Annotated in this window: 55 protein-coding genes and 1 tRNA gene (2 of these 56 cut by a window edge); 44 read left to right on the top strand and 12 right to left on the bottom strand. The window is 64.8% G+C overall.

All coding sequences use genetic code 11. The annotated features are described in order from the left end of the window. The 3 genes in view from WDC82_RS13020 to WDC82_RS13010 are tightly spaced (at most 5 nt apart) and all read right to left on the bottom strand, a layout consistent with a single transcriptional unit that may run on beyond the window. Positions 1–660, bottom strand: partial view of a DNA glycosylase AlkZ-like family protein gene (locus tag WDC82_RS13020; protein WP_340117752.1) — the 5' portion only. It extends 573 nt beyond the left edge of the window; the window shows 660 of its 1,233 coding nt (coding positions 1–660); its start codon is at positions 658–660; its stop codon lies beyond the left edge, outside the window. Continuing rightward, complete coding sequence (locus WDC82_RS13015) at positions 657–1,001, bottom strand: hypothetical protein (RefSeq protein WP_340117751.1); 345 nt, start codon at positions 999–1,001, stop codon at positions 657–659. Before WDC82_RS13015 ends, WDC82_RS13020 begins: the two co-directional genes overlap by 4 nt. 5 nt (positions 1,002–1,006) lie before the next feature. Further along, entirely contained in the window at positions 1,007–1,705 is a 699-nt protein-coding gene (locus WDC82_RS13010; RefSeq protein ID WP_340117750.1) for a class I SAM-dependent methyltransferase, read from the bottom strand. 153 nt (positions 1,706–1,858) lie between these two features. On the opposite strand from WDC82_RS13010, the gene WDC82_RS13005 reads away from it, so the two are divergent. Beyond that, positions 1,859–2,587 carry an MBL fold metallo-hydrolase gene (locus tag WDC82_RS13005; protein WP_340117749.1) on the top strand — a complete coding sequence of 243 codons (729 nt, stop codon included), beginning with the start codon at positions 1,859–1,861 and terminating at the stop codon, positions 2,585–2,587. 158 nt (positions 2,588–2,745) lie between these two features. On the opposite strand, the gene WDC82_RS13000 is transcribed toward WDC82_RS13005, so the two are convergent. The 4 genes from WDC82_RS13000 to WDC82_RS12985 are packed head-to-tail and all read right to left on the bottom strand — an operon-like array spanning position 2,746 to position 6,612. Beyond that, complete coding sequence (locus WDC82_RS13000; RefSeq protein ID WP_340117748.1) at positions 2,746–3,807, bottom strand: ABC transporter ATP-binding protein; 1,062 nt, start codon at positions 3,805–3,807, stop codon at positions 2,746–2,748. Beyond that, positions 3,804–4,601 carry an ABC transporter permease gene (locus WDC82_RS12995; RefSeq protein WP_340117747.1) on the bottom strand — a complete coding sequence of 266 codons (798 nt, stop codon included), beginning with the start codon at positions 4,599–4,601 and terminating at the stop codon, positions 3,804–3,806. Before WDC82_RS12995 ends, WDC82_RS13000 begins: the two co-directional genes overlap by 4 nt. Before the next feature lie 3 nt (positions 4,602–4,604). Further along, positions 4,605–5,483, bottom strand: coding sequence for an ABC transporter permease (locus WDC82_RS12990; protein ID WP_340117746.1), 879 nt, complete (start codon positions 5,481–5,483; stop codon positions 4,605–4,607). Positions 5,484–5,517: 34 nt separating this feature from the next. Continuing rightward, positions 5,518–6,612, bottom strand: a complete 1,095-nt coding sequence (locus WDC82_RS12985) for a spermidine/putrescine ABC transporter substrate-binding protein (RefSeq protein WP_340117745.1) — start codon at positions 6,610–6,612, stop codon at positions 5,518–5,520. A 143-nt stretch (positions 6,613–6,755) separates the two neighbouring features. Between WDC82_RS12985 and WDC82_RS12980 the strand changes: the two genes are divergently transcribed. From WDC82_RS12980 to WDC82_RS12940, 10 genes are all read left to right on the top strand, one after another. Continuing rightward, the gene (locus WDC82_RS12980; RefSeq protein WP_340117744.1) at positions 6,756–7,370 is read left to right on the top strand and encodes a TetR/AcrR family transcriptional regulator; all 615 of its coding nucleotides are present in this window, start codon (positions 6,756–6,758) and stop codon (positions 7,368–7,370) included. 31 nt (positions 7,371–7,401) lie between these two features. Further along, on the top strand, positions 7,402–8,367 hold the full coding sequence (gene speB, locus WDC82_RS12975) for an agmatinase (protein WP_340117743.1): 966 nt from the start codon (positions 7,402–7,404) through the stop codon (positions 8,365–8,367). A gap of 101 nt (positions 8,368–8,468) precedes the next feature. After that, positions 8,469–9,449 carry an AraC family transcriptional regulator gene (locus WDC82_RS12970; protein ID WP_340117742.1) on the top strand — a complete coding sequence of 327 codons (981 nt, stop codon included), beginning with the start codon at positions 8,469–8,471 and terminating at the stop codon, positions 9,447–9,449. A 185-nt stretch (positions 9,450–9,634) separates the two neighbouring features. Further along, entirely contained in the window at positions 9,635–11,293 is a 1,659-nt protein-coding gene (locus WDC82_RS12965) for an inverse autotransporter beta domain-containing protein (RefSeq protein WP_340117741.1), read from the top strand. Next, entirely contained in the window at positions 11,211–12,113 is a 903-nt protein-coding gene (locus WDC82_RS25200; protein ID WP_367576129.1) for an HIT family protein, read from the top strand. Before WDC82_RS12965 ends, WDC82_RS25200 begins: the two co-directional genes overlap by 83 nt. A gap of 34 nt (positions 12,114–12,147) precedes the next feature. Next, positions 12,148–13,323 carry an acyl-CoA dehydrogenase family protein gene (locus tag WDC82_RS12960; RefSeq protein ID WP_340117740.1) on the top strand — a complete coding sequence of 392 codons (1,176 nt, stop codon included), beginning with the start codon at positions 12,148–12,150 and terminating at the stop codon, positions 13,321–13,323. 8 nt (positions 13,324–13,331) lie between these two features. Beyond that, on the top strand, positions 13,332–13,973 hold the full coding sequence (locus WDC82_RS12955; RefSeq protein WP_340117739.1) for a glutathione S-transferase family protein: 642 nt from the start codon (positions 13,332–13,334) through the stop codon (positions 13,971–13,973). Then, a complete protein-coding gene (locus WDC82_RS12950) occupies positions 13,970–15,094 on the top strand; it encodes a CaiB/BaiF CoA-transferase family protein (protein ID WP_340117738.1) in 1,125 nt (374 codons plus the stop codon). Before WDC82_RS12955 ends, WDC82_RS12950 begins: the two co-directional genes overlap by 4 nt. Then, positions 15,091–15,942: a MaoC family dehydratase N-terminal domain-containing protein gene (locus WDC82_RS12945; RefSeq protein ID WP_340117737.1), complete on the top strand. Its 852-nt coding sequence runs from the start codon at positions 15,091–15,093 to the stop codon at positions 15,940–15,942. Before WDC82_RS12950 ends, WDC82_RS12945 begins: the two co-directional genes overlap by 4 nt. Before the next feature lie 34 nt (positions 15,943–15,976). Continuing rightward, on the top strand, positions 15,977–16,303 hold the full coding sequence (locus tag WDC82_RS12940; protein WP_340117736.1) for an NIPSNAP family protein: 327 nt from the start codon (positions 15,977–15,979) through the stop codon (positions 16,301–16,303). Here WDC82_RS12940 and WDC82_RS12935 read toward each other — a convergent pair whose 3' ends face one another. The 4 genes from WDC82_RS12935 to WDC82_RS12920 all read right to left on the bottom strand — a co-directional run bounded on the left by WDC82_RS12935 (position 16,304) and on the right by WDC82_RS12920 (position 19,498). Then, positions 16,304–16,846, bottom strand: coding sequence for a PAS domain-containing protein (locus WDC82_RS12935; RefSeq protein WP_340117735.1), 543 nt, complete (start codon positions 16,844–16,846; stop codon positions 16,304–16,306). A 77-nt stretch (positions 16,847–16,923) separates the two neighbouring features. Beyond that, a complete protein-coding gene (locus tag WDC82_RS12930; RefSeq protein WP_340117734.1) occupies positions 16,924–17,526 on the bottom strand; it encodes a transglycosylase SLT domain-containing protein in 603 nt (200 codons plus the stop codon). 392 nt (positions 17,527–17,918) lie between these two features. Beyond that, positions 17,919–18,500 carry an N-acetyltransferase family protein gene (locus WDC82_RS12925; protein ID WP_340117733.1) on the bottom strand — a complete coding sequence of 194 codons (582 nt, stop codon included), beginning with the start codon at positions 18,498–18,500 and terminating at the stop codon, positions 17,919–17,921. After that, positions 18,497–19,498 carry an N-formylglutamate amidohydrolase gene (locus WDC82_RS12920; RefSeq protein ID WP_340117732.1) on the bottom strand — a complete coding sequence of 334 codons (1,002 nt, stop codon included), beginning with the start codon at positions 19,496–19,498 and terminating at the stop codon, positions 18,497–18,499. The genes WDC82_RS12925 and WDC82_RS12920 overlap by 4 nt, the downstream gene beginning before the upstream one ends. Before the next feature lie 283 nt (positions 19,499–19,781). Here WDC82_RS12920 and WDC82_RS12915 point away from each other — a divergent pair, with 283 nt between their 5' ends. The 4 genes from WDC82_RS12915 to WDC82_RS12900 all read left to right on the top strand — a co-directional run bounded on the left by WDC82_RS12915 (position 19,782) and on the right by WDC82_RS12900 (position 23,026). Next, positions 19,782–20,141 (top strand): response regulator, encoded by a 360-nt coding sequence (locus WDC82_RS12915; protein ID WP_340117731.1) that lies wholly within the window; start codon positions 19,782–19,784, stop codon positions 20,139–20,141. A 204-nt stretch (positions 20,142–20,345) separates the two neighbouring features. Next, positions 20,346–20,420: transfer RNA gene (locus tag WDC82_RS12910), tRNA-Val, on the top strand. Positions 20,421–20,876: 456 nt separating this feature from the next. Continuing rightward, entirely contained in the window at positions 20,877–21,884 is a 1,008-nt protein-coding gene (locus tag WDC82_RS12905; protein WP_340117730.1) for a glycosyltransferase, read from the top strand. Continuing rightward, positions 21,812–23,026, top strand: coding sequence for an O-antigen ligase family protein (locus WDC82_RS12900; protein WP_340117729.1), 1,215 nt, complete (start codon positions 21,812–21,814; stop codon positions 23,024–23,026). Before WDC82_RS12905 ends, WDC82_RS12900 begins: the two co-directional genes overlap by 73 nt. Before the next feature lie 64 nt (positions 23,027–23,090). Here WDC82_RS12900 and WDC82_RS12895 read toward each other — a convergent pair whose 3' ends face one another. Continuing rightward, on the bottom strand, positions 23,091–24,038 hold the full coding sequence (locus WDC82_RS12895; RefSeq protein WP_340117728.1) for an NAD-dependent epimerase/dehydratase family protein: 948 nt from the start codon (positions 24,036–24,038) through the stop codon (positions 23,091–23,093). A gap of 622 nt (positions 24,039–24,660) precedes the next feature. On the opposite strand from WDC82_RS12895, the gene WDC82_RS12890 reads away from it, so the two are divergent. The 29 genes from WDC82_RS12890 to WDC82_RS12750 all read left to right on the top strand — a co-directional run. Continuing rightward, positions 24,661–25,695 carry an N-acetylneuraminate synthase family protein gene (locus WDC82_RS12890; RefSeq protein WP_340117727.1) on the top strand — a complete coding sequence of 345 codons (1,035 nt, stop codon included), beginning with the start codon at positions 24,661–24,663 and terminating at the stop codon, positions 25,693–25,695. 14 nt (positions 25,696–25,709) lie between these two features. After that, the gene (locus tag WDC82_RS12885; RefSeq protein WP_340117726.1) at positions 25,710–26,507 is read left to right on the top strand and encodes a hypothetical protein; all 798 of its coding nucleotides are present in this window, start codon (positions 25,710–25,712) and stop codon (positions 26,505–26,507) included. Beyond that, positions 26,504–27,337, top strand: a complete 834-nt coding sequence (locus WDC82_RS12880) for an NAD(P)-dependent oxidoreductase (protein ID WP_340117725.1) — start codon at positions 26,504–26,506, stop codon at positions 27,335–27,337. Before WDC82_RS12885 ends, WDC82_RS12880 begins: the two co-directional genes overlap by 4 nt. Further along, positions 27,334–28,551, top strand: coding sequence for a UDP-N-acetylglucosamine 2-epimerase (gene neuC, locus WDC82_RS12875; RefSeq protein ID WP_340117724.1), 1,218 nt, complete (start codon positions 27,334–27,336; stop codon positions 28,549–28,551). Before WDC82_RS12880 ends, neuC (WDC82_RS12875) begins: the two co-directional genes overlap by 4 nt. Further along, the gene (locus WDC82_RS12870) at positions 28,548–29,606 is read left to right on the top strand and encodes a nucleotidyltransferase family protein (protein WP_340117723.1); all 1,059 of its coding nucleotides are present in this window, start codon (positions 28,548–28,550) and stop codon (positions 29,604–29,606) included. Before neuC (WDC82_RS12875) ends, WDC82_RS12870 begins: the two co-directional genes overlap by 4 nt. Beyond that, positions 29,603–30,604 (top strand): GDP-mannose 4,6-dehydratase, encoded by a 1,002-nt coding sequence (locus WDC82_RS12865; protein WP_340117722.1) that lies wholly within the window; start codon positions 29,603–29,605, stop codon positions 30,602–30,604. The genes WDC82_RS12870 and WDC82_RS12865 overlap by 4 nt, the downstream gene beginning before the upstream one ends. A 23-nt stretch (positions 30,605–30,627) precedes the next feature. Next, complete coding sequence (locus WDC82_RS12860; protein WP_340117721.1) at positions 30,628–31,659, top strand: fumarylacetoacetate hydrolase family protein; 1,032 nt, start codon at positions 30,628–30,630, stop codon at positions 31,657–31,659. After that, on the top strand, positions 31,656–32,309 hold the full coding sequence (locus WDC82_RS12855) for a fumarylacetoacetate hydrolase family protein (RefSeq protein WP_340117720.1): 654 nt from the start codon (positions 31,656–31,658) through the stop codon (positions 32,307–32,309). The genes WDC82_RS12860 and WDC82_RS12855 overlap by 4 nt, the downstream gene beginning before the upstream one ends. 16 nt (positions 32,310–32,325) lie before the next feature. After that, positions 32,326–33,030 (top strand): acylneuraminate cytidylyltransferase family protein, encoded by a 705-nt coding sequence (locus tag WDC82_RS12850; protein ID WP_340117719.1) that lies wholly within the window; start codon positions 32,326–32,328, stop codon positions 33,028–33,030. Beyond that, positions 33,027–34,610: a hypothetical protein gene (locus WDC82_RS12845; RefSeq protein WP_340117718.1), complete on the top strand. Its 1,584-nt coding sequence runs from the start codon at positions 33,027–33,029 to the stop codon at positions 34,608–34,610. Before WDC82_RS12850 ends, WDC82_RS12845 begins: the two co-directional genes overlap by 4 nt. 329 nt (positions 34,611–34,939) lie before the next feature. After that, complete coding sequence (locus WDC82_RS12840; protein ID WP_340117717.1) at positions 34,940–35,983, top strand: polysaccharide biosynthesis protein; 1,044 nt, start codon at positions 34,940–34,942, stop codon at positions 35,981–35,983. Positions 35,984–35,992: 9 nt separating this feature from the next. Continuing rightward, entirely contained in the window at positions 35,993–37,144 is a 1,152-nt protein-coding gene (locus WDC82_RS12835) for an NAD-dependent epimerase/dehydratase family protein (protein WP_340117716.1), read from the top strand. A gap of 13 nt (positions 37,145–37,157) precedes the next feature. Further along, a complete protein-coding gene (locus WDC82_RS12830) occupies positions 37,158–38,180 on the top strand; it encodes an N-acetylneuraminate synthase family protein (RefSeq protein WP_340117715.1) in 1,023 nt (340 codons plus the stop codon). Then, on the top strand, positions 38,177–39,337 hold the full coding sequence (neuC, locus tag WDC82_RS12825) for a UDP-N-acetylglucosamine 2-epimerase (RefSeq protein WP_340117714.1): 1,161 nt from the start codon (positions 38,177–38,179) through the stop codon (positions 39,335–39,337). The genes WDC82_RS12830 and neuC (WDC82_RS12825) overlap by 4 nt, the downstream gene beginning before the upstream one ends. A 34-nt stretch (positions 39,338–39,371) precedes the next feature. Then, positions 39,372–40,094, top strand: a complete 723-nt coding sequence (locus tag WDC82_RS12820) for a hypothetical protein (RefSeq protein WP_340117713.1) — start codon at positions 39,372–39,374, stop codon at positions 40,092–40,094. After that, entirely contained in the window at positions 40,091–41,074 is a 984-nt protein-coding gene (locus WDC82_RS12815; protein WP_340117712.1) for an NAD(P)-dependent oxidoreductase, read from the top strand. The genes WDC82_RS12820 and WDC82_RS12815 overlap by 4 nt, the downstream gene beginning before the upstream one ends. After that, entirely contained in the window at positions 41,071–42,861 is a 1,791-nt protein-coding gene (locus WDC82_RS12810; RefSeq protein ID WP_340117711.1) for an ABC transporter ATP-binding protein, read from the top strand. Before WDC82_RS12815 ends, WDC82_RS12810 begins: the two co-directional genes overlap by 4 nt. Continuing rightward, positions 42,858–43,601: an acylneuraminate cytidylyltransferase family protein gene (locus WDC82_RS12805; protein WP_340117710.1), complete on the top strand. Its 744-nt coding sequence runs from the start codon at positions 42,858–42,860 to the stop codon at positions 43,599–43,601. Before WDC82_RS12810 ends, WDC82_RS12805 begins: the two co-directional genes overlap by 4 nt. Positions 43,602–43,605: 4 nt before the next feature. After that, on the top strand, positions 43,606–44,769 hold the full coding sequence (locus WDC82_RS12800) for a hypothetical protein (protein ID WP_340117709.1): 1,164 nt from the start codon (positions 43,606–43,608) through the stop codon (positions 44,767–44,769). 30 nt (positions 44,770–44,799) lie between these two features. Continuing rightward, positions 44,800–45,606, top strand: coding sequence for a formyl transferase (locus WDC82_RS12795; protein ID WP_340117708.1), 807 nt, complete (start codon positions 44,800–44,802; stop codon positions 45,604–45,606). Between the two features lie 42 nt (positions 45,607–45,648). After that, positions 45,649–46,320, top strand: a complete 672-nt coding sequence (locus WDC82_RS12790) for a cytidylyltransferase domain-containing protein (protein WP_340117707.1) — start codon at positions 45,649–45,651, stop codon at positions 46,318–46,320. A gap of 36 nt (positions 46,321–46,356) precedes the next feature. After that, positions 46,357–48,510, top strand: coding sequence for a cobalamin-dependent protein (locus tag WDC82_RS12785; protein WP_340117706.1), 2,154 nt, complete (start codon positions 46,357–46,359; stop codon positions 48,508–48,510). Beyond that, a complete protein-coding gene (locus tag WDC82_RS12780) occupies positions 48,507–49,457 on the top strand; it encodes a polysaccharide deacetylase family protein (RefSeq protein WP_340117705.1) in 951 nt (316 codons plus the stop codon). Before WDC82_RS12785 ends, WDC82_RS12780 begins: the two co-directional genes overlap by 4 nt. A gap of 26 nt (positions 49,458–49,483) precedes the next feature. Then, positions 49,484–50,674 (top strand): hypothetical protein, encoded by a 1,191-nt coding sequence (locus WDC82_RS12775; RefSeq protein WP_340117704.1) that lies wholly within the window; start codon positions 49,484–49,486, stop codon positions 50,672–50,674. Then, positions 50,674–51,873, top strand: a complete 1,200-nt coding sequence (locus WDC82_RS12770) for a hypothetical protein (RefSeq protein WP_340117703.1) — start codon at positions 50,674–50,676, stop codon at positions 51,871–51,873. The genes WDC82_RS12775 and WDC82_RS12770 overlap by 1 nt, the downstream gene beginning before the upstream one ends. Beyond that, positions 51,866–52,687, top strand: coding sequence for a hypothetical protein (locus WDC82_RS12765; RefSeq protein WP_340117702.1), 822 nt, complete (start codon positions 51,866–51,868; stop codon positions 52,685–52,687). The genes WDC82_RS12770 and WDC82_RS12765 overlap by 8 nt, the downstream gene beginning before the upstream one ends. Further along, positions 52,684–53,910: a hypothetical protein gene (locus WDC82_RS12760; protein WP_340117701.1), complete on the top strand. Its 1,227-nt coding sequence runs from the start codon at positions 52,684–52,686 to the stop codon at positions 53,908–53,910. Before WDC82_RS12765 ends, WDC82_RS12760 begins: the two co-directional genes overlap by 4 nt. Further along, on the top strand, positions 53,907–54,815 hold the full coding sequence (locus tag WDC82_RS12755) for a class I SAM-dependent methyltransferase (RefSeq protein ID WP_340117700.1): 909 nt from the start codon (positions 53,907–53,909) through the stop codon (positions 54,813–54,815). The genes WDC82_RS12760 and WDC82_RS12755 overlap by 4 nt, the downstream gene beginning before the upstream one ends. Continuing rightward, a protein-coding gene (locus tag WDC82_RS12750) for a glycosyltransferase family 4 protein (protein WP_340117699.1) crosses the window boundary here: on the top strand, positions 54,812–55,880 show its 5' portion. It continues 92 nt past the right edge of the window; only the first 1,069 of its 1,161 coding nucleotides appear in the window; the start codon lies at positions 54,812–54,814; the stop codon falls past the right edge of the window. Before WDC82_RS12755 ends, WDC82_RS12750 begins: the two co-directional genes overlap by 4 nt.

Genomic DNA, 55,880 nt, shown 5'->3' with positions numbered 1-55,880 from the left:
GTCGATCGTTTCCGGTTCGTCGAAGACGGGATCGTGGTGGTGCGGCGGCAGGGTGCGCGGGGTCAGGTCGTAGACCTTCTGGAAGCCGTCGCGCGCGGCAATGGCCAAATGGCCGCAGCGCCAGAGGTATTCCAGGGCGGTCTTCGAAGGGTGCCAGTCCCACCAGCCGCCGTTGGTTTTCGGATTGGCCGCGTCGTCGTTGCCCAGTTCGCGCGCCATGACGCGGCCGTTATCGGCGATGTGCCGCAGCACGCCTTCCAGCTCCTCCTCGAACTTGCCGCCGTGCCAATCGCGCCAGCGCTGGCGCAGGCGCGCCTCCTCGCGCGCGAAGCGCAGCTTCCAGTGTGGAAAGAACCGGCTGGGGATGATCGAGGCGTCGTGGGTCCAGTTCTCGAACAGCACGCCGTCGCGCTCATGGAGGCGCTTCAGCTGCTTGTGGCGGTAGGTCTGGTTGCGCGCGAAGAGAATCATGTGGTGGGCGCGCTCCACCGTCTGGATCGAGTCGACCTGCACGAAGCCCAGGTGTTCGATGAGGGCCAGCAGACCGGCGTCGTCGAGCTTTCTGTGCGGCGGGAAGGCAAGGCCCTGGCGCTGCAGGAACATCCGCCGCGCGGTCCTGTTGTCGATGATGCGGCGCGCCCGCACGGAGGGCGCCGTCACGGTTTGTCGGTCTGCGGCCGGTTGCGGCGCCAGCCGCCGCGCCGGCGTGGTTGGCAGAGGTGGCGGGTCATGCGCTGGGCGGGATAGGCCGCGGTTTCCTTCACCATGGCGATGAGGCGGCCGCAGGCGCCGCCCGGCAGCATGTCGTCATTGAGGTGATAGTCGTCGACTAGGCGCTGGGCCGCCTCGGCCGGGTCGCGGTCCTGGCCCAGGCGCAGGATCCAGGCCAGGATCACGTCCTCGGCGGGACCGGGGAATTCGTCGCCCATCTGCAGCACCTCGCGGATGAGGCCGCCGGGATCGTCGGGGGAGTCGTGTTCGGAGAGGTAGCGGATCGCCATATTCTTCAGTGCCGCCGCAGGAGATTGAGCCGGGAGGGAATCTCGAACCAGAAGCCGTCGTCGCGCTGTTCCGCCGCCGCCAGAAAGGCCTCCCGCAACGACTCTTGCCGCCCGGCCACGGCATCCCGGCGGGCCGGATCGACGGCGACGAGGCCCTTCAGGAAGGCCTCGACGCTCTTCACCCGGAAGGGTGCGCGGTAGACGAACTCCGCTTCTTCGCCGAGGTCCTTACCGGCGGCCTTCACGGCGTCGTAGGCGCGGGCGCGTACCTCGGTCTCGTCCTCGACCGGCCGCATGATCTCGAAGTAGCTGCCCTCGGCCAGCGGCTCCTGCACATAGACCAGGCCACCGGGGCTGAGCACCCGGGCGGCTTCCCTGAGAGCGGCGCCCTGTACAGGGACCGGCACATGGTGCAGGGCGTTGAAGAAGACCACGGCGTCGAGGCAGCCGTCGCTTAGCGGCAGCGCCTCGCCCAGGGCGCAGACGTAGACCTCGTCTCCGGCGGCTTCGGCCGCCGCCGCGCGGGCGAGCTGTTGCGGGCCGGGATCGATGCCGACCACCTGGGCGCCGGCGCGCGCCATGACGCGGGCAAGGCTGCCGTCGCCGCAGCCGACGTCGGCCACCCGGGCGCCCTGCAGTTCCAGGCGCTGGCGCAGCACGTCGGTGTGTTTGAGCAGGGGGGCTTCGGTCGCGGCAAGGGTCATGGCGGGCGCATTCTAGGCCCTGGCGGCGGGCTTTTGCCAGGGGGCAGGGTGCGAATGCCGCCATGCCCCTGACAAGAGGCTGCCGCATTGACCCTGGGCGATTGCCAGGAGGTCCCGCCGCTTGCTATCTGAAGGGGGCAGCAGGAGCAGGGCATGGATATCATTACCGCGGAGAACTGGTACCGGACGGCGGGCGTCGGCGACGGCATCACCCACATCTGGGAGCCGTACATCAAGGAGTTCTACCGCTGCAACATGTGGCATGTGCGCGGGCGCGACCGCGACATGCTGGTCGACTCCGGCATGGGCGTGGTGAGCCTGCGCGAGCAGGTGACAGCGCTGGCCGAACGCCCGCTGACGGCGGTCGCCAGCCACACCCACTTCGACCACATCGGCTGCCACCACGAGTTCGCTGAGCGCGCCGTGCACCGGGAAGAGGCGGACCTCATGGCGCATCCGGACCGCAAGGCGGTGCTGGCCGACCCCTATGTCACCGACGACATCTTCACCGCGCTGCCGCCGGGCGACTATGACTCGGCGCGCTACGAGGTGGCGCCGGCGCCGGCCACGCGCCTTTTGGAAGAGGGCGACGTCATCGACCTCGGCGACCGGCACTTCGAGATCATCCACACCCCGGGCCACTCGCCGGGCGGCATCATGCTGTTCGAGGAAGCTAGCGGCGTGCTGATCTCCGGCGACACCGTCTACGACGGCCCGCTGATCGACGACGCCTACCACTCCGACGTCGCCGTCTACATCGCGACCATGAAGCGCATCCACGACCTGCCGGTGCGCGTCGTCCATGGCGGCCACTTCCCCAGCTTCGGCGGCGACCGGTACCGCGCGCTGATCCGGGAGTATCTTGACGCCAAGGGAGTTTGATTCGGCGCTCGCACCGGCGGTCTCATCCCCTTCACTGTCACCCTCGGGCTTGACCCGAGGGTCCAGCGCGCAGCGGCGCTGCGCCCGCAGAATTGCCCAGGTGTCCGCCACCGCCATGGATGGCCGGGTCAAGCCCGGCAACGACCGCTACGTTGTGATCACCGCGACAGCAGCACCATGTCAGCGGGGTCGGCGTAGAGGCTGAGCGTCTCGCCAGGCACCACGATGCGCTTCTGCGGCAGGCGGAGCTTCAAGATCGTGTCGTGGCCCTTGTGTGCCACGCTGCACTGATGATGCGTGCCGAAGAAGCCGGCTTCGATCACCGTGCCCTGGCCCAGGGCGACGCGGCCGTCGCCGGCTTCAGGGTGCAGGTGTTCGGGGCGTAGAGACAGGGCGACGGAAGCACCGATTTCCGCTTTGCCGGCGACGGCGAAATCGCCCAGCGGCGTCGTGATCTTTGCCGTGTCGCTCTCGCGTCCGGCGACGCGGCCCTCGATCAGGTTGTTCTCACCCATGAAGTTGGCGGCAAAGCGCGAAGCCGGCTGCAGGTAGATCCGTTCGGGCGTGCCCAGGTCTTCGATGCTGCCCTCGTTCATCACCACGATGACGTCGGCGATGGCCATGGCCTCTTCCTGGTCGTGTGTCACGTGCACGAAGGTGGTGCCGACGCGCTTCTGGATCGCCTTCAGTTCTTCCTGCATCTGGCGTCGCAGCTTCATGTCCAGCGCGCCCAGCGGCTCGTCGAGCAGCAGCACTGAGGGCTCGACCACCAGGGCGCGGGCCAGCGCGATACGCTGGCGCTGGCCGCCGGAAAGCTCGTGCACGCGGCGCAGCGCCGTGTGGCCGAGGCCGACCATCTCCAGCGCCTTTTCGACCCGCGCCGCGCGCTCGGCCCTGGCCACGCCGCGCATCCTCAGGCCGAAGCCGACATTGCCGGCGATCGACATGTGCGGGAAGAGGGCGTAGTCCTGGAACACCGTGGTGGTCGGGCGTTTCGCCGGCGGCACCTGGGTGACGTCCTGGCCCTTGATCAGCACCTGACCGCCGGAGGGCTCCAGGAAGCCGCCGAGGATGTTCAGCAGCGTGGTCTTGCCGCCGCCCGAGGGGCCCAGCAGTACGACGAAGCTGCCTTCCTCGATCGCCAGGTTGATGCCCTGCAGCGCGACCTTGTCGCCGAAGCGCATGGCGATGTCGCGGAACTCGACGGCGGCGGGCGTCATGACTTGCGGCTCCGGAAGACCACCAGGTCGAGGACCAGGACGGTGGCGATGGAAATCAGGAAGACGAAGCTGCCGACCGCGTTGGTCTTCGGGTTGAGACCGCTGCGCAGCATCGACCAGATCTCGACCGGCAGCGTCACGTCGAAGCGGCTGACCATGAAGGCGATGATGAACTCGTCCCAGGAGAAGGTGACGGAAAGGAAAAAGCTGGCGAAAAGCGCCGGCCACAGCATCGGCACGGTGATCAGCGTGATGACCTGCCATTCCTGCGCGCCGAGGTCGCGGGCGGCCCGCTCGATGGTGGCCTGGTGCGCGCCCATCTGGCTGTAGAGGATGGCGAAGCAGAGCGGCAGGTTGATCACCACGTGGCCGATGCCGATGGTGAAGAGCGACTTCGGCACACCCAGCGCGTTGAAGGTGATCAAGAGGCCCATGGCGATAATGAGATAGCTGACGGTGAGCGGCGCGGTCAGAAAGCCCTGCAGCAGGCCGGCGAAGGGCAGGCGGTGGCGCGCCAGCGCATAGGCGGCGAGAAAGCCCAGCACCACGGCGATCAGCGAGGAGAGGGCTGCGACCAGGATGGAGTTGGTGAGCGCATCCAGCAGGCGCGCGTCGCTGAAAACGGCCTCGTACCAGCGCAGCGAGGGGCCGTTGAACGGCGGCACGGGAATGCGCGAGTCCTGGAAGGAGAACAGCACCAGCACGCCGACCGGCAGGAAGATGAAGCCGTAGAGCGCCAACACGTAGAGCCAGACCGGCAGGCTGCGCAGAAGAGGGAGGAGCGTGCCGCGCATCGCTTACACCCGGTCGATCTTCAGCCAGCGCGCGCAGGCGAGGTAGACGAGGCTGACCACGGCCATGAGGATCATCGCCATTGCCGAGGCCATGGGAAAGTCGGAGCGCCGGGCGATCTGCAGCATGATCGCTTGGGGCAGCAGCAGTTCCTTGCTGCCGCCCAGGATCTGCGGCGTGATGTAGTCGCCGATGCACAGCACGAAGGTGAGGAAGGCGCCGACCATGATCCCCGGAAGCGTAAGCGGCAGGGTCACATGCCAGAAACTGCGGATCGGCCCGGCGCCGAGGTCCGCCGCCGCCTTGCGGTAGCTCGGCGGCAGCTGCACCAGGTTGGCGTAAATGGTCAGCGTCAGCAGCATGACGAAGAAGTGCACGAAGCCGACCACCGTGGCGCCGCGGTTGTTGGCGAAGGAAATCGGCTCGGCGGTGAGGCCGAGGTCGAGCAGCGCGTTGGAGAGGATGCCGCCCTCGGAAAGCACCAGCAGCCAGCTGTAGGAGCGCACCACGTAGGAGGTCCAGAACGGCAGGATGGCGAGAATGAGGGCCAGGCGCTGCCAGCGCCGCGGCACCCGCTCGGCCAGGATCCAGGCCAGCGGATAGGCGAGCAGCAGGCTCACCAGGGTAACGATGACGGTGACCTCGATGGAGTTGACCAGGGACTCCAAGAGGAACCCCTTGGCAAAGAAGTCCTGGTAGTTGCCAAGCGAGAAGGTTGTGACCAGCCTGCTGCCGGCGCGCTGCCACAGACTGTAAAGCGCCATGATGACCAGCGGTGCCAGGAAGAAGGCCGCTGTCCACAGGAAGGCCGGCAGCAGCAGCCCCCAGGCCTTGGTGCGTTCGATGCCTTGTCTCGAACGGGGCCCGGGGGTGCTGGCACGCATGGTCACTGCTTCTGGATAGGCGCGGGTGGTGCGCTCAGTGCTGCAGGAACTCGGTCCAGACGTCCAGCATCTGGGCGTCCAGCTCCGCATCGGGGATGAAATAGCGGTAGGACTTGGCGAGGAAGCCCTCCTGCTCGTCCCAGCGCAGCGCGGCTTTCTGTGCATCGGTCAGCACGGCACCTGCCTTCTTGTTGGCCGGCATGCCCCAGAAGCACGACGAGGTGGCGAGCCGCGCCTGGCCTTCCGGGCTCATGATGTACTGTACGAACTTCACCGCCAGGTCCTTCTTCTTGGAGTCCTTGAAGACCGCCAGTGACTGCGCCCAGAGAATGCCGCCCTGGTCCGGCAACACCCAGTCGAGGTCTGGGTTCTCCGCCTGCATCACCGCCACGGCCCACTCGCCGCCGCCGATCAGGATGTCGGCCTCGCCGGTCGCCAGCGCCGTGGTGGACGACACCACCTCGCCGACCATGGCCGCGTTCTCCTTCAGCTTGAACAGCTCCTCCTTCATGGCCGGCAGCGTGTCGGCGCTAATGTCGTCGGGTTTCATGCCCATCTTCAGCGCCACCAGATCCATCAGCGGAATGTAGTAGTCGTAGACCGCGATGCGGCCCTTGTACTTGTCGGACCACAGGGTCGTGAGGTCGCGCATGTCGGCGGGATCGACCTTGGTCTTGTTGTAGCTGACGACGTTGTAGCCGAACTTCTCCATGATGGCGTACATCTTGCCGTCCTTGTGCGTGACATCGGTCATGCGCACCTGGTCGAAGGTGTCGGCGAGCGGCAGCTGGTCGGCGGGCAGCTCGGCCAACAGGCCGGCCTCGACCACACGCGGCACGTCGACGCCGTCGATGACGAAGACGTCCCAGTCGCCCGGTTGCGACTGCTCGACAATGGCCAGCGCCGCGCCGGTGCCTTCGTATTCCTTCAGATTGACCGTCACGCCATTGGCCTCCTCGAAGGGCGCGATCAAGGCCGGGTCGGTGTGGTCGCACCACACCAGCGCGTTCAGTTCTTCCGCGGCGGCGGCGCTCGAAATGGCCAGCGCGGCGCTCAGTGCGGTCAGGCCCAAGAGCGCGCCCCGCAGATCGGCGGGGCGGCGCTGCAGGCCCCGAATGCAAGAAGTCATCCCAGTCTCCCTGTTTTTTGTTCGTGATCCGCCGTTCTGCGGATCGCCCAAAAAAGCATAGCAACAGCGGGCTTGCGCGGGGAACAAAAAAATGAACTGATTATAAACTTGAGGCAGTTCATTTGTTGTGCAATGGATGGCTTATGAGCGGCTTGCGCGAAAAGCAGAAGGCGGACCGGGATCAGCGCATCCTCAAGGCGGCGACCCGCCTGTTCCGCGATGCCGGCTACGACAGCACCAAGATCGAGACCATCGCGGCCAAGGCCAAGGTCTCCATCGGCACTGTTTACAACTACTATGAGAACAAGGGCGACCTCCTGGTCGCCATCGTCTCCATGGAGGTGAACGAGGTGCTGCGCGCCGGCGCGGGGCTGATCGCCCGGCCCCCGAAGAAGGTCGAGGACGCCGTCCAGGCGCTCATCTCCATCTACCTCGACCATTCGCTGGTCTACTTGAGCAAGGAGATGTGGCGCCAGGCCATGGCGATCGCCATCCGCCAGCCGGACACGCCGTACGGCCGGCACTACAGCGCGCTCGACGAGCGCCTGGCCGCGCAGGTCTGCGAACTGATCGAATGTCTGCAGGTCCAGGGCCTGGTGAAGCCGGAGGTCGATGCCCGCGCCGCCGGCGAAACCATCTTCAACAACACCAACATGATGTTTACCGTCTTCGTGAAGACCGAAGCCATGACGCTCGTCGATCTGAAGGCCGCCATTGCCCGTCAGCTTAAGCCGCTGATGCAGGCGCTGCGGCCATGAAGGTCATTCTCTCCCGCATGAGGCAGCCCGCATGACGCGTAACCCGAACCAGCCGATCCTGAACCAACCGCTGGGCGGCAACCAGATGCCCCGCTTCGGCGGCCCGGCCACCATGATGCGCCTGCCGGCGCACGCCAGCGCCGAAGGCCTCGATGTCGGCTTCGTCGGCGTGCCGCTGGACACCGGTACCTCGAACCGCCCCGGCGCCCGCTTCGGGCCGCGCGCCATCCGCGCCGAATCCTGCCTGCTGCGGCCCTACAACATGGCGACGCGCGCGGCGCCCTTCGACAGCCTGATGGTCGGCGACATCGGCGACGTGGCGATCAACACCTTCAACCTGCAGGCCAGTATCGGCATCATCGAGGCTGCCTACGACGAGATCCTCGCCCACGACTGCAAGCCGCTGACCATGGGCGGCGATCACACCATCGCCCTGCCGATCCTGCGTGCCCTGAAGCGCAAGCACGGCCCGGTCGGCCTCGTCCACGTCGATGCCCACGCCGACATCAACGAGCACATGTTCGGTGAGAGAATCGCGCACGGCACCCCCTTCCGCCGCGCGGTGGAGGAGGGCCTCCTGGATTGCAAGCGTGTCGTGCAGATCGGTCTGCGCGGCAGCGGCTATGCCGCCGACGATTTCGACTGGCCGCGGGCGCAGGGCTTCCGCGTCGTACAGGCGGAGGACTGCTGGTACCGCTCCCTGGCGCCGCTCATGGAAGAGGTCCGCCAGCAGCTCGGCGCCGGGCCGGTCTATCTCAGCTTTGACATCGACGGCCTCGACCCGGCCTTCGCGCCGGGCACCGGCACGCCGGAGGTCGGCGGCCTCTCCATCACCCAGGGCCTGGAGGTCATCCGCGGCTGCCGTGGCCTCGACATCGTCGGCGGCGACCTGGTGGAGGTGGCACCGGCCTATGATACCTCCGGCAACACGGCACTGGTAGGCGCCAACCTGCTTTACGAGATGCTCTGCGTGCTGCCGGGCGTGGCCTACCGCTGAGACGGCAAGCATCTCGAAGAAGACTCCGAAGGCTTCGCGCAGCGTGTAAAAGCCGCTAGACTCGCGTACCGCGGAAGAGCAGGGGCATCTCAGGCAGCCACGTGGATTATCTCAAGCGATACAGCGTCCTCGAGTCGCAGGACCTCGACGAGCTGCGCGCCTGCGCGGCGCGGCAGGGCACTCCGCTGGATCTCCAGGTCGAAGGACGCAGCGGCGCATTCGATGCGCGCTTTTCGGCGGCGCCGCTCGACACCCTCTCGCTGCTGCACGTGACCTACGGGGCGGTACGCACCCGGTTCGGAGGCCGTGGGCAGCAACGGGAGGACGCTTTCCTGCTCTGTCTGCCGACCGCCGGCACGGGCCGCTTCGAACAGGGCGGCGCGGCGTGGGAGATTTCGCGCGACCGGGCGGTCATGCGCGACCTGCGCCGGCCGGCGGCGGCGTCGCAGGACGGCTTTGCCTGCTTCGCCCTGAAGCTGCCCCTGGCCCGCCTGCGCCGCCAGGCCGAAGCCCTCTACGGCCCCGCGGCGGCAGCCCGCGAGGGCCGCTTCGACTCCGGCTACGACCTGCGCACGCCGGCGGGGCGGCGCTTCCGCGACACCCTGCACTTCGTCGCGGCACAGCTCGATGCCGACGAAGGCCTCGGCGGATCGCTGGCGGCGGCGGCCTGGGAGGACCTGATCCTCACCCTGCTGCTCGAGGCCATGCCCAACGACTGGTCCGCCGAGGGCGAAGGCCGCCGGCGCGCCCGCATCCTGCCCTATCACGTGAAGCGGGCGCGCGACCATATCCACGCCCACGCCGCTGAGAAGGTGACCCTCGCCGACCTCGCCGCGGCGGCCGGTTGCGGCTATCGCACGCTGCAGGTCGCCTTCGCCGAGGCGACCGGCCTGCCGCCCATGGCCTACCTGAAGGCAATCCGGCTGCAGGCGGCGCGCGAGGCCCTGGCGGCGGCCGGTCCGAAGGACAGCGTGGCCGCCGTCGCCCGCGCCTGGGGTTTCGGCCATCCCGGACGCTTCGCCGTCGACTACCGCCGCCGCTTCGGCTGCAGCCCCACGGAGACCCTGCGGACGCGGCGCTGAGCCCGCCGCGTTCTCTTTGCCGCCATCGCGCTGTCCTGAAAGCGCAGCACCTGTCCGCGAAACGCGGCCAAGTGCGCCGCCGGCGCCGTTGTCGCTGGCGCGTGGTCTGCGCTTTCTCACTATGGCCTCGGTGCCCAAGACCCCTTGAGGGGTAAGGCGCGGGCAGTGCAGAGCGGGAGAGTAGCGTGCGGACTTGGGGCAGGCGGACCGCCGTCGCGATTGTCGTGGCGGCGGCGTTTCATGTCGGGCCGGTGGCCGGCCAAGCGGCCGATCCGGCGGCTGGCGCGGCGAAGTGGGGTCCCTGGATCGACTTCGAGGGCAAGGCGGGGACCAAGCGCAACCTGGGCGAGGCGGATGCCTTCCTGCCGCTTGCCCAGGACGCTGACACCCTGTTCTTCGGCAATGCCAAATTCCGCTTCGACGACCAGGAGTCGCTGGAGGGCAACTTCGGCCTGGGCGCCCGCCATATGCTGGACGACGGCTGGAACCTCGGCGCCTACGGCTACTACGATCACCGCCGCAGCGAGAACGACGAGTCCTATCACCAGCTGACCTTCGGTGCCGAGCTGCTGGGGCGGGACGTCGACTTCCGTGCCAACTCCTACTGGCCGGTCGGCGACAAGGCGCGCAATCTCGGCGGCAGTACGCAGAGCACCGCCGCCCTCAACGGTGCGGCCGTTCAGGTAGTGACCACCGGCGTGACGCGCGAGGAGCGGGCGCTGCGCGGCTTCGACGTCGAGGCCGGCTGGCGCCTGCCGGTCTTCGCGGCGGAAGGGCCGCTCGACCTGCGCCTCTATGCGGGTGCCTTCACCTTTGACGACAGCGAGGTAGAGGACGTGACCGGGCCGCGCCTGCGCGCCGAGTTCACCGCTTACGAAGTGCCTTATCTCTGGGACGGCGCGCGGCTCACCCTCGGGGTCGAGTGGCAGCATGACGACGTTCGCGGCGGCCAGGCCTTCGCGTCCTTGCGCCTGCGCGTGCCGTTGCAGGTCTTCGATACCGCCGTGCCGTCGCGTCTCAGCGTTCAGGAGCGGCGCATGACGGTGCCGGTCGTGCGCGACATCGACATCGTCGCCCAGGTCAGGACCGAACAGAGGCCGGCGATGATCGAGACGGCGACCGCGACGGCGGACGGCGGCAGCCTCACCGTGTTCGACAGCGGCTCCACCACGGGTGCGGCCCTGCCGGGTGCGATTGCGGCAGCGGGCGCGAACGGCACCGTGATCCTCTCGGGCAGCTTCAACACCACCGCCACGGTAACCTTGCAGGCGGGCCAGACCCTGATGGGCGCCGGCGGCCTCACCGTACGCACCCCCTCCGGCCACACCGCGACGCTGACGACGCCGACCGCGACCCTGGCCGCGGCCATCGCCGGCGGGTCTGGATCTCCGGCCATCATGCTCGCAGACGACGCCACCGTCACGGGCCTTACCGTCAATCGCACCAGCTCCAGTTCCAGCGACAGCTTTGCCATCCGCGGCAGCGGGGTGAGCGGCGTCACCGTCTCGAACAATACGGTCACCGCCACCGCCGATGCGGGTGGCGACTTCGCCGTCGGCATAATTTTCGACACGGGCTCGAGCGACAACGCCATCATCGGCAACACGATCAGGACCGTGAACACGCCCGGCAGCTCGTCAGACGGCATCGTCATTTCCAACGCCGCTAATACGACGGTCAGCGACAACACGATCGACGCCAGCGGCGGGATCAACCGCGTCATGAGCTTGGTCAACGCCACCGACGTCGCCGGCACTGGCAATGTCGCCGTGTCGGGTACCTGCCAGGATTCCGGCGGCAACACCGGCTCGGTCGGCTTCGCCGGCGGCAGCACCTGTCCCTAGAGGGTCCGGGTCCGGCCCGACGCCGGTAAAGGGCGCTCCCGCCCGGCCTTCGAACCGTCGAAAAGGACTCCCCCTGGGCGTCCATTGCCGCTATCTTCGCCGCCATGAACTGGCGCAGCGGACTCTTCCAGCGAATGCCCCACCCCGGCCGTTTCGGCAACGCGGGGTAACGCGGGCGCACGCGCCTTTCTTCGGAGACTTTCTTCGGAATTGCGGACACCCCGCCGGGAACGGTCGGGGTGTTTTTGTTTCCCCAACCCGCATTCCGGAGCCGAAGCTCATGATCCCTGATTCCGCCGAAAGTCCCGCCGTTCGGGGCGGCTGTCCGTCCTGCGCCATCTCCGCAGGGGAGTCTGCCCACGTCGTCCTCCAGACGGCGCAATTCGTTGCCTTTCTTGACCCCGCCCCGATCCGCCCGGGCCACTTGCGGATCGTCCCGCGCGCCCACTATCCGCATTTCAATGCCCTGCCGCCGTCCCTGGCCGAAGATATGCTGAACCTGGGGCAGCGGCTTGCCGCGGCCCAAAGAGCCGTCTTCAAGGTGGATCGGGTCGGGTTCCTGTTTCCGGCCGGGGGCGAGCCTCACACCCGCCCCCCTGCCTGCGGCCCCCACGCCCAGCTTGAGGTGGTGCCGCTGCTGTCGGCCGGTGACGTCACCGCGCGGCGCCGTGGCGCCGACAAGGACGCCGGGGCCTGCGCGGCCGACCTGGCGAGGGCGGCGGGCCTTTTGCGGCGGGAACTCGCCGCGGCGGAAGCTGCCCCCTCAGGGCATAGCAGCAATACCCGGGGGGTGCCTTGCGAATTGTCGACAATTGGGTAGGCTGGCGCCCCACCTGAAGCGCCGCAGAGAGGCCATGACCCTGAGCCCGACCGTCGAAACCACCGAGAGCTTTCCCGAGATTCGCGAGGGCGTGCGCGCCCTCTGCGCCAACTATCCCGGCGCCTACTGGCGCGAGCTGGATGCGCGGCGGGCCTATCCCGAGGCTTTTGTGAAGGAGCTCACCGAGGCCGGCTACCTCGCCGCCCTGGTGCCTGAGGAGTTCGGCGGCAGCGGCCTGCCGCTGGCCGCCGGCTGCGCCATCCTGGAGGAGATCCAGAAGGCCGGCTGCAACGGCGCCGCCTGCCACGCGCAGATGTACACCATGGGCACGGTCCTGAGGCACGGCAACGCGGCGCAGAAGCAGCGCTACCTGCCGGGCATCGCCGAAGGCACCCTGCGCCTGCAGGCCTTCGGCGTCACCGAGCCGACCAGCGGCACCGACACCCTCAGCCTGCAGACGATGGCCAGGCGCGAGGGCGACCGCTACATCGTGAACGGCCAGAAGGTGTGGACCAGCCGCGCCGAGTACAGCGATCTCATGCTGCTGCTGGCGCGCACCACGCCCAAGGATGCGGTGACGAAGAAGGGTGAAGGGCTTTCGGTCTTCATCGTCGACCTGCGTGAGGCCAAAGGAAAGGGCATCACCATCAAGCCGATCCGCGCGATGATGAACCACTCCACCACCGAGGTTTTCTTCGACAATCTCGAGGTCCCGGCGGAGAACCTCATCGGCGAGGAGGGTAAGGGCTTCCGCTACATCCTGGACGGCATGAACGCGGAACGCATCCTCATCGCCTCCGAATGCATCGGCGACGCGCGCTGGTTCATCGACAAGGCCAGCAGCTACGCGACCGAGCGCAAGGTCTTCGGGCGCCCCATCGGGCAGAACCAGGGCATTCAGTTCCCCATTGCCCGCGCCTACGCGCAGAGCGAGGCGGCGGCCCTCATGGTGGAGCGGGCGGCGGCCCTCTTCGATGCCGGCCAGCGCTGCGGCAGGGAAGCCAACATGGCCAAGATGTTGGCCTCGGAAGCCTCCTGGGCGGCGGCGGAGGCCTGCCTGCAGACCCACGGCGGCTTCGGCTTTGCCGAGGAGTACGACGTCGAGCGCAAGTACCGCGAGGCGCGGCTCTACCAGGTGGCACCGATCTCCACCAACCTCATCCTCGCGTTCCTTGCCGAGCACGTGCTCGGCATGCCGCGCAGCTATTGAGCGGGCGCATGAAACCGATTCTCTTCGGGCCCTCCTACTCGGTCTATGTGCGCATCGCGAAGATCGTGCTGGCGGAGAAGGGCGTCGACCACGACCAGGTCGCCTTCGACGTCTTCGACCACAACGACTGGCCGGCGGACTGGCCGCAGCGCCAGCCTTTCGGCCAGGTGCCGGCCTTCGAGCACGACGGTTTCCGGCTCTACGAAACCCGCGCCGTCACGCGCTACGTTGACGAGGCCTTTGCGGGGCCGTCTCTGCAGCCCGACAGTCCGCAGGGCCGCGCCCGCATGGAGCAGGCGATCTCCGTGCTCGACGGTCACGGCTACCGGCCGATGGTGTGGGACATCTATGTCCAGCGGGTCAGCCGCGGCAAGACCGGCGAGAGCGACGAAGCGGTGATCGCGTCGGCACTGCCCAAGGCGGAGCGCTGCCTCGCGGCACTGGCGGAGATCCTGGGGGACGGCGACTATTTCGGCGGCGCCGGCTTCAGCCTCGCCGATGCGCAGGCCGCGCCGATCTTCGATTATTTCGTGAAAGCGCCGGAAGGGGAGGACCTTCTGGAGGCGCAGGCGCCGCTGGCAGGCTGGTGGGCGCGGGTTGGCGGACGTGAGTCCGTCCGTGTGGCCTGCGAGCGAATGGGCGCCGCATGACGAAGCCCCTTGAAGGTCTCCTCGTCGTCAGCCTGGAGCAGGCCGTCGCCGCGCCCTACTGCTCCTCGCGTCTCGCCGACGCCGGCGCGCGGGTCATCAAGCTGGAGCGTGCCGAAGGCGACTTCGCGCGCGGCTACGACCGCGTGGTGCATGGCGAGAGCGCCTATTTCGTGTGGCTGAACCGCGGCAAGGAGTCCCTCGCTGTCGACCTGAAGCAGCCGGACGACCTCGCGCTGGTTAAGCGCATGCTCGCCCGGGCCGATATCTTCATCCAGAACCTCGCGCCCGGCGCGGCGGGTCGTCTCGGCCTCGGTCACGACGTGCTGCGCAAGGCGCATCCGCGGCTCATCACCTGCGACATCTCCGGCTACGGCGAGGCGGGCCCCTACGCAAAGATGAAGGCCTACGACCTCCTGGTGCAGGCGGAAAGCGGTCTCGCCTCGATCACCGGTCGGCCGGAGGGGCCGGGGCGCGTCGGCGTCTCGGTCTGCGACATCGCCTGCGGCATGTACGCCTACCAGGCCGTGCTGGAGGCGTTGCTGTTGCGCGGGCGGACGGGGGAGGGCTCGGCACTCGCCACCTCGCTGTTCAGCGGCATGGCCGACTGGATGACGGTGCCGCTGCTACACCAGGATTACGGCCCCGGCGCGCCCAAGCGCGTCGGCCTCAATCACCCCTCCATCGCGCCCTACGGCGTTTACGCCTGCCAAGGCGGCGATGAGGTGGTGTTCTCGATCCAGAACGAGCGTGAGTGGAAGCGCCTGGTCGAAGAGGTGCTGCAGCGTCCCGAGATTCTGGATGATCCGCGCTTTGCCGACAACACCGCGCGGGTCGAGAACCGGCCGGCGCTGGACGCCATCATCGACGCCGTCTTCAGCGCGCTCGACCGCGACACGTTGACGACGCGCCTCTTCGATGCCGCCATCGCCTACGGCGCGGTGAACACGCCTGCCGACTTGAGCCACCATCCGCAGCTGCGCCGCGTCACCGTGGCGACGCCGAGCGGGCCGGTCGAGCTGGTGGCGCCGCCGGTCGAACGGCGCGGCAGCGATTGGGACCTCGGCGCCGTGCCCGCGATCGGCGAGCACAGCGATGCGCTCAGGAAGGAGTTCGCGGCATGAGTGGCGAGGACTTTAGCAAGTGGGTCGGCCGCAGCGAGACGCTGCACGACAGCATCGACGTGGCGCGCGCGCAGGCAATGCAGGCGACGCTCGACGATGCGACAGACCCGCTCGCAGCGGGCGCCGCGCTGCCGCCGCTGTGGCACTGGGCCTACTTCTGGTCGCTGGCACCGACCGCGGGCCTTGGGCCCGACGGTCACGCGGCGCGCGGCGGCTTTCTGCCGCCCATCGATCTGCCGCGCCGCATGTGGGCGGGCAGCCGCGTCGAGTTTCCCAAGCCGCTGCCGGTCGGCGCGGCGGTGACGCGCAAGTCGACCATCGAATCCGTGACGGAGAAAAGCGGGCGCAGCGGGCGTCTCGCCTTCGTCACCGTCGAGCACGTGATCTCAGACGACAAGGGCCCGGCCATCGTCGAGGAGCACGACATCGTCTATCGCGAGGCGGGCGAGAAGGGTGCGCCGCTCCCGCCGGGCGAAGCGCCCCCTTCAGGGGGCGCGTGGCGGCGTGAGGTTGTGCCCTCGCCGGTGCTGCTGTTCCGCTACTCGGCGCTCACCTTCAACGGCCACCGCATCCACTACGACCAGCCCTACACCACGAAGGAAGAGGGCTATCCCGGCCTCATCGTCCATGGGCCGCTGCTCGCGACCATGATGATCGGCCAGCTGCGCCGCCATCTGCCTGAGGCGCGCGCCACACGCTTTTCTTTCCGCGCCAAACGGCCGGTCTTCGATACCCGGCCCTTCACGGTCTGCGGCGCGCCTGACGCGAGCGCGAAGCACGCCGATCTCTGGGTCGAGGACCCCGACGGCCATCTCGCCATGCAGGGCGAGGTGGATTGGGATCTGTGACGAAAACGAAGAACGAAAAGACGGGGACGAAAAAATGCTGCTCGATGTGCGCACCTACCGCGTGAAGCCGAATCACATCAAGGACCAGTTCGCGCTCTATGAAAAGTACGGCAAGCCGGCGCAGCTGCGCCACCTGGGCCCGCCGCTGGCCTTCCTGCGCACCGAAACCGGCGATGTGAACGAGTACCTCCACATCTGGGTCTACGACAGCGCCGCCGACCGCGAGAAGAAGCGCGCGGCGATGCAGGCCGACCCGGACTGGCAGGACTACCTGAAGCGCTCGAAGGAGCTGGGCGCCCTGGTCGCGCAAAGCAATCGGCTGATGACCCCGGTCGAGTTCTTCGACAAGCCGAAGCGCTGACTATCGCCGCTTGCCGATGGCCTCGATCATGTCGAGGAACTCGCGCAGCAGGTTCTGGCTTTCGCTGTCGACGGTCATCAGCATGTTGATCGTCGCCCCGTCGTTGGACAGCGGCAGGATGATCCGCGCGTACGAGCGCTGCTTCATGTTGGTGATCATGACGATGACGTGGGCAAGGGGCTCGCGGGCGGCGACGGCCGCGCGGTAGTGGGCATCGATGAGCTGACCGTAGATCCTGGGAGTCAGCTGGGTGGGCCGCAGGCGGGTTGGGTCGTAGCCGTGGACCGTCCGGATCCCGGTGCCGCTGAGGCGGTAGCGAAAATCCGGTTCTTCGCTGCCTTCGGCGGTTTCCACGTCCACCAGCATGACGCGCGGCAGCAGTTGCGGCATCTCGATGGGATCGATGGCCGCCCGGGGCGGTGCCAGGCCGTCCCCCTTCTTGCTCTTCCAGTATTCCAGCGCGAAGCAGAGATCCGGATAACGCGGCAGATCTTCGTCCAGATCCAGCTTCGCCGCCTGGATATCCTCGAGAAGCTCTTTCATGGCAGCCGCCACGGCATTTACTGGTATGTAAATGATGCCACGGCGGGGCGGTGGAGAGGAAGCCGTGTCAGCGGCGCTCAGGATTCGCTGTCGTTGCGGGCCGCTTCCCGCGCCGCCCTGAGGGCCGCCCGGCGCTCGCGGTTGGCGCGGTGGCGCTCGTCGCGCCAGGCCTTGAAGACCTTAGCGCGGTAGCCGTTGCCGCGAATCGCCTGGCGCGAGTGGTACTGCCCGACCGCGCGGGTCCAGGATCGCGCCTCCTCGCGCAGTTCCAGCAGGAAACTGGCGGCATAGGCGACGTTCACCACCGGGTCGAAGGCGGCATCGAGGTCCTCGAAGGCCTCGGGGTGGTAATGCAGGTTCACCTGCATGCAGCCGACGTCGATGTTCCTGACGCCGCGGGCCTGCAACTGGCGCACTTCCTGGATGGCGGCGGCCTTGCTGGGCAGGAATCGCCCCTCGCCCTCGGCCATCACGGTCCACGGCCAGGCAAGAGTTTCCGCGCTGGCGGGGTGCCGGCGGCCCGATTCGGTCCTGGAGATCGCGGTTAAGAGGTGCGGCGGAAGGTCGCGGGCGGCCTCGGCAGCGGCCGTCGCCTGGCGGCAGAGACTCCAGGAAGAATCAGAAACATCAATGGGTTCCTGGGCTTTTCCACCGCTCGGAATGGCCAGAATCAGGGCCAAAAAGGCCGCTTTGGGCAAGTGTCGAAGCAAGTCTCGGGCTCCACGGGCAGGAGGATCTGCCCGAAATAAGAGCAAGCCGCGTGCCAGCGGGCTTCCCAGCGGTTGCAGGACGGCCCAAAACTCTATTGCAACGCAATATCCGTGTTGGCTTCGTGACAGCTTTGTTAACGGCGTAACGCGGAAATTATTGGTAAATCAATGAATTGAGAACTTTCCCATTGAAATGCGGAGGGACCCGGAGCATATTGTGCACTGCGGTATGGGAACGGCTTCGCCGGGCCCTGCCGCAGTTCCATAGGGCATTTCCTCCCTAAACTTGGGCCGCGCTTGTCGCGGCCCTTTTTTTGTTTACCAGGTAAACGAATTTCGCCGGGGAGAGGGCGCCGGGCCCGTCAGTCGGGCAGGGTGCCGTCGCCGGACCCGAGCGGGCGCTGCATGTAGACGGAATCGACCCAGCGGCCGTGCTTGAAGCCGACCGAGTGGAGCACGCCGACCTCGCGGAAACCGTGGCGGGCGTGCAGGCGGATCGAGCCGTGGTTGGCGCTGTCGCCGATCACCGCGATCATCTGGCGGTAGCCGAGGGCGGCGCAGCGCTCGATGAGCTCGCTCAGCAGGGCCGAGCCGATGCCCTTGCCGCCCTTGCCGGGCAGGACGTAGACCGAGTCTTCCAGGGTAAAGCGGTAGGCCGGGCGGGCGCGGTAGGTGCCGGCGTAGGCGTAGCCCAGGATGGCGCCGCTGCCCGGGCGGTCCTCCGCCACCAGGTAGGGCAGGCCGCGGGCGCGGACGTCGGCCATGCGGCGGGCGATCTCGGCCTGGTCGGGCGGCTCCTCCTCGAAGGAGGCGATGCCGTGCAGCACGTGGTGGGCGTAGATCGCCTGGATGGCCGGCACGTCGCCCTCCTCGGCCGGGCGGATGGTCAGGCCGTCGCCGCGGCGTACCGTTTCGTTCTCTTTGTCGCCGACTGCCGCACTCACTGGGTTCTCTCCTTCGCGCCCGGCCTGCCGTTCGGCGCCGCGCCGTTCACCGGCATCGCTGTCTGGGAGGCCGTGAACTCTCGGGGGTCGAGCGCGCCCAGGGCGGCGACCACATCGCGCATGTCCTGGGCCAGGGCCTGCAGCGCCGGGCGCCGCTCGATGCGCGACTCGTCCATGTAGATGTGCCGGTTGATCTCGATCTGCAGGCAGTGCACGCGGGCGTGCGGTTTGCCGTAGTGGCGGGTGACGAACCCGCCGGCATAGGGCGTGTTGCGCACCACCGTATAGTTCTTGGCACACAGCACCTCTTCGACGGTCTGCGTCACGACGGGCGCGCAGGTGGTGCCGTGGCAGTCGCCCAGCACGAAGGCGGCCCCCTGGACGCCCTGGGGGCCGTCTCGGTGGGCGGCATTGCGCTGGGGCGCGCCACCGTAGGGGGCGCCGCGCGGGGGCCGGCTGCCCGACGGCATGGAATGGCAGTCGATCAGGATGCAGTAGCCGAAGCGCTCCTTGGTGATCTCGACCAGGCTGCGCAGCGCCTCGTGGTAGGGCCAGTAATAGCTGCGGATGCGCTCCAGCCCTTCTTCCAGGCTCAGCTTGCGACGGTAGATGTTGGCGCCGGTGGCGACCACGCGCGCGATGGTGCCGAGCCCGGCGGCGACACGCGGCGACGAGGTGTTGGCATAGGGCGGCAGGCGGTCCCTGAACACCGCCGGGTCGAGTTCGTAGGGCTCGCGGTTGGGGTCCACGAAGGCGCGCGGGAAGAGGGCGTGCAGCAGCGGCGCGCCCATTTCCGGCGCGCAGCCGAAGATCTCGTGGACGAAGCTGTCCTCGGAGCGCCTGAGGCTGATCGGATCGAGGCGGGAGGAGGCGAGGAAAGCCGGCGGGTAGTCGCTGCCGCTGTGGGGCGAGGCAAAGACCAGGGGCAGGGTCTGCCGCTCCGGCTCGATGATCTCGTGAGGCTTCGGGGCCTGGGCGCTCGGCGCGATCGCGTCCATATCTCTTGGGAGCTTGTTTCCACTACAGTTCTAGGACAAAGGCCGGGCCGTGTCATGCCCGTTTCAAGGCCGCGGCCGCGAAGGCATCCTACGGGCCCGCCCGGCCGGCCGGGCCGCTCGCCCGTCCCTTCCCCTGGTGCCGTCTTATTAAGGTCTACTTGGGGCTTTGCCGGTAGTCTATACTGCCTCGGCGGCGGGTTGCACTGCGTCCGGCGTAGGGAGATTCCGGCGGATTGCCGATCCCGGACGGGGCGACAGAACAACGGACCGAATACTAGGGGTCATGGCGCAAATCCTACTTGCCGAAGACGATGCCTCGATGCGGGAGTTCCTGGCCAAGGCGCTGCGCAATGCCGGCCACCATGTGGTGGCGGTCGGCGACGGGCTGGACGCGATGGAATCACTGGACGGCTTCAGGGCCGACCTGCTGCTGGCCGACGTGGTGATGCCGGGCCTGGACGGCATCGAGCTGGCCCGCCGCGCCGCCAAGCTGCAGCCGGGCCTGAAGGTCATGTTCATCACCGGCTTTGCCGCCGTGGCGCTGAAGAACCGGGACCAGACGCCCCAGGGCGCCCGCATCCTCTCCAAGCCCTTCCACCTGCGCCACCTGGTGGAAGAGGTTGATTCCATTCTCTCCGCTTAGGGCCTCGCGGCTTAAGGCGCGGTTTTTGGCGGGTTTGCGGCCGTTCGAGGCTTTCGGCCGGGCCCGCCCATTTCCCGGCATGGGAAGTCTTGAAAAACGCGGAGGATAGTGGTACTTCGCCTGCCTCCGGCGGATCGGCCGGACATTTTCCGCTCCGGGCCCGCCCCCGGAAGCCCCCTGCGGGGCCGGATCCTGAATGCGTTAGGGCGTATAGCTCAGCGGGAGAGCGCCTCGTTGACATCGAGGAGGTCCCTGGTTCAATCCCAGGTACGCCCACCATTCCTTTCAATGACTTAGCATGGTTTTGAGCTGGCAGCGCCATGCGCTTTCCGGTGCAAACCGATGCGCACGACAGGTAGAGCTTGCGCTTCGGTTGAGATAATCTGCGTGGCTGGGTGGTGCGAGCGGTCGAACTTGGGGGGCCGTGTTCGCGGCTTGATGCGGTCACGAGGGGGCAGATTTGGTACCGCAGAAGGAGATGGCACTGCCTCAGCGGTGCGGGAAAACCGGATTCGATGGCTGCTGAGAGCGCACACCCGTCGTGTCTACTGGCCGGGAGCGGGATCATCGATTTCTTTCCGGTTGGACACATGGCAGCCAGCCACCTAGAAGTTCAGCCATGCACAACCGACCCCACCGAGCCCCATGGTTGATCTAGACCTGTCCGCGCATCTCGGGCGAAAAGTCCTGCTCGTCGGCAATATTTTCGGGCGGGATCTCAGCGAAGACTTCTACATGATTATGCCGAAGCTGCTGCACGGCTTCATCCGGCTTGGCTGTAATGTGCAGGTCTTCAATGATCGCGAGACGGCGCGCGGCGCGACCCCGCTCCTGCGTAGCGCTGCCGGACGGCGCGCGGCCAATCGGCGGCTGTTGAAGGCCTGCCGCAACTTCCGGCCAGACCTGCTGCTGCTGGGCCACTGCGAGCTGATCGACAACTCGACGATCGAGGAGGCGAGGGCGGCCCTTCCCGGCCTGCGCGTCGCCTACCGCAACGTCGACCCCTTGCCCGACGCCGCGAACCGCGCGCGCATTCAGCGGCGCGCTCCGGCGGTGGATGCGGTCTTCCTCACCGCGGCTTCACCGATCCACGGCATCCCATCCGACAGCCCGGCGCGGGTGTACTTCATGCCCAACCCGGTCGATTCGGCGATCGACGTCGGGCGTTCCTTCGCTCGCAGCGACCAGCCCTTCGACCTTTTCTTTGCCGTCGGCCGGCCGGACGAGCGCCTGCGCTTCGTGCAGGCCGCCCTGCAACGCCTGCCGGCGCTGCGCGCCGACCTCCGCGGCCTTCCCGGCCGGCCGGCCGTCAGGGGCTGCGCCTACCTGGACGCCCTGGCCAATGCGCGCATGGCGCTCAGCATCAGCCGCCCCGACACGGTCCATCTCTATGCCTCGGATCGCATGAGCCAGCTTCTGGGCAACGGGCTGCTGATCTTTGTCGCCCGCTCGACGGGCTTCCAGGAGATTTTCGGCGACGATGAGATCGCGTTCTACGACGGCCTGGACGAGCTGGTGGACAGGCTCGACTTCTTCGCGCGTCACGACGACGCTCGCCGTCACGTCGCCGAGGCGGGCTGGCGCGCCGCCCACTCAATGTTTGCCTCGCAGCGGGTGGCGAAGTACATCCTGGAGCGCAGCTTCGACGAACCCCTTTCCGAGACCTATCCTTGGCCGACGGCGATCGAGACCACAGCGCAGAGCAGCCAGCCGCCTTCGGCAAGAGGCTCTATCGCTTCCTGACCCGGGTCGAGGTTCTCGCCGCCGTCTACATCGCGATCCTCTGCGCTGCTTTTCTGCTGGAGACGCGTGCCCACCGCAATTTGTTCTATGTCCTCGGCGTGCCGCTGTTCCTGCTGCACCTGCGCAGCTTCGACTGGCGCTGGCTCAGGGACTCGGTCATCGCGCAGCTGGCGCTGACCTATCTCGGATATTTCCTACTCTCAGCACTTTGGAGCGACGGTCTGACGTGGCAGAGCATCACCGATCTTCTGCGGGTCAGTGTCTTGGTCTTGCTGTTCCTCGTGACGACCCTGCAGATGGGGGTACGCAACCCTCATTTCCCAGACCGCCTCTTCCTCTGCTACGCGGTGATTGCCGGCGTCAGCCTTATAGTTGACTTCGGCGCCGCCGCCTTTGGACTGCTCCCCTTCGGCGAGCGCTTTACCGGTGTCGGTCTTGCCACCCACCCAATCATCGGCGCCACGCTTTATGGCGTGGCGCTGCTGCTGAGCGCTTTCGCGCTGCTGCCGCGCGCGACCACCTGGCGCCTACGCTTAGCCTGGCTGGCGGTTATCGCGCTGTGCGCGGCTTTCATGGTGCTCTCAGGAAGCCGCGGCCCGCTCATTGCCCTGGCGGCTGCGCTGGCCGTCGGATTCGCGATCGCCCACCGGCGGGCGGCCGTTCTCGTGCTGGTTCTGGTGGTTTGCGGCATCGGTATCGGTGTGCTCTTCAACTTTCAGCCGGTAGAGCTCCTATACCAGCGCGAGCAGAGCGGCCACTTCGGTATCTGGCAGCAGGTACTGGCCGCCATTGCGGAGCGCCCCTGGTTCGGCTACGGCAGCCTGGCGGACATGACTTTCGAGGTCAGCACCGGCTCCTTCCGGTCGCCGCACAACCTGCCGCTGGCCAACCAGTTCTACGGCGGCCTGCCAGCGACCATCCTCCTCGCGGGCCTGCTGCTGGCGGCGGCCCGGCAAAGCTGGCGGTCGGCGCGAGCCGGTGAGCCGATCTATCTCGTGCTGCTGGCCTTCGGCCTGGTGGCTTCGCTCTTTGACACCCGCAGCTTGGTGCAGAACCTGGGCCGCGAATGGATCACCCTGTGGCTGCCGATCGCCCTGCTGGCGGCGCAGGAGGTTCCCCTGCGTCGGGCCAGCCCCTCATAGGATTGGAGGGCCCCCACGGCCCGGCCTTGTGCATGGCGCGGTCATACCGCACCCGCCTGGCAGCTCAGTTCCCAGCGGCCGCAACCATACGTCCTATTTCGTCGGTCATGGAGACCGACGGACGCCAGCCTGTTGCGCGCAGCGCCGTGTCGTCGACCCGCAGGTCGCCGAATATTCTGCCACGATAACGCCCCAGGCCGCAGAGGGACAGGGCGCCGCCCATCAGCGCCTCGGGGGCGGGAAGCAATAACGGCGGCCGCCCCATGGCGTGGCGCAGGGCGCGCACCAAGTCGCCGGTCGAGACATCGCAGTCCCGCACCAGGAACACCCGTCCTGCCACGGAATCCGCCGGTGCCGTTGCCAGGTGAATCAGGGCGTCGGCCAAGTTGGTCACGCCCACCAGGCTGCGCCTGTTGGACAGCGCGCCCAACGGCAGCGGCAGAGGCAGCGCCGCCAAACGCATGAGCGCCGCCAGATTTCCTTTGACTGCCGGCCCGTACACCAGCGGCGGCCGCAGGATCGCCACTTCCATTTCGCTGCTCATGGCGAGCAGGCTCTCTTCGGCAGCCTGCTTGGAGCGGGCGTAGCTGTCCGTCGGGGCGGGTGGATCGTCCGCGGTAAAGGGTGATCGCCCGATGGTACTTTCGCCGTTGACCTTGATGGTCGAGGCGAAGATGAAGCGTCCAACACCCGCTTCTGCTGCGGCCTGCGCCAATCGCTCGGTTGCCGTGACGTTGACCGCGTGAAACTGCGCCTCGTCGGCGGCGGTCGGCGTCATCACGTGCACCTTGGCGGCCAAGTGGATGACCGCCTGCGCGCCTGCCAGTTCACCCGCCGGAACATAGGTTTCCAGGTTGCCGACGGCGTGCACGGTCACCGCCGGCGGGAGACCGGCTTCTGCCGCGCTGGTGGCGCGGCGCGTCAATGCTGTGACACGGTGACCGCCTGCGATCAGGCGTTCGCACACCACTCGGCCGGCAAACCCCGTGACGCCGGTAACGATGAGCTTCATGAGCGCGTGCCCTCCTCCCTAGCCGCGCCGGCGTCCAGCGCGGGTCCCATCTTCAGTTTCCGCCGGCGTCGGGCATGGCCGGCGCCCCACGGAGCGGTAGCCCCGCTCCGCCATCTTGCGGAGGCGGCGGCAGCGATGGGTCGATGCTAGCGACCCCGTTGGGGAGGGCTGCGGGCTCTGTGCCGAGCGAGGAGGGCGTGGCAACCTTACCGGGAAATTCGTGCGAAAGACCAAGGCGAATCGGCGCGCGCGGATGACACTCTCGATGCGCTTCCTCTAGGCGTGCGACCGAGTTGGCTGGCATTCGATCCCTTGTATTCCGATCTTGTCGTGAAGCTGTGGCGTGTATACAACCTGGGTCGCGGGTTGGCAATGAGGGCTGCATTGCCGGGTCGCCGGCTTCATGGGGATGCATTCTCACGGGTCATCGAGACGGCATTCCCAGGGGTGCTGAGTGCCCAACCCCTGGATTCGGCGCACCCCGAGATACGTTCTTCGAAAGCCGGACCGAGGCGCGCTTTCAGGAGGGGGTATTTCCGTTCCTCCTGAAGAATATCGGCCCGTCAAAACTGCCCCGCACGGTTGATTATCCGGTGTGGCGGGCGCCGAACAGGAGGACACCATGACGCAGTTCGAGATCGCCGGCCGCAAGATCGGCCCCGACCATCCGCCCTTCGTCATCGCCGAGGTCGGCATCAATCATGAAGGCGAATTCGCCAAAGCCATCCAAATGGTCGATGCCGCAGTGGCCGCCGGCGCGGAGGTGGTCAAGTTCCAGTGCCACATCACCGAGAAGGAGATGATCCCGACGGACATGAAGCCCGGCGAAATCTCGGCCGAGCGCCTGTGGGACATCATCAAGCGCTGCGAGTTGACGGAGGATGAGGAGCGCCGCGTCCAAGCCCACTGCGCCGAAAAGGGCATCATGTACCTGTCCACGCCGTTTTCGCGCGAGGCGGCCGACCGGCTAAACGATATGGGTGTGCCAGCATTTAAGATTGGCTCGGGCGAGTGCAACAATATCCCGTTGCTGCAGCACATTGCCGCCATGGGTAAGCCGATGATCCTGTCGACCGGCATGAATGATCTCGATTCGGTGCGGCGCTCGGTGGCGGCGATCCGCGAGTACGACGTGCCTCTGGCGCTTCTCCACTGCACCAGCATGTATCCCACACCCTATGACAAAGTCCGCCTGGGGGGGGTCACCGACCTTCGTGAGGCTTTCCCCGGCCTGCCCGTCGGGCTGTCCGACCACTCCCTGCACATCTGGACCTGCCTGGGTGCCGTGGCGCTGGGTGCCAGCGTCCTGGAGAAGCACTTTACCGTCTCCCGCGCGTGGCCTGGCCCGGACACCCCCATCTCCATAGAGCCGGACGAACTGCGGGACCTCGTTGCGGGTTCTCGTGCCGTGTGGGAGGCGCGCGGCGGTAAAAAGACGCGACTGGAGGACGAACAGCCGGTCATCGACTTTGCCTATGCCACGGTCGTCTCCGTTGCCCCCATAAAGGCGGGAGAGATATTTACCAAGGGTAACATTTGGGTGAAGCGGCCCGGTGTCGGCCCCATACCGGCGGACCGGCTGGATGACATCCTGGGCCGAACCGCGCGCCGCGACGTAGCCGCCGATACGCACCTGACGCCTGAAGACATTGCCTGAGCCGCGGGGCCGCGATGTTGCAAAAGGTAAGAAGAAGAATCCTCATCGAGCGCCGTCGCCTTGCCGAATGGCGAGCGCGCGCCGCAATCAAGGCGAATGCGGTCCTGTGGCGGGAGCTTTCTTCCTATCTGGAGCAGACAAAATCCACGGGCTGCAACATGACGGACTATTGGGTCCTTTATAGGGAGATTCGCCGCCACAAGCCGGTGGAGGTACTTGAATGCGGCACAGGTGTCTCGACTTTGGTGATCGCTCATGCCCTGCATGAAAATGCAGCCGAAACCGGCAAGGTCGGCCGCGTCACCTCCATGGAGGAAGTCCCGGACTATTTGGAGATGTCCCGCGCCCTCCTGCCGGCCGCCTATCAGTCGCTTGTCGACTTTCGCCAGAGTGGCCGCACGGATGACTGCCTGTCCTTGTTCCGCGGCGTTCGTTACGAGGCCATCCCTGAGCGCCCCTACGATTTCGTCTTCGTGGACGGGCCAAGCTACGTCTCGCCGCAGGATGGTACACCGACTTTCGATTTTGACTATCTTCACGTGCTGCGCAGGTCCTCGTCGCCTGTCCGCGCCCTGGTGGACAAGCGGGTCAGCACTTGCTTTGCTTTTCAGCAGATCCTGGGTTGCGAGAAGGTGCGCTACGATCCGGTCCGCCACCTGGGTTTCGTCGCCCCCTGCACGCAGGCGGACTTGGGCGTTCTGGAAACCAAGCTGTGGTCTGCCAACTTCGTCTCCAGCTTCAGGGCTGTGACCAAGACCCGTCTATATATGACGCCGACTGCCGACGCTCGCGCCGCGCGCCAGTATCGATGAGCGCCGTCGTCGTCACCGGAGCGTCTGGCTTTGTCGGTCGAGCCGTCGTGGCGGAACTGCGCCGGCGTGGCGTGACCGTGGCGGCGGTCTCGCGGCAGTCGTTGGCGGGCGGTGTGACCGTTGCCGACTATGCCGACGCGCCGGGAGGGGATGTGCTCGTTCACCTGGCCGAGCCGAGTGATCGCGCTGCGGCCCGTAAACTGGGGGCAGACCATGTCCACCGGACCGCGCTGACGCTGCAGACGCTTCTCGCCAAGGGCTACGGGAAAACCGTTTACGCCTCCAGCGCCGTGGTCTATGAAGACGATAGCCCGTCCCCCCGGCGCGTCGGGGATCCGACACCGACGGACGATCCCTATGCCCGCGCCAAGCGCCGGTGCGAATCCGAAGTCTCCGCGGCAGGGGGAGCCGTGGCGCGTCTCGCGAACCTGTTCGGACCGGGGATGGCTTCCAGCAACGCGATATCGACCATTCTCGCGCAGATCCCCGGTGAGGGGGCGGTCGAGGTCTGGGACGATGAGCCTGTGCGCGATTTCCTGTGGGTAGACGACGCGGCGGAGGCCATCGCAAGCATGGCCCTGAGCTCTGAAAAGGGCATCTTCAATGTAGGTTCGGGCGAAGGGAACTCCATTGGAGCCGTGGCCCGCACCGCCCTGGCCATTGCGGGTGACGAGGCCCGCCCTGTCGTGGCGACGAAGCCCTCTGGCAGGCGCTCGCACCTGGTGCTAGACATTGAGGACACGCGACGGCGTCTCGGATGGACGCCACGTACGAGCCTCGCCGACGGGCTCCGGCAGTTGATAGGCAAGAGGGAAAAAGGTCGGGCATGACGCGGACCGTGGCAATCTTCACCGGCAACCGGGCCGAATACGGGCTTCAGTATCCTATCCTCAAGGCCGTTGACGCGCATCCCGACCTGGAATACCGGCTGCTGGTTTCAGGGGCGCACCTGGATTCCAATTTCGGGCACACGCTGGACGAGATCAGCGACGACGGCTTCACGGTGCACGCTGAAGTCAAAATTGAGATGGACGCAACCTCGCTGTTCGCAACAGCCCAAGCCATCGGTTCGGGTGTGCTGGAGATCAGCAAGGTTCTCGCGGAGCTGAAGCCCGACCTGATGGTGGTTTATGCCGACCGGTTCGAGGGTTTTGCCGCCGTCATTGCTGCCACCCAAATGAACATCCCAACCGCCCACATCGAAGGCGGTGACCTGACCGAAGGCGGGGCGCTGGATGACAGTGTGCGCCACGCCATGACTAAACTCTCGCACTTGCACTTCACCACAAATCAGCAGGCCACCAACCGCATCCTCGGCATGGGTGAAGAAGCCTGGCGTGTCCACACGGTTGGCTTCCCGGCCATCGACATGATCTCGGAGGACCGCTACGCCACGCCCAGCGAGATCATAGAGCGACTGGGGCTAGACCTGGCGCGCCCGGTGGTGCTGTTTACGCAACACTCGGTCACCACCGAGTTCGACCGGGCGGCGGAGCAAGTGGCGCCCTCGTTGGCCGCCATGAAGCGCCTGGCTGGCGAAGGCGTGCAAGTGATCTTGACCTATCCCAACAACGACGCCGGAGGCCGTGCCATCATCGAGCGGCTGGAGGCGGTGCGCGCGGAGGGCCGTGCCGACATACAGGTGCACCGCTCGCTGGGCCGCTACTTGTATCACGGGGTCCTGGCGCTGGCCGCCGATCCTGCACACCGGGTCGCCTGCGTCGGGAACTCTTCATCGGGCATCAAGGAAACGCCGGCGTTCGGCTGTCCCACGGTCAATATCGGCTCGCGCCAGGACGGGCGTCTTCGGGCCGAGAATGTGGTCGATGCAGCTTATGACGTCGATGCCCTGGTTGACGCCACCCGCCGCTGCCTGTTCGACGACGACTTCCGCGCCGCCTGCCGGGCTGCAGACAACCCCTATTATCTGGGCAACGCCGGCCGCAAGGTGGCGGACGTGCTGGCCTCCGTCGATCTCGGCCCGGCGCTGTTGCGCAAACGCATGACCCTGAAAGGCATTGCGGAGAACGGCTGGTTTCAATGATCGACCCTCCCCTGTCCGAGGCCGCCACGCTCTATGATGTGGTGCGCACCATCGAGCGTAGCTGGCGGCGCATCGCGGTGGTCGTCAGCGCCGAGGGGCGGCTGCTGGGGACGCTGACGGATGGTGACGTGCGCCGCAGCCTTCTCGTTGGTGGCAGTCTCGACACCCGCGCGGTCGATGCCATGAACAAGGACCCCGTGTGGGTCGACGTCGGCACGCCGGACAGTATCATCATTGACCGCATGCGGCGCGCGAACATCCAATCCGTTCCGGTGGTCGATGCCGAGGGGCGGTATGTCGACCTCGTCCATGTGACCGACTTGGGCGGCGATGCCGCAGAGATGCACGGGGCGAGCGGCTTTGCCGCCGCCGTCATTATGGCCGGTGGAGAAGGCAGGCGGCTGCGTCCGCTGACCGACACTATCCCGAAGCCCATGGTGGAGATCGACGGCATCCCGTTGCTCGAGCGCCTGGTGCGGCGCCTGGCCTCCGCCGGAGTAGAGCGGGTTTATATTTCCGTCAACTATCTCAGCCACTTGATCGAGGGCCATCTGCGCGATGGCTCGCATCTCGGCACGCACATAGTATACTTGCGCGAAACCGACAAAATGGGCACTGCCGGCGCTCTGTCGCTGTTAAAGGAGCGCCCCGCCGGCCCATTGGTGGTCATGAACGGCGATATCCTCACGACCTCGGATTTCCGCAGTCTGTCCGCCTTCCACCATAGCCACGGGGCAACAGTGACGGTCGCCGCCGTCGACTACCGCGTGGAGATTCCCTACGGTGTGCTGCGCTCCGAAGGCGCCTACGTACGGGCACTGGAGGAGAAGCCGTCTCAACAGTTTCTGTGCAATGCGGGCATCTATGCCGTTACACCCGAGGCCGTGGAGATGGTGCCATCCGGTTTCTACAACATGACCGACCTGATTGAGGACTGCTTGAAGGCGGACCGCAAGGTCGCGGTGTTTCCGGTCCATGAGTACTGGAGCGACATCGGCACTCCGGTAGACCTGGAGAAGGCCCGCGCCGCCTTTGCGAGGATGAAACAGAAATGACCGAAACTCTTGCGGGCAAATCGGTCTTCGTCAGCGGCGCCGACGGGTTTATCGGCAGCCATCTGGTCGAGGCCCTCGTCGCCGCCGGTGCGAGAACACGCGCCTTGGTCTACTACAATTCATGGAACGACAAGGGGTGGCTTTCGGACGTAGACCCGCGTCTGCTGGAGCAGGTGGAGATCCTGACCGGCGATGTCCGGGACTGCGAACGGATGCGCCAGGGCGTGGCCGGTTGTGACTACGTGTTCCATCTTTCCAGCCTCGTTGCCATCCCTTACAGCTACGAGGCGCCCCGCTCTTATGTCGAGACCAACATAACCGGTGCCCTGAACATCCTCCAGGCGTGCCGCGAGTCCGACGCTTTGACGCGGCTGGTCCATGTCTCCACCTCGGAGGTGTACGGCACGGCGCAGCAGGTTCCGATTTCGGAGGACCATCCGCTCGTCGGCCAGTCGCCCTATTCGGCGAGCAAGATTGGCGCCGATAAGATGGCGGAGAGCTTCCATCTGTCCTTTGAGCTGCCGGTCGTGATCGCTCGTCCCTTCAACACGTTCGGGCCGAGGCAGACGGCGCGCGCCGTTATCCCGACCATCGCCAGCCAATTGGTCGCTGGACGAGATCGTCTGCGCCTGGGCGCGCTGACGCCGACCCGCGATTTCAACTTCGCCGCCGACACCGCTGCGGGCATGATCGCCCTCGCGCTTTGTTCGGAGGCCGAGGGAGAGGTGGTCAATATCGGATCCGGCCAGGAATGGTCGATCCGCCAGACGGTCGATATGCTGTGCGAGATCGTCGGCCGCGAGGTGGAGATCGTCACGGAGGAAGACCGGATCCGCCCGGAAAAGAGCGAAGTCAACCGCTTGCTTGCGGATAACCAGAAAATCGCCGGCCTGACCGGCTGGCGAAGCACGGTGCCCTTCCGTGAAGGGCTGGAACTCACCGTGCGGTGGATCGAGCGGAACATGCATCACTTCGATGTCGATTCCTATACACGGTAGCGCACCCAACGACTGGACCAATCATGAGGATATTCACCTTCAGGGAAGACGGACGGGCGCGGCTCGGACTCTCCGTCAACAGCGCGCTCTATGACCTAGAGGCAGTCTGCTTGTCGCTAAGGGAGGTCAAGGCGATTACCAAGCCCCGACTGTTCGACCAAAGTGTCGAGGGGCTCACGCTGATCGATCTGATGGAAATGGGCGACGAGGGCCTTCGGGCCCTGGACGCTGCCGAACGCTACATCCGCTGGATCGCATCGGAATCGGCTGATCCCTGGGTGCTGCGCAATGCCCGGCGACGCGAGGAAGACATCGAGTGGCTGCCGCCCGTCACGCGACCGCCCGCGGTCTATGGTATCGGCGGCAACTCGCCCCTGTTTTTCCGTGACAAGAACTTCCAGATTCCAGCTTATCCGCGCGGCTTTCTGCGGCCGACCAACCACCATGCACTGATCGGCCACCGGGCACGGGTTACCATTCCCGCGCATTACTCCACCATGCGTTCTTCCGCGGAGTTGGGCGTGGTCATCGGAAAGACCGGGCGGAACGTCTCGGAAGCGGAGGCCATGGACTACGTCTTCGGCTATACCCTGGTCAACGACATGTGCTCGGATTCCTGGAAGGTCGTGGCCCTGCGCGGCCAGGACGAAGCTCTGATGCACCAGGATCTGACCATCTTTACCCAGCGCGCGTCGACCTCCTATTACTCGCGTTCGACCGACAGCTTTGCCGCCATCGGTCCTTACCTCGTCACCAAGGAGGAGGTATCGGACCCGTACAACCTGATGGTCTATAACCGCCTGTCCGGAGTGCAGCGGGAGCGGGCCTACACCCAAGCCATGGTGAACGGAATCGAGCGCACCGTTTCGTTCCTGTCGCGCATTTTCACGCTGCGACCGGGCATGATCTTTCATATGGGAACCATGGGGATCGACGGTTACACCGTCGAACCGGACATGCGGTTCGGCACCGAAGACTACTTTGAAATCGAGTACGAAACGGTCGGCGTGCTGCGGAACTATATCACCGACCTGAGAGGACCGTTCCAGAAATGATTCGCACGCCGGAAAACCAGCATTGGGTGTTGCTCGGTACGGCGCCGGCCTCGGAGGAAATCTGGGGTCTGAGCCAGATCGACTTTCCTTGCGGTTACCATATTCCGCCGGGTGCCTTCGCGCCGAGCGGAAAGCCGCTGGAGCGACCGAAACCGAATGGCGAGGTCTGGGCCATGGGTGGTTTTGCCATGGAGCTCGCTCAAGGCGGCAAGGTGATTCGCGCGGAAGATGCGTCCGGGCATGTTGCCGGGTGTCGGCCATGGGTCTGCGTCTTCCATGACGCTCTGCTCGACGAGCTGCGCGATCGCACCCACACAATCGAAATGTGGGACCGCGGCGTTTCGATTTTCTATGGTCTGTGGCGCGAAGCGACCCATAGACTGGGTGACCTGATCCCATCTGCCGATTTCGCGGCGATGGTGGATCGCCCGACTCGCCTGGGCACGGGGGGCGGCACGTCTGAGGGGGCTCCGGCTTCAGCCTACGCCTATGATCCCGAGGCCATCATTACGTTCATGTCGCAGTTCATGACCCTGTCGGCGGGAGATGTCTACATCCAGGGCCCGCTCGTGGCGCGGCGCCTCGGCGCCGATGAACACCATGTCACATTTAGCATCGACGGCCTGAGGCTTGAGGTCGAGGTCGACTGACGATGGCGTCCCAGCGATGAGCATCGGCGACATGGGCCAAGTTGTGGCAGTGGTTCCGGCCAAGGGCACTTCCAGACGTGCGCCGGGAAAGAATCTGGCGATGGTCGGTGGAATACCGATGTTCTGCCATGCGATCCGTGTGGCCGCCGCCGTTCGCACCATCGACGCCATCGTGGTTTCCTCAGACGACGCCCGGATAATCGAACTGGCCCGCGCGGAGGGTGTCCGAGCCGAATCGCGGCCGCCGGCGTTGTGCAAGGATGACGCGACCAATTTCGACGTGTTGCGCCACCTGCTTGCCACCCTGCGGCGCGAGGGGACCGATCCCGAACTGCTGGTGCTGCTACAGCCAACGACTCCCTTTCGGTCGCCTGGGCCGCTGGCGGAGATGATCGGGCGCCTGCGCGAAGATCATGAGGCGAGTTCTCTGGTGACCGTGGCCCCGATCAATCGTCTCTCCGGTGCCATCGAAGGTGCCCGCTGGCATCCCGGACCGGCGAGGGGTACGCGCATGAAGGCCACCGAGCAACGCTATGCACTGACCGGTCATGTCTTCATCTTGCGGCCCCGGAGGACCTTGGACATGGGCGTGCTTCTGGGCGAAGAGGTGCTGCCGGTTTCCCTGCCGGCCGACTGGCTGGACATTGATGTGGATGTGCCCGCGGATCTTATGATCGCACAGAGTGTCGCGGATACTTACTTCAAGATTCCGGCGTCATGAACAGAGATCAGCCCCTGCGCCTCCTATTCTCTACCCAGTCAATCGGCCTGCGCGTGTTCTGGTCCCTTCACAAGGCACTGCAAGAGGAAGGCGGGATCGAGGCGGCTGGTTTTTTCGTCACCAACCGCCCAGAGTACGCGCGCTTCAATGATGCCAATCCCGACTTCGCAGCATCCGCTGCTGACGTCATTACGGAGTGGGAGCTTCTTGATCAAGCGCACCGTCTGCCGGCGCCCGATCTGGAATACATAGCCGCTTGGGAGAAGGAGATTGCCGACCCCACCCTCTGGAATGCGCTGATTATTGACCGGCGTCTCAACTTCCATCTGCGTGCGCAATTCGTGCAGAGCTACAAGCCCGCTTACAGCCACGAAGATTTATTGCGCCTGCTCCAGGTGTCTCTCCAGGCAATCGACGCCCATTTCGACCGTGTGCGACCGCACGCCGTCATGGGTCTCAATGCGGTGACCCTGTATGACTACCTCTACTACCTGGTGGCCCGGCGCCGTGGCATTCCCGTTATGCAGCTCAAGCTGACGCGAGTGCGCAACTACGTTTCGCTATACACCGATCCCTTCGACCTTTCGCCGCATATTCGCGAGACTTTCGAGCGCATGCGCAGGGGCCGCGACCTCACGGGCGACGAGACGGCGGCACTAGCGGACGCGCAAGCGCTGCTGAGCGAGATCCGCGAGAAACGCCTGGTCTATGAAGGTGCAATCAAACGGCCGAACGAAGTGCGGAAGGCGGCTCGGCGGCCTGGTCTGCCGGCACGTCTTGCCGCACTTGCTGAACGGCTGGTCCGCGACCGCCGCAACCGGGACCGGCATTATCCGGCGCCCTTGCGCTATGCCTATGAGACAAAAGTGCTCAAGCCGCTGCGGCGTCGGCTGGCCACGCGGCTTTTTGACATTCCGGATGCCGGAGCATTCGCAGAACAGAATGCTGGCCGTTACGCCTTGTATCCGCTGAACACGGAACCGGAAGTCGCTCTGCTGGCTTTTGGGCGTCCCTACCGCAACCAGATAGAAAGCGTCCGTAACATCGCTGCCTCCCTGCCGGTAGGTTGGAAGTTGGTGGTGAAGGAGCATCCCAATTCCTACGGCTATCGTAGTGCCGCTTACTACGGCAAGCTCCGGGCGATCCCCAACGTGGTCCTGGCTGGTCCTACTCTCGACACGGACAAGCTGATGCTTGGTGCGGGTCTGGTCGCGGTGGTGTTCGGCACCATCGGGCTGGAGGCTCTGATCAAAGGCAAGCCGGTGGTTGTCCTGTGCAATACTCCCTACGGTGTATTTCCGCGGTCCATGGTCCGTTTCCTCGATCGTTCCTGGGGGATGGCCGCGGAAATCCGCGACCTCCTGGAGAACCACAAACATGATGATCGAGAAGTCGTGGCATTCCTGGCCGCACATATGACGTCCAGCATTCGCCTCAATCTGTTCACCGACCTTCTCGGCAAGGGCGGGCGGCAGACCATGGACGACGGCCTGTCGCGGGAAGACCAGTACGCCGAACTGGCGCGTTACACGCGCCGCCGCATCGCCGAAGAGCGGGCACGGCTGGGTGTGGAAGCGTAGGGCGTTCTCTGTTCCGCCGGCAGCGCTACGATGGGCAGGGGGCTCAGGCCGTGCCCGAAGAGCGCCTCGGGGGAGAAAAACGTGTGCCGCATGGGCTGGCATTCAGGTGGTCTCACGGACCATGCCGGACAGGCGGTTTTGTGTCTTCATCGACCGCGAGGCCGGCCAGCCCCCAGGGCTCGGCGCCCAGGGTTGGCACGCCCGATAGGTTCTAGTATAAGCTGAGGCGTGGCGGGCGGACAAATTGGCGTGTAGTGCGCCATATCCATTGGGCCTGTCCGCACATTTGCCCTTTCCTGACGGAAGCCACGGAGGACCGTCATTCCTGCATGACAGACGATCAATCGACCTTCTGGGCCGACCGTTCGGTCCTGATCACCGGCGTCTGTGGAACCGTCGGCAGCGAGCTTCTCCGTCAATTGTCCGCCATGCCCTGCGCCCGCGTCGTGGGCATCGATAACAACGAAAGCGAGCTGTTCTTTCAGTCTCAGCATTACGCCCGACATCACAACGTGCGGTTGTTCATAGGGGATCTGCGGGACCGTGAAAAGCTGCGGCGCAAGATGCGTGGCATCGACGTCGTGCTTCACGCCGCCGCACTCAAGCACGTCATCCTGTGTGAAGAATCGCCGCGCGATGCCGTCCAGACAAATGTTGACGGCATGATCAACGTTATCGACGCGGCCGAGATCAACAATGTCGAGCGCGTGCTGTTCACGTCCTCCGACAAAGCGGTGAACCCCACCAATGTCATGGGGACCACCAAGCTGATGGGCGAGCGTCTTATTACGGCAGCCAACGTGTATCGGCGCAATGCCCACGACACGATCTTCGCCTCCACCCGCTTCGGCAATGTGTTGGGATCGCGGGGGTCGGTGGTACCGCTGTTCCAGCGACAGATCGCCGCCGGCGGTCCGGTTACCTTGACCGACCGGACCATGACCCGGTTTGTCATGACACTGGAGGAAGCCGCGGCCCTGGTCCTGCGATCGGTGGAACTGGCGCGCGGTGGGGAGGTCTTCGTGACCAAGATGCCGGTCGCCCGCATCGAGGATCTGGCCGCCGTGCTGATCGACGAACTGGCGCCCCGCCACGGCCTGCGTCCGCAGGACGTGGTCGTGGAGGAGATCGGCGTCAAGGCGGGCGAGAAGCTCTACGAGGAGTTGTTGAACGACGAAGAAGTCCGCCGCACGCTGGAGCTGGACGACTTCTTCTGCGTGCTGCCGGCGTTCAAGAGCGTCTACCAGCAGATCGAATACAGCTACGAGGGCTATCTCGGCCGGGAGGTCGCAAAGCCTTACAACTCCGCAGTGGAGCCGGCCATGAGCCGGGATGACCTCCGCGAGTATCTGCGCCGCAACAAGATCGTTTGACGGGGTGACATGCGCGTACTGATATTGGGTGGCGACGGGTATCTAGGCTGGCCCACCGCCATGGCCTTTGCGGCAAAGGGGCACGAGGTGACGGTGGTAGACAACTACCTGCGCCGCGCCATCGCCATGGAGACCGATTCCGAGGCCCTCATCCCAACGCCGAATCTCCAGCTGCGGGCGGAGATCTTCAAGGCCGCCACGGGGCACGAGATCGATGTCGTGATCGGCGACTGCTGCGACTACGACTTGCTGTGCGATGTCGTGCACAGTTTCCAGCCAGAAACGATTATCCACTACGCCGAGCAGCCCTCGGCGCCCTATTCCATGCGCGACTATCGCTCGGCCCGGCGCACGCTCGACAACAATCTTTCCGCCACCTTCAACGTCATCTGGGCGGTGATGGAGAAAGCTCCATCAGCCCATATCATCAAGTTGGGTACCATGGGCGAGTACGGTACCCCCAACATCGACATCGAGGAAGGCTGGATCGATATCGAGCACAAGGGCCGCAAGGACAGGTTCCTGTTCCCCCGCCAAGCGGGCAGCCTGTACCACACCACCAAGGTGCTCGACACTGACATGCTGTGGTTTTATGTGCGCACCTTCGGCCTGCAGGTGACCGACTTGATGCAAGGCCCGGTCTACGGTCTGCGCACTCCCGAGGCCGATGTTGATCCGCGGCTGCTTCCCAACTTCCACTACGACGACATTTTCGGCACCGTCGTGAACCGCTTTCTGACTCAGGCCGTGGCCGGCATCCCATTGACCGTTTACGGCAAGGGCGGCCAGACCCGCGGTTACCTGAACCTTTTAGACACTCTGCAATGCGTCGAACTGGCCATGCACAACGCGCCCGGTGCCGGCCAGTTGCGGGTGTTGAACCAGTTCACCGAACAGTTCTCGGTCAACGATCTAGCCGCTACCGTGCAGCGCGTGGGCAACGGCATGGGCCTGAAGGTCGAGATTCAGACCGTCGACAACCCCCGCAAGGAAGCCGAGGAGCACTACTATAACCCGGCCCATAGCGGCTTGATCGAGCTGGGCCTCAAACCCCACTACATGACCGACCCCGTGGTCGCCGATATGCTGGAAACTGTGCTGCACCATAAGGATGCGATCGAGCCCCGTCGCGTCCTGCCGCGCGTGCGCTGGAAGTCGTGACGGGCCGGCGGCGATGAACGAGTTCAGTCAGCTTTTCGAGATCGACGGCACGACGGTCGGCTACGGCGCTCCGGTCTACGTCATTGCCGAGGCGGGCGTGGCGCACTTCGGCGACGAGGAGAAAGCCTATCGGCTGATCGATCTGGCCGTCGAGGCGGGGGCGAGCGCAGTCAAGTTCCAGATCTTCGACGTCGATGCCCTGATCAGCACCGAGCTGCCCGACTGGCGCGAACGCCTGGGATCGCGCAGCCTGCCCTATGACGCCTTCGGGCGTCTCCAGGCCTATTGCCGTGACAAGGGGATCACCTTCTTCGCAACCGCCCACGACGAGCCGTCTCTGGAGTTTCTCGCGGAACTGGACGTGCCGGTCTATAAGGTCGGCTCCGGCGAGGTGGGGAACTGGCCCTTCCTCAAGCGCGTCGCCAGCCTGGGCAAGCCGCTGATTTTCTCCACCGGCATGTACCGGCTGGAGCAGGTGGGAGAGGCCCTGGCCGCCATTGCCGAAGCCGGCAATCCCGACGTTGCCGTTCTGCACTGCATCACCCGCTACCCGACCCCGCCGGCGGAGGCCGGGCTTGGCAACATTGCGTTGCTGCGCGAGCGCTTCGGTGCGATCACGGGCTATTCCGACCACACGGCGGGCTTTCACATTCCGCTGGCGGCGGTGGCGCTGGGCGCCCGGGTGATCGAGAAGCACATCACCCTGGACTACGACGTGCCCAATGCCCAGGACTGGAAGGTATCCTGCGGCCCGGACGACCTGGCCGCCTTCATCACCCAGCTGCGAGATATCGAAGTCGCCATGTCTGCGCGCGAGGCGCTGGGTGTGGGGGAGAGCGAAAGCCTGGTGTGGGCTAGCAAGAGCCTGGTGCCGCTGCGCGACATCGCTGCCGGCGAGGTCATCGCCGCCACCGACCTGGCCGGCAAGCGGCCGGGCACCGGGATCCCGCCGTCGCGCATTGCGGAAGTGGCCGGCCGGCGCGCCGCCTGCGACATCGGCAAGGACAGTGTCATCAAGTGGGAGCATCTGGCGTGAGCAAGCGCAAGGTCTGCGTCATCATTACGACACGGGGCAACTATGCCAAGATGAAGTCGGTGATCCAGGCCATCCGGGCCTCGGACGACCTGGAGCTTCAACTCGTCCTCGGCGGCATGGTGATCCTGGAGAAGTACGGGCGCATCCTTAACCAGTTGCAGGACAACGACCTCGTGGTGGACCGCCATATCCACTTCGTGATCGAGGGGGAAAATCCGGTGACCATGGCGAAGTCATCCGGCGTCGCCGTCAGCGAGTTCGCCACCGCCTTCGACGATTTGAAACCCGATGTGGTCATCGTCGTAGCCGACCGTTTCGAATGCCTGCCCATCGCCATGGCGGCCAGCTACATGAACATCCCCGTGGCCCATGTGGAGGGGGGCGAGGTTTCGGGCTCCATCGACGAGAGCATCCGCCATTCCATCACCAAGCTGGCCCACCTGCACTTCCCGGCCTCGATGGAGGCGGGCAAGCGCATCGAACGCATGGGCGAGGACCCAGACACCATTTTCGCCGTCGGCGGCACCAGCATGGACGTCATCCGCATCCTGGACCTGGACGACTTGCAACCGGTACGCCAGTACCAGCGCGATTACGGGGTTGGGCCGCTGATCGATCTGCTGCCGGGCCAATACCTGATCGTCATCCAGCACCCCGTGACGACGGAGTATGACGAGAACCTCGCCCACGTGCGCGAAACCATCTCGGCGCTGGAGACCTTGGGCATGAATACGGCCTGGATCCTGCCCAACATGGACGCAGGTTCAGACGGTATCAACAAGGGTATCCGCATGTGGCGCGAGCAGAGTCGGCCCGAGCACGTTCACTTCTTCAAGAGTATCCCGATCGAGCTGTTCGCACCGCTGCTGAAGAACGCCGCCTGCATCGTCGGCAACTCATCGAGTGGCATCCGCGAAGCGGCTTACCTGGGCACCCCGACTGTCAACATCGGCTCGCGTCAGCATGGCCGCGAGCGCGGCCGCAACGTGATCGACGTGGGCTACGATGCCCGTGAGATCGCCGACGCCGTGCGGCGCCACCTGGCCCACGGACGCTACGAATCCGACCACCTGTATGGAGACGGTTTCGCCGCCGAGAAAATCGTGAAGGTGTTGAGCGCGATCGACTTCCGGATTCAGAAGACGATAACGTACTAGTCTGCGCCAGTAAGTCGGACGGAGAAACAAAGGTATGTCGCGATCCTTACAGCAGATCGTTCTGGACCGCCTGCTGGCTCGCCAGCGCAAGGCAGAGATGCGACGTGCTCAGCAAGAAACCGCGGCCGGTCAGCCGGAATTGCTGGCGGCATACGCGGCATTCGCGCGCGGCCAGCAATCGGGGTCGGTCCGCCAGCCCTTCAAGGGATGGGATCTGTGGAAAATCCTCCTCGCTGAGAAGCCGCGTAAGATCGTTGAGCTCGGCTCCGGAACGACATCGGCGGTTTTCGCCCTCTACGCCAGGCGCAATGATGCGGCGTACGTGGCCTTCGAGCACCATCCCGAATGGTGCCAGGTGACCCTGGACTGCCTTCGGGCCGCCAACGTCATCGGCGCGGAGGATGCGCCGGTAAAATGTGTCCCCATGCGTGAGGACAGTGCCCGGCCGAGCACCGGTTTCGTCGAGGATGTTCCGGATGACGCCGATTTCTTCTACGTGGACGGGCCGCCGTGTCCGATCCGCGACGGCCGCAAACTGCCCAACGACGATGTTGTGCGTCTGCTTGACCGCGGCGGCCGTCCCCAGTGTATCGTTGTCGATGGGCGCATCGATACCGTTGATCTGATCCGCGCCCATCCGGCCGGCGCGGAGTATGAACTGGCGCCGTCCTACGTCTACTGCGTGCGCCGTGGACGCTGGCGCGATGCACTGAGCTTCGCCGAGCACAGCGTGTTTCGCCGAAAGCCCGCGGTATGAACAAGCCGATCGCCGTCTACTACAGCATCTTGAAATATCAGCCGGAGAACCTGGCGCGTCTGGACGACGCTTTCGAGGTTATCACGCTGGATTCCCCGGCCGATGACACGCCCGATATCCTGGCGCGGGTCGAGGTGCTTTTCGCGCCGCTGGGGTATCAGGTGGACCGGATCAAGATCGACGCGTGTCCCCGATTGAAGGTCGTGGCCTCCAACACCACCGGCCATCCGCACATTGACGTGGAGTGCTGCCGCGAAAAGGGCATTGCCGTGGCCTGCCTGAAGTTCGCTCCGGATTTTCTGCGTCGTATCACATCCACGGCGGAGTTGACCTGGGGTCTCATCATCGCGCTGACCCGCAATGTCCTGCCGGCGCACAGGGCCGCATTGGCGGGTGCATGGGACCGCCGCCCCTTCGGCGCTCCAAGCATGCTCTCCAATATGAGCCTGGGTATCGTCGGGCATGGGCGGCTGGGGGGAATGGTCGCTCGGTACGGCCGGGCATTCGGGATGACGGTGCGCTACTATGACCCTTACGTGCCGTCATCAGGCGAAGGTGCGGAGCGCGTCGACGGCCTGCGCGAACTCGTGGCCCTGAGCGACGTGGTCTCCATCCACGTGCCCCATGCCCCCGAGACGGAGGGCATGTTCGACAAAGCGGTGATCGCCGCGTTCAAGCCGGGCGCCTGGCTCGTCAATACCGCGCGCGGAGAGCTCCTGGACTGGCAGGCCGTTCTCGACGCATTGCAAAGTGGACATCTGGCGGGTGCCGCCATGGACGTCTTTGAGGGAGAATTCGAGCCGAACTTCGCCGTTCGTTTCCCCGAGCATCCGGTGCTGCGCTACGCGCGGGAAAACGACAATCTCATCCTGACCCCGCACATCGGCGGGTCCACCGTCGACGCCTGGGCCCAAACGGAGGCCCACACCATCGACATGGTGGAGGCCGCGCTATCGGCCCGCCCGGAAACACGGCCATGAAACGGCCCTCCGACCTCCGCAAGATACTGGAGATTCTGGGGCCGGCACGGCGGCGCTTGCCTGTGGTGATGCTCGTCGCCCTGGTTGACGCCGTGATGGCGGGCCTGGGTATCGGCCTCATCCTGCCGGTGTTCCAGGCGCTCATGGATCCCCAGACGGACAATGCTTTGTTTCGCCACCTTGGCTTGCTCGCCGACGCTGTCGGCGTGGAGCGGGTGCTTCCTTTCCTGGCGGGCCTGACCGTTGTGGTTTTCGCGGTCAAGGGACTGGCAGGCGTCGCACGGGCAGCGCTTGTCCGGAACTTCGCAGAATCGATGCGGCGCACCTGGATCGAACAGATCGGCCGCGCCTATATGATGGGGCCCTACACCTGGACGGCGAGCCAGAAACACGGTGAATTGCTCAATGTCTGGGTCCAAGAAACCCAGTCGGGCTCTCGTTTTCTCCAGTCGTACCTGACCTATTGGACCCAGACGCTGCAGGTTCTCGCCCTGATCGCGGTCGGCATGATAGCGAACTGGCAGGCAATGCTGGGGCTATTGGCGGGTGCCATGGTGATTCTGCTGACTTTGCGCCGCAGCGCGTTCAATTGGGCGACAAACCTGGGCGAGCGTAAACTAACGCTGTATCAACGCATGACACGCGAGATGTCGGAAACTCTGACCAACCTGCGGGATTTGAAGCTGCTGACGATCGAGCCCGTTTGGCTGGCCCGCATTGCCACGGACGCCGAGCGTCTGCGGTCCCATTTCGTCCGCGTTGCCATCCTCGCCCAGCTTCCCAACGGTGTCGGTGAGTTCCTTGGGGTGACCGCGCTCATGGCGTTCGTCGTGATCGGGGTCAGTGTCATGGGAATGGACCCTCAGACGCTGGTGCCGTTCCTGGCCTTCTTTCTGGTGACCTTCTACCGCATCATCACCGCGGGCAGCCAGGCAATGACGGCCCGCATGAAGGCGCTCCATGAACTCCGGGGGTTGGAGGAGGTGCACCGAATGGCCAACCATGCCGTGCGCCTGGAAGATCGTGAGAGCGGTTTGCCAGTTCAACGGCTTGAGACCGACCTCGTGGTGGAGGGCCTGTCGTTCCAGTATGGCGAAGGCTCCCCGATATTGAGCGGCCTCGACCTCGTTATCCCGCGCGGACGCGTCACCTTCATCATCGGCCCGTCCGGCTCCGGGAAGTCGACGCTCCTGGATCTGTTCATGCGGCTCTACAGGCCGGCAACGGGCCGGATCACGGCCAACGGTCGCGATATCGAGGAGTATAACCTCATCGACTGGCGTCGCTTGTTTGGATACGTCAGTCAGGATGCGGCCCTTTTCAACGGCACGATCCGCGAGAATCTTCTGCGCGGGGCGCCCGACGCCAGCGCGGAGGAGATGGAGAATGCCTGCCGCCTTTCCGGTGCCCAAGAATTTATCGAGGGGCTGCCTCAGGGCTACGACACGCCGGTCGGGGACCGGGGATTCGCGGTGTCGGGGGGGCAACGCAAGCGTATTGCGATTGCCCGCGCCATGATGCGGCGGCCCGAGGTGCTGATCCTCGACGAGGCCACCACGTCGTTCGAGGAATCCATGGAGCGCACGATGATTGCGGACTTGCGCAAGGCTCGGCAGGACCTGACCGTGATCCAGATCACGCACCGTCTGCAGACGGCGCCTTCCGCAGACAATGTGATCGTCCTTTCGCAGGGGCGCGTCGCCGCACAGGGCCCCTGGAGCGCGATTGCTGAGGACGTCGGAGCGCTTGCCCTCGCCGAGCCGGAACAGCAGGAAAGGCCGTCATGACCGCCGCCGATGTCCGCCTGGACGACAGCCGCGTGCTTGGCCTTATTCCGGCGCGGGGCGGCTCCAAGAGCATTCCGCTGAAGAACATCGCGCCGATCGCCGGCCGGCCGATGATCGAATACGTCATCGCCGCCGGAAAGGCTTCGCGCCGCCTCAGCATGCTGGCCTGTTCGACCGACCACGATGCCATCGCGGCCGTCTGCCGCGCCGCCGGCGTCGAGGTGCTGTGGCGGCCCGAGGAACTGGGGCAGGACGACACGCCGGTTGCCGATGTCATGCGTCATGTGTTGCGGACCTTGGCTGCGCGCGATGGTGCCGCGCCGTGGGCGGTGGCATTGCTGCAACCGACGTCGCCGTTCTTGCTCGGGGCGCAGGTGGACGCCTGCATCGACAGGCTCGCCGAGATACCCGACGCCGACAGCGCGCAGACCATTACGCCGGTGTTCCACAATGCCCATGCCTTCAATCAGCGTGTTGTGGAAGAGGGCAGGGTGCGCTTCCGCTTCCTGGAGGAGCGCCGCCAAGCCTACAACAAACAGCGTAAACCCGCGCATTACCTGTTCGGCAACCTGGTGGTGACACGGTCAGCGGCGCTGCTGGCCGGCAAGGACTGCTTCGGAGATATCTCGGCGCCGGTGGAGATCCCGCGCAGCCACGCGTTGGACGTGGATACCGCCGAGGATCTGGACTACGCCTCGTGGCTCGTGGCCGCGGGCAAGGTGACGCTGGACCGGCCCTGAGCTCATGACGTCCGGTGCGCGCCCCCGTATCCTGGTGCTGTCGCGCGACCAGGGCAGCGTGCAGACCACGCTTCCCGTGGTGCGGACACTGGCTGCAGGCGGCGACATCGATCTGGATGTTGTCTCTCTGGCAGTGTCCCGGGGCCTGTTGGAGCATCAGGGCATTGCCTCCCGGGCACTCGACGAAGATGCCTTCATGCACAATCCGCCAGGCTGCATGGAGGATCTGCTGCGCAGCGTGCGTCCCGATCTGGTGTTGTCCGGCTCCAGTCCGGCCAAGGGGGAAGCACCGGAAACCCCGGAGCAATATCTGACTATGGCGGCCCGTGCTGCGGGAGTGCCGACCGTGGCGATCCTCGACTATTGGGGCATGTATCGTGAGCGCTTCGTTTCCGCTACCTCGGCGCCGGCCCTGGACCAGGCGCTGATACCGGATCGGCTATGCGTACTCGACACGTTGTCGCGCGATGATCTATTGAGCTTGGGCGTTCCGACGGAGCATATGGCCGTTACTCACAATCCGTGGATGGACGCGGTCGTCGCCGAGGCTGCCTGCCCACCACCGCCGGCCGAGGAGGTGCGAAGTGACGGGCCCGTCCTGCTCTTCGCCTCGCAGCCTTTGGCCGAGAACGCGGCGCTTCGCGGCTGGACCTATTCCCAGGACACCATCCTTCAGGCTGTGCTGAACGGGTTGCCGCCCACTGCGGGATGGCGGGTCGTCATCTGGCCCCATCCGGCCGAGGATAAGGCGCGCTGGGATCGGGACCGTTTACCACAACCGAAAGGTGTGGAAGTCGTGGTCGGCCGGGAGCGCGGTGCCGCGGTCCTAGCTCATGTTGACCTATTGGTCACCAGCCACTCAACGATTGCATATGAGGCGGCATACTATTCGGTTCCCTGCGCGTCGGTGCGTATTGGCGGCCCTCGTCTCGAAGACCATGTGGTTGACCGTGTCGGGCTGTCCCGGCTGTTCATGGACGGCGACGAACTCCATCGCTATCTGGCTGCGTTTGACCCGCGGCGGGAGCGGGAGTATATGGGGGATTGCCAGCGCGCTCTCCGCGCGCGGGGCATATTCTTCTCGGACGGGCTGGCAACACAGCGTATTGTCGCCCTCCTGCACGATATGGTAGCGTCCGCGGGCAGGGTCTCGCGGACGGCCCGGTGATTCGTGAAACCTAGAGTGGTAAGGCGAGCCATGGCGAGCCCGCGCATCGTGATGATCACATCAGATCACCGGCGGCACCGCTGGGTGGCGGCCCGGCTTGCCCAGGCGGGTAGTCTCGTCGGCATTGTGGCGGAACGCAAGCCGGCGGCATCGCCATCATCCACGGCCAACTCCGATATCGCCGTCCAAAGCTACTTCCGTGCGCGCGACAAGGCCGAACGCCGCTACTTTTCGGATGCCCCCGACTACGCAGCCCTGGGCGCCCCCGTGCTGCGGGTTCCCTGGGGAGGGGCCAACGCGCCGGAAGCAGCGAGCTTCGTCACCGACCTTGCGCCGGATGTGATCGTCCTCTTCGGCTCCTGCATCATCAAGGAGCCCCTGCTTGGGCAACATGCCGGGCGCATGATTAACATGCACCTTGGACTGTCGCCTTACTACCGAGGCAGCGCGACGAACTTTTGGCCGCTCGTCGATGGCCTGCCTGAGTGTGTGGGGGTTACGGTGCACCATGCCATCCTCAAAGTGGACGGCGGTGCCATTCTGGCGCAGGCGCGCCCTGATGTCGCCCTCGGCGACGATGCTCATGATCTGGGCTGCAAAACCATCATCGCCGGCGCCGATCTGCTGGTGGAAGTTTTGGCCCTTGCGGCCCACGGCCTGCCGCCTGGCCATGCCCAAAGAAAAGGCGGCAAGCTTTGTCGCCGCGCCGACTTCGCCCCCGACGCATTGCAGCTGATGCAGCGTAACATTGCGGAGGGCATGATTGACCGATATATGCGGGAAAAAACTCACCGTGACGCTCGATATCCCATCGAAGCCGTGCTGCCGGTTTGTTAATAAGGGCAATTTCCCCGCCTAATGAAAAGAGGGACGCCCGCTTTGACGACGATCTCAGTCCTTATCAATGCTCGTACCAAGTCCTCGCGCCTTCCGCGCAAGCTGGTTCTGCCGTTCGCGGGCAGCACGCTGATCGACATTGCGCTGGACAAGCTCAACCGCATGGACTTCCTCGACCACCGCTACTTCGCCGTGGCCGAGGACGAACTGAAGGAGCGTGTCAGTGGATATCGGAACGTGGAGCTCCTGGAACGGGACCCGGAAGCGGTGCAGCCCGGATACAACGATCATCGCAAGGTTTTCGCCCACTACGAACGCTGCGACAGCGAGTACATCATGTGGCTGAATGCCTGCCACCCGTTGCTCAGCCTGGATACGCTCAAGCGCGCCGCCGATCATGTCAGGGAAACGCGGCACAATTCGTACACTTCGGTGATTCCGACGACGGACTGGATCTTCGACAGCGACGGCAACCCCGTCACCAATACCCAGGCTTCCATGCTGTCGTCCGCTCATTCGCGCACCTTCTACAAGGTGGCGCATGGTTTCCACATCATTAACAAAGCCTTTTTCTTGAAGGACTATCAGTACTGGACGCTCACTCGAAATGACCCTGCTTTGGTCGAAATTCCGGTCGACGAAAGCTATGACGTGAACGATCGAATGGAGTTCGAGGTGGCCGAGGCCGCATATCTCCGCAGCATTCAGGCTTGATACGCCTGATCACACGGACCGCGATTGGAACTGCCCATGAATGCCGAATCCCCCATCGTCGAGAATGCTTCGCCCAGCGCTCCAAGCGACCTGCGGATCTGGCTAGCCGATTTGACGTACACCCAGCAGACTGTGGCGGCCGACGTCATCCCGAATGCGGTTGCCGGAATCGCGACCTTTACCGAGACGCAGGTTCCGCTGCGTCATCAGATCCGTCTGTTCAAGTATCCGGAAAAGCTGGCGCAAGCGCTGAATGGCGAGGATATGCCCGACATTATCGGCTTCAGCAATTACGTCTGGAACAAGGATCTGTCCTACGAAATCGCCAAAGTCATCAAGAAGCATTCGCCCGACACCGTCGTCGTGTTCGGCGGCCCCAACTATCCCACGTCGGAAAGTGAGCAGGAGCGCTTTCTGAGAGCGCATCCGGTCGTTGACTTCTACATTATCAAGGAAGGCGAACTGGCCTTCGCCCGCCTGGTCGAGGCACTCATCGAACAGGACGGCGACGTCGAGGCGGTCAAATCCCGGCAGATTCCTTCGGTGCACGCCGTGAGCCAGGATGGGACGGCCTATCTGACGCCGACCATCGAGCGCCTGACAGATCTGACCGTCATTCCATCGCCTTACACAACGGGCCGTTTGGATGAGTTTTTCGACGGTCGTCTGCTGCCGATCGTGCAGACCAACAGGGGCTGCCCCTTTACCTGCACCTTCTGCGTTGAGGGTGTCGGCTACTATAACAAGGTGCGGCGTAACGCTACGGAGAAGGTCAGCGCAGAACTGGATTATATCGGCGCCCAAATGCAGGCACTGCGCGCCCAAGGCGGCCGCAACGACCTGTTTATCGCAGACTCCAACTTCGGCATGTACCGCGAGGATCTGGACACCGCCCGCACCTTGGCCAAGACGCGTGAGCGGTACGGCTGGCCCGAATATATCAACGTGGCCACCGGCAAGAACCAGAAGGAGCGCGTGCTCGAGGCCTCGCGCATCATCGATGGCGCGCTGCGTCTGTCGGGCTCGGTGCAGAGCCTGGATCCTGGCGTGCTGGAGAACGTGAAGCGTAAGAACATCGATGTCGACGGTCTGTTCGCCCTTGGCTTGGCGGCGGAAGAAGTGGGCGCCAATACCTATTCCGAGATCATTCTGGCTCTGCCCGGCGACTCGCTTGAGGCGCATATGGGCACAGTCCGCACTGTGATGAATGCAAACTTCACAAACATCTTCTTGTTCCAGCTCATGCTGCTGCCGGGGACGGAAATGGCCACCGATGTCAGCAAGAAGCAGTACGGCATGGACACACGCTATCGCGTCTTGCCGCGGTGCTACGGACATTACGAGGTGCTTGGAGAGCGTATCGTCGCTGCCGAGATCGAAGAGATCTGCGTAGCCAACACAACCCTCGGATTCGACGATTACCTGTTCGCCCGCCGTTTCCACTTGGTGGTGACGATCTTCTACAATGACGGCATCTTCAGCGCTCTGCTCAAGTTGCTGCGCGGGCTCGATGTCCCGGTTTACGACTGGATGGAGGCGTTGGTGCGGGCCGAGCCGGCGGATGATCTGCGGCCGTTGTTCGACTCGTTCCTCACCGAAACCCGCGAAGAACTGTGGGACAACCATGAGCAGTTGAGTGCATTCGTGCACGAGCCGGGCATCGTTGAGAAGTTCATCGCCGGTGAGCTGGGCAACAATCTGTTGTTCGTTCACAAGACCCTGGGCATTACCCAGTACTTGGACAGCCTGGCTGATCTGGCCCGCAGCACCTTGCGCAAGGTGCTGGCGGACCACGGACATGGCGACGCCGATACCCTGCGTTTCGTTGACGATGCACTGACCTATCATCTGCTGCGTGCCCGCAATCTGTTCCGCGACATGGACACTGCGCCGGAAGCCGACTTGTCCTTTGATGTGGATGCCTTCCTGCGTAACCGCGCGGCTGGTGTGGCCGACGTGAAGCTGGACACGCCGAATCGATTCCGGTTCGTCCTCGACCAGACTCAACGTGCCCTGGTCGACCGCTATATCGGCATCTACGGCGATTCCACCGTGGCCATCGGGCGGATCCTGTCCAAGGTGCACGTCAAGAAGCTGTTCCGCCATGCGGTTCCCGCCGACGACGCTGTCGATGCCCTTGCGGGCGCGCGGGGCGAGGCCGAATTCCACCTGTCCGGGCTGCAGCAATGAGCGGAGCGGGGGACGGCGTTCTCGTCGTCAACTATCACTACTGCCAGCCCCCCGATAATGGTGTCTTTTCCGGTATGACGAGCGTGCGGCCGGATAAGTTCGCGGCCCAGGTGGATAGCATGCGCGCCCGTTTTCGCCCTTTGAGGGCGAGCGATCTCCCTGCCGCAGAGTCGGGCTTTCTGATAACCTTTGACGACGGCACGCGTGACGTGTTTGAGCATGCTCTGCCCATCCTCAAGGCGGCGGCTGTGCCGGCGGTGATCTATTGCTGTTCGCAGCCGGTGCTAGAGGGTCGGGTTCTCGACGTTCAAAAGGTGCACATGCTGCAGAGCCGCCTGGGGCGCGAACGCTTCCGCAGGGCGTTCCTTGACCTCCTGGCTGAACTGCCGAACGGCGGCGAGCGCGATGATCCCTCTGCTCTTGGCCTCGACTACATGTACCGCTACGACGACCCGGAGACGCGGCGGTTCAAATTCCTGCTCAACGTCGAGCTACCTTATCACCTTCTGAGCAGCGTTCTTGAACGCATGTTCGCCGAGGAATTCGGTGACGAGCGTGAGATCGTTCGCCATGTCTACATGTCAGAGGATGACATTCGCCGGGCTGCCGACATGGGCTTCGAGATCGGTGTTCACACCCACGCGCACCGACTTTTAAGCCGCCTCGATGCCGGCGCTCAGCGGGCGGAGATTGAGACGCCGCTGAACCTGTTCCAGGACCTGTTGGGGGAGCGGACGTTCACCATGTCCTATCCTTACGGCATTCGCGGCAGTTTCAACGCCACGACCAAGAGCGTACTCACGGATCTCGGAATCGGCGTGGCCTTCAGTCTGGGCCGCAGAATTCATCGCCTCGACCAGCAATGTGATCTCTTGGAAATCCCGCGGTTCGACGTCAATGATGTATTCGATGCTCAAGGTGAACTCATCGTACCGGAAGCTGCCTGAGCCTCGGAAAAGACGGAGCCCCGACCGTGACCGCCGAACGGTATGACATTATCCTCGTGCTGGATTACTTCCGGTCGGCTGCGGCTTATCTGAGTATTCTGGCCAGTTTTTCGGGAAAGCGGCGCATCGGCCTGTACGTTACACCGATGGACCCAGATCTGGCGCGAAAAAACCGCGGGAACCAGGACAGCTTCATTGAGGTCTGCCGAAACCTGGGGGCGGAGTTGGTGAACGACCACGCGGGCCCGCTTGAAGCTGGTCTTCTGATCGTTCAGCAACGCATATATGCCGACGACACATCTCGCCGTGTCATGAACCTGATTCAGGCACGTCGGCGTGTCGGCCTGATGAACTTTGCGATGGTCGGTCTCCCGGTACACGATGCCTTCGTGCGTCAGTTCGACCTGCAGCGTGTCTATATCCCATGTCGCCGCTTCATGGATTTCCTCATTGCTGAGCGGGGCGGTACCGACGTTTATGACAGCGTCGAGATCGTGCAAGTGGGGCTTCCCTTCGCGGCGCACCCCGTGTTCCCGGAGTTCGCGGTGGACTGGCTGGTGGTGGCGCCGACGAGCTTTAGTTTTCCCACCGAACACCACAAGCATACCTTTCTTGAAACCGTGTTGCGCCTGCTCTCGCGCATTCCCGCCGGTGACCGGATCGCCTACAAGCCGCACAACGGCCAAGAACGCGATTACTTTGAGCCGAATGGCTACACCCAGCTCGGCCGAATTCTGCAGCACTTGCCAGGTGCCGAATCATTGCTGCGCACGCTGACGGGGCGCTTGCGGGGCAGGCTGGGAAAAAGTCTGGACTGCCTCTACACCGCCATGCTGTTCGCCGCGGTCCGTCGCCGCGTGCAGCCGATGAGTGCCCTCTCGCCGCATGCCGAATTTTCACTGGAGGCATTTCTGCCTGGCGTGCGCAAAGGTGTGATAGGGGGGCTCAGCAATACGATCTGGAGCACGCTTTACTTTGGCTTGCCATTTTTCAACTGCGTGAACCCTGATGCCCGCGCGCGAGACCTTGAAGAGCGCCCGCGGTCCGCTTCGCTGCTCGACTTGAATCTGAAGTTTTTTGCGGTCCCGTATTGCGATGGAGATCCTGCCCGCGGCGCACGTGGATCCGATATCGTCACCGCGCAGGACCGGGAAGGAGACTTGATTGCGGCAGTGGAAGGGGATCTGAGGTGCGCAGCGCGGGTCGGGGCGGCCTGATGGTCATTTCCCGACGCCATGCCGACGCGATCTTATCGCTGCTATTGGTGATCTTCGCGCTGGACCTGCCGAGGTTAGTCATCGAGATGATGAGTTTGCCGCTCCCCCTGCTGGGCGGGCAGCCGCCTTATCTGATGCCGATGGTTTTGCTGCTGCCTATGGTGTACATGCCGGCGCTCAGAGAGCGTAGTGTACGTATTTTTCCGGACACTTTCGACCTGTTGTTCATTGGCGTCATGGGGTTCTGGATTTTCCTTGAGACGTTCCTGCCCGGGGAGGGACGGACGGCGGACTTCACGCTTGTCACAGCCAATCTTGTGGTGTTCGTTGGGTACATCGTGATTCGGCAGCACGTGCAGGTTTTCGGCGCCCATACCCTCGTGCAGACGGCCGTCGCGGTGCTCACTGTCGTGGTCTCCGGCCATCTCCTGGTGCTGGCGCTCGATGACGTCGGCTTTGCCGTTCCCCTCCTGAACATGGCCGAAGTGCGCAGTCGCAATGGGCTGTCCCTTCTCGGATTGCTGGTTCTCTTTCTGGTCTGGTTCGTCTGGCCAGTGGGCAGTGCCAAGTGGAGGTACTTTTTTCTTCCGGGTATCGTGATCATTCACATTTGGCTAAACGAGGCGCGTGCGGCGGCGGTCATTTTTCTGGCTCTGGCTGCCGTCAGCACTGTCCCTGCGGTGTTCGTAAATCTTCAGCGGAGGCTTCTGGCTTTCGTTTGCGCCGTCGTCGGCGTGATTGCTGTCGCCGCGCATCCGATGGCACTCGAGATGCGTGCACTGGATTCCGACGGCGATGCGGCACCTTTTGGCAACGATGACAGGGCCAGCCTCAACTATAGACAGGATGCGAACAGAATTCTCTTTCAGGAGTTCCTGCGTGCGCCGATCACTGGGCAGGGCTACCAGGTGGTCAAAGAGAGCAGGTCCGGACCGTACATTTCTCACACCTATCTTCTTTTTCCCTTTGCGGCATACGGCATCTTGGGCGTGGTACCCTATTTAATTGCGCTGCTGTTCTTTTTGAGGCAGTGCCGGGGATATGATCCGCGCCTGTCCATCCTGATACCCTTCTTTTTTCTGGGCATGCTGGCGGTGACCAACGATCTATGGGCCTGGATGGGGCTGCTGATGGCGGTAGCAGCTCACAACGTGGGGTCACCCCGAAGCGCGAGTGAACTCGGAGTTCAACATGGCTGAGAAGCGCATTGAGTACACAGGCATTTATTTTTCCCTGCGCGCCGTGCGCTCACATTGGCTTCTTGGTCTGGGTGTGGCTGCAGCCGTCGCGCTGATCAGTATTGCCTGGGTGGCTTCATCGAGGTCGGAAACGAGGGTTGAGGCCGACTATCTTCTGGGGTTTACCCGTCTTCTTGGCTTTACCCGTTCCGACGAGCCGGACCTGTTGCGAATGTACCTTCCGCCGGACGGGGACATGTTGGAGCACCTTCTGAACGAGCAAGCCTTGAGCGAACTGGGACTTGCGAGACACTGCTCCGCTCTGCTGGTCGTTCGCGAGCGGGATATTCTTCGCCTCGGTTGTCGTGGTGACACACTGGAAGTGGCAGAAGCCCGATTGCAGAAGGTAGCCGACGTCGTTCTTGAATATCATCGCGCCAGCTTGGATGAGTTTCAGACCTGGATGGCCAGTGTTTTAGAAACAAAAACGGCCAATGCGCAGCTTCTTGGGGAGGCGCTGGAACTCTTCGCTGGGCAGGCCGACCCGCCCACCGACGATGTCCAAGAAGGACTTCCACGACAAGAAGCGCTTGTTCGTGTGCTGGCAAGGGTCCAGCTCAACGAAATCGGGCAGGAAATCCGCGTCCTGAACCAAGCGAAGACACAGTGGGAAATGACGCGGATTGCACCCTGGAGCCCGACCGTAGAGACCGCCGGTATTGAGCCGCGCCATATCGTCATCATTCTGCTGGGCAGCATCTTCCTCGGCATCTTCGCTATGACGGCGCGTGCTCTCGGCCGTGGCTTGTACCAAACCGAGCGCCAGCCCGAATGACCACCCCGTGCACATCCCTCGACGTAGTGACGGTGCCCGACGCGGCGCGCGCGGCCTATAGGGCGTTTCTCGACGCGTGCCGGGAGGGCCCGGCCGGTTTCCGCCTCACCCCCCGGGCTGAAGCCACGCCGTATGCCCTCTGCTTCGGCATTTTCGGCCTGCACCTCTTGCGGGACGAAAGCACCCTGAACGCGGAACGAAACGCTTGCGTTACGGCGCTGGTCGACAATATCCGACGTGCGCGGGCCGCGCACGAGGACGTCCCCCGCGGCAAGGCCTACCGCCAGCTTCTCGCCTTCACCCTGAGTGCGCTGGCCGTGCTTGAGGCCCTCGACGATGCAGTGCTGGCGGACCTGGTGGTGGAGCAACTGCCCGCCGATATGGAACAGGCCCTGCACGCGGTCGGTGCCCTCGGCGGCAAGGCACAGAGCGGCAATCAGGCATTGTTCCTGGCGATCTTCCTCTGCCATGCCCGTGATCGCCTGGGGCGCGACGTTGACCACTTGCTGAAGCAGTGGGTGGATCTGCACTTCCGGTCGATGAACCGCTGGGGTTTTTGGGGATCGGACGCCGGGCCGACTCACCTGCACTTCCAGAATGGCTACCATCAGTACGAGGTGTTGGAATATCTGGCGGTGGAGAATCCGCGCGAGCGTGGCGCCGTGGATGCTGTGAGCGCGTTGGCCGACCCGCAAGGCCATTTCGCCCCGTACCCGGGTGGCGGCGGCTGCTACGATTACGACGCCGTTTTCGTGCTGACGCCCAACGGGAGCATTCCCAACGCCGAGACAGCGTCTCTCCTGCGCAAGACTGCCGCCACCCTGCTTTCGGAACAGTGTCCCGACGGCGGGTTCTGCGAGTCCTTGTACGTGCGGCCCCGTTCTCCCGCCAATCTCCTGCGTTTCGCCGGACAGATCCGGCGCGCATTGGGCAATCCTGCGCTGCTCAAAGAGCGAACGCGTTACGCTCTGGCGCTTCAGAGACCGGCGCACGACCGCGTCAATACGCACTGGAGCCGCTACCAGCGCCAGTGGCATGAAAGCGACCTGTGGGATTCCTGGTTCCGCATGCTGACGCTGGCGCGCATTGAAGCGGCGTTCGAACCGGCAGCGGCGCAGCGTTGGGGGTTCATCGACTATCCCGGGATCGGCTGGCATCCGGCTCTGCGGACAGGAACGGCGGCGCATGACGCGGCGCCGGAGGTAAAGGCCGTCGATCGGTGATACGCCTGGACACCTGCCCGGCCTGCGAAAGCGCCGAGACCCGCACTGTGGCCGGGCCCTCGGCTGAGGTGTGGCGCCGGCTGCTCGCCTTCTCGGAACGCCGCTACAACGGCTTTCTGAACGTCCTCGCGGAGAGCATGGATCTGCGTGTCCTGACGTGCGATCGCTGTACCCATTGCTGGTATGCTGAAATCCCGGACAGCGAGATGCTCTCCGGCATGTACGCAGCTGCCGTGCCCTTCGGCAACGCGACCCAGGCCGCGGTGGAAAGCTACGGCCGAGCGACGCCCTCCATGGTGGACCGAATGGCGCGTATACGCGCCATCGCCGCACGCTTGGCGGTCCCGGCGGAGGCGGGTGGCGGGCTCGCACTCCTGGACTACGGTTCGGGCACAGGGCGCTGGGCAACGGCCGCGGTCCGTGCCGGTTTCACCGCCACGGCGTTGGAACCCCACGCACACCGCGTGGAGCAACAGGATGAGGACTTCGAGGTCGTCACGGACGAGGGGGCGCTTCTGGGCCGGCAGTTCGACGTCCTCCACTTGGAGCAGGTGCTGGAGCACGTCCCCGAGCCGCAGCTCTTACTGCGCCGTCTGCGACCCCTGTGCAGGGCTACGACGCTTCTGGTTGTGCGTGTTCCAAACCTGGCGAAGGAAGCCATGCGGTCGAACGTCTGGGGCGACTGGCCCTACGACGGCGTGCGGCCGCACATAATGGCGCCCTTCGAGCACCTGCACGGTTTCACGCCCCGTTCGCTCCAGGCGCTGATTCGCGCGGCGGGCTTCCGCCCCCTGCGCGCCACCACGGTCAGCCCTTACTTCCCTCGGCACGTCCTGCACCGTTTCGCGGGTCGGCTGCATCCCGCATTGGGCCAGACCGAGGTTTTTGGAATACTGGGTGCATGACACGCGTCCTTTATCTCTCCCCGTCGACGCTGCCCTCACGGACGGCTAACTCCGTTCATGTGGCCCATCAGTGCGACGGCTTTTCGCGGCTGGGGGCCGAGGTGACCCTGGTCGCCAAGCGCACGCTCGCGGATGCGGCGGCGCTGCCGGCGGCGGTGCGGGAGGCCTACGGCGTTGCATTCGACCGGGTGCGGCTGGAGACCTTCTTCCGCAAGGCTACGCGAGGCGATACGGTTGCTATCGCCCTCAAATCCTTGGCCGTGGCGGCGCGGCAGGAACCGCCGCCCGACGTCGTTCTCTCGCGCAATCTCTATGCCGCCTACGCGCTGGCGGTCCTGCGTGGCCGCCAGCTTGTCTACGAAGTTCACGACCTGGAGCATGGCGTCCGCCGGCGCTTGCAACGGGCGATTATTGCGCATCCCAGAGTCCTCACACTGACGATCTCTGAGAAGCTGCGCGAGATTTTGACCGAGCATCATGGTATCGCGCCGGCCAACGCCCTGGTCCTGCACGACGCCGCGCCGGAGGGGATCACGCCCTTGGCGGCGGCGGAGAAGCGTGCCGCACTGCAGGACGTGACGCCGGGAGTTGACCTGAGCCGTTACCGAACGGTTTGCGGGTACTTCGGCCATCTCTATCCGGGCCGTGGCATCGAGGTGATCGAAGGCATGGCTCGCCTTCGGCCGGAGACCGGTTTCCTGGTGTTCGGCGGCAACGAGGGTGACATTGTTGCCCGCCGGGACGCCAACTGCTTGCCGAACCTCCATTTCATGGGTTTTGTCCCTCATGCCATGGCGCAGCGAGCCATGGCAGCATGCGACGTGCTCCTGATGCCTTACCAGCGGCAGGTTTCTATCGGCGTTGCGGGACGCGATACCGCCCGCTGGATGTCACCCATGAAGATGTTCGAATACCTGGCCTCCGGCACGCCGCTGATCTCTTCGGACCTCCCGGTACTGCGCGAGGTCCTGCGCCATGGCGAGAACGCACTCTTGGTGACTCCGGCCGTGGTCGACGACTGGGTCGCCGCCCTCGACCGGCTGTGTGCCTCCCCCTCTCTGGCGC

Source organism: Pelagibius sp. 7325, assembly GCF_037652055.1.
Lineage (GTDB): Bacteria > Pseudomonadota > Alphaproteobacteria > Kiloniellales > Kiloniellaceae > Pelagibius.
This window is presented reverse-complemented; position numbering and strand designations above follow the sequence as displayed.

What these genes read in the sequence shown, in the direction of transcription:
- WDC82_RS12830 (WP_340117715.1), top strand. Translation starts at nt 37,158, where the DNA reads ATGAACGAGTTCAGTCAGCTTTTCGAGATCGACGGCACGACGGTCGGC.
- WDC82_RS12870 (WP_340117723.1), top strand. Translation starts at nt 28,548, where the DNA reads ATGATCGACCCTCCCCTGTCCGAGGCCGCCACGCTCTATGATGTGGTG.
- WDC82_RS12915 (WP_340117731.1), top strand. Translation starts at nt 19,782, where the DNA reads ATGGCGCAAATCCTACTTGCCGAAGACGATGCCTCGATGCGGGAGTTC.
- WDC82_RS12980 (WP_340117744.1), top strand. Translation starts at nt 6,756, where the DNA reads ATGAGCGGCTTGCGCGAAAAGCAGAAGGCGGACCGGGATCAGCGCATC.
- WDC82_RS12760 (WP_340117701.1), top strand. Translation starts at nt 52,684, where the DNA reads ATGACCACCCCGTGCACATCCCTCGACGTAGTGACGGTGCCCGACGCG.
- WDC82_RS12935 (WP_340117735.1), bottom strand. Translation starts at nt 16,846, where the DNA reads ATGAAAGAGCTTCTCGAGGATATCCAGGCGGCGAAGCTGGATCTGGAC.
- WDC82_RS13010 (WP_340117750.1), bottom strand. Translation starts at nt 1,705, where the DNA reads ATGACCCTTGCCGCGACCGAAGCCCCCCTGCTCAAACACACCGACGTG.
- WDC82_RS12865 (WP_340117722.1), top strand. Translation starts at nt 29,603, where the DNA reads ATGACCGAAACTCTTGCGGGCAAATCGGTCTTCGTCAGCGGCGCCGAC.
- WDC82_RS12800 (WP_340117709.1), top strand. Translation starts at nt 43,606, where the DNA reads ATGACGTCCGGTGCGCGCCCCCGTATCCTGGTGCTGTCGCGCGACCAG.
- WDC82_RS12850 (WP_340117719.1), top strand. Translation starts at nt 32,326, where the DNA reads ATGAGCATCGGCGACATGGGCCAAGTTGTGGCAGTGGTTCCGGCCAAG.
- WDC82_RS12995 (WP_340117747.1), bottom strand. Translation starts at nt 4,601, where the DNA reads ATGCGCGGCACGCTCCTCCCTCTTCTGCGCAGCCTGCCGGTCTGGCTC.
- WDC82_RS12765 (WP_340117702.1), top strand. Translation starts at nt 51,866, where the DNA reads ATGGCTGAGAAGCGCATTGAGTACACAGGCATTTATTTTTCCCTGCGC.
- WDC82_RS13005 (WP_340117749.1), top strand. Translation starts at nt 1,859, where the DNA reads ATGGATATCATTACCGCGGAGAACTGGTACCGGACGGCGGGCGTCGGC.
- WDC82_RS12810 (WP_340117711.1), top strand. Translation starts at nt 41,071, where the DNA reads ATGAAACGGCCCTCCGACCTCCGCAAGATACTGGAGATTCTGGGGCCG.
- WDC82_RS12940 (WP_340117736.1), top strand. Translation starts at nt 15,977, where the DNA reads ATGCTGCTCGATGTGCGCACCTACCGCGTGAAGCCGAATCACATCAAG.
- WDC82_RS13000 (WP_340117748.1), bottom strand. Translation starts at nt 3,807, where the DNA reads ATGACGCCCGCCGCCGTCGAGTTCCGCGACATCGCCATGCGCTTCGGC.
- WDC82_RS12945 (WP_340117737.1), top strand. Translation starts at nt 15,091, where the DNA reads ATGAGTGGCGAGGACTTTAGCAAGTGGGTCGGCCGCAGCGAGACGCTG.
- WDC82_RS12955 (WP_340117739.1), top strand. Translation starts at nt 13,332, where the DNA reads ATGAAACCGATTCTCTTCGGGCCCTCCTACTCGGTCTATGTGCGCATC.
- WDC82_RS12880 (WP_340117725.1), top strand. Translation starts at nt 26,504, where the DNA reads ATGAGCGCCGTCGTCGTCACCGGAGCGTCTGGCTTTGTCGGTCGAGCC.
- WDC82_RS13015 (WP_340117751.1), bottom strand. Translation starts at nt 1,001, where the DNA reads ATGGCGATCCGCTACCTCTCCGAACACGACTCCCCCGACGATCCCGGC.
- WDC82_RS12770 (WP_340117703.1), top strand. Translation starts at nt 50,674, where the DNA reads ATGGTCATTTCCCGACGCCATGCCGACGCGATCTTATCGCTGCTATTG.
- WDC82_RS12890 (WP_340117727.1), top strand. Translation starts at nt 24,661, where the DNA reads ATGACGCAGTTCGAGATCGCCGGCCGCAAGATCGGCCCCGACCATCCG.
- WDC82_RS12950 (WP_340117738.1), top strand. Translation starts at nt 13,970, where the DNA reads ATGACGAAGCCCCTTGAAGGTCTCCTCGTCGTCAGCCTGGAGCAGGCC.
- WDC82_RS12960 (WP_340117740.1), top strand. Translation starts at nt 12,148, where the DNA reads ATGACCCTGAGCCCGACCGTCGAAACCACCGAGAGCTTTCCCGAGATT.
- WDC82_RS12895 (WP_340117728.1), bottom strand. Translation starts at nt 24,038, where the DNA reads ATGAAGCTCATCGTTACCGGCGTCACGGGGTTTGCCGGCCGAGTGGTG.
- WDC82_RS12805 (WP_340117710.1), top strand. Translation starts at nt 42,858, where the DNA reads ATGACCGCCGCCGATGTCCGCCTGGACGACAGCCGCGTGCTTGGCCTT.
- WDC82_RS12985 (WP_340117745.1), bottom strand. Translation starts at nt 6,612, where the DNA reads ATGACTTCTTGCATTCGGGGCCTGCAGCGCCGCCCCGCCGATCTGCGG.
- speB (WP_340117743.1), top strand. Translation starts at nt 7,402, where the DNA reads ATGACGCGTAACCCGAACCAGCCGATCCTGAACCAACCGCTGGGCGGC.
- WDC82_RS12855 (WP_340117720.1), top strand. Translation starts at nt 31,656, where the DNA reads ATGATTCGCACGCCGGAAAACCAGCATTGGGTGTTGCTCGGTACGGCG.
- WDC82_RS25200 (WP_367576129.1), top strand. Translation starts at nt 11,211, where the DNA reads ATGTCGCCGTGTCGGGTACCTGCCAGGATTCCGGCGGCAACACCGGCT.
- WDC82_RS12835 (WP_340117716.1), top strand. Translation starts at nt 35,993, where the DNA reads ATGCGCGTACTGATATTGGGTGGCGACGGGTATCTAGGCTGGCCCACC.
- WDC82_RS12795 (WP_340117708.1), top strand. Translation starts at nt 44,800, where the DNA reads ATGGCGAGCCCGCGCATCGTGATGATCACATCAGATCACCGGCGGCAC.
- WDC82_RS12815 (WP_340117712.1), top strand. Translation starts at nt 40,091, where the DNA reads ATGAACAAGCCGATCGCCGTCTACTACAGCATCTTGAAATATCAGCCG.
- WDC82_RS12845 (WP_340117718.1), top strand. Translation starts at nt 33,027, where the DNA reads ATGAACAGAGATCAGCCCCTGCGCCTCCTATTCTCTACCCAGTCAATC.
- WDC82_RS12780 (WP_340117705.1), top strand. Translation starts at nt 48,507, where the DNA reads ATGAGCGGAGCGGGGGACGGCGTTCTCGTCGTCAACTATCACTACTGC.
- neuC (WP_340117724.1), top strand. Translation starts at nt 27,334, where the DNA reads ATGACGCGGACCGTGGCAATCTTCACCGGCAACCGGGCCGAATACGGG.
- WDC82_RS12785 (WP_340117706.1), top strand. Translation starts at nt 46,357, where the DNA reads ATGAATGCCGAATCCCCCATCGTCGAGAATGCTTCGCCCAGCGCTCCA.
- WDC82_RS12840 (WP_340117717.1), top strand. Translation starts at nt 34,940, where the DNA reads ATGACAGACGATCAATCGACCTTCTGGGCCGACCGTTCGGTCCTGATC.
- WDC82_RS12860 (WP_340117721.1), top strand. Translation starts at nt 30,628, where the DNA reads ATGAGGATATTCACCTTCAGGGAAGACGGACGGGCGCGGCTCGGACTC.
- WDC82_RS12905 (WP_340117730.1), top strand. Translation starts at nt 20,877, where the DNA reads ATGATTATGCCGAAGCTGCTGCACGGCTTCATCCGGCTTGGCTGTAAT.
- WDC82_RS12820 (WP_340117713.1), top strand. Translation starts at nt 39,372, where the DNA reads ATGTCGCGATCCTTACAGCAGATCGTTCTGGACCGCCTGCTGGCTCGC.
- WDC82_RS12885 (WP_340117726.1), top strand. Translation starts at nt 25,710, where the DNA reads ATGTTGCAAAAGGTAAGAAGAAGAATCCTCATCGAGCGCCGTCGCCTT.
- WDC82_RS12990 (WP_340117746.1), bottom strand. Translation starts at nt 5,483, where the DNA reads ATGCGTGCCAGCACCCCCGGGCCCCGTTCGAGACAAGGCATCGAACGC.
- WDC82_RS12920 (WP_340117732.1), bottom strand. Translation starts at nt 19,498, where the DNA reads ATGGACGCGATCGCGCCGAGCGCCCAGGCCCCGAAGCCTCACGAGATC.